This is a genomic window from Chitinophaga sp., from assembly GCF_019236475.1.
In the GTDB taxonomy this organism is placed as follows: Bacteria; Bacteroidota; Bacteroidia; order Chitinophagales; family Chitinophagaceae; genus Chitinophaga.
Genome location: NZ_JAFAIX010000014.1, coordinates 1 through 57,671, shown reverse-complemented (window position 1 = coordinate 57,671; position 57,671 = coordinate 1). Strand labels below are relative to the sequence as shown.

Annotated in this window: 39 protein-coding genes and 1 tRNA gene (1 of these 40 running past the window's edge); 33 read left to right on the top strand and 7 right to left on the bottom strand. The window is 45.2% G+C overall.

Going from position 1 to position 57,671, the window contains the following annotated elements:
- The 4 genes in view from JO154_RS25500 to JO154_RS25485 are tightly spaced (at most 31 nt apart) and all read left to right on the top strand, a layout consistent with a single transcriptional unit that may run on beyond the window.
- A protein-coding gene (locus JO154_RS25500; protein WP_291951749.1) for a RagB/SusD family nutrient uptake outer membrane protein crosses the window boundary here: on the top strand, window positions 1-827 show its 3' portion. 556 nt of this gene lie to the left of the window's left edge; the window shows 827 of its 1,383 coding nt (coding positions 557-1,383); the start codon falls outside the window, past its left edge; the stop codon is at window positions 825-827.
- A 25-nt stretch (window positions 828-852) separates the two neighbouring features.
- Window positions 853-2,055, top strand: coding sequence for a TlpA disulfide reductase family protein (locus JO154_RS25495; RefSeq protein WP_291951746.1), 1,203 nt, complete (start codon window positions 853-855; stop codon window positions 2,053-2,055).
- Window positions 2,056-2,076: 21 nt separating this feature from the next.
- Window positions 2,077-3,246: a peroxiredoxin gene (locus JO154_RS25490; RefSeq protein WP_291951742.1), complete on the top strand. Its 1,170-nt coding sequence runs from the start codon at window positions 2,077-2,079 to the stop codon at window positions 3,244-3,246.
- Window positions 3,247-3,277: 31 nt separating this feature from the next.
- Window positions 3,278-3,784, top strand: coding sequence for a hypothetical protein (locus JO154_RS25485; RefSeq protein WP_291951737.1), 507 nt, complete (start codon window positions 3,278-3,280; stop codon window positions 3,782-3,784).
- 60 nt (window positions 3,785-3,844) lie between these two features.
- Here the strand turns inward: JO154_RS25485 and JO154_RS25480 are convergent, their stop codons facing one another.
- From JO154_RS25480 to JO154_RS25465, 4 genes are all read right to left on the bottom strand, one after another.
- Complete coding sequence (locus JO154_RS25480) at window positions 3,845-4,597, bottom strand: hypothetical protein (protein WP_291951734.1); 753 nt, start codon at window positions 4,595-4,597, stop codon at window positions 3,845-3,847.
- 26 nt (window positions 4,598-4,623) lie between these two features.
- Window positions 4,624-5,754 carry a hypothetical protein gene (locus JO154_RS25475; RefSeq protein ID WP_291951731.1) on the bottom strand — a complete coding sequence of 377 codons (1,131 nt, stop codon included), beginning with the start codon at window positions 5,752-5,754 and terminating at the stop codon, window positions 4,624-4,626.
- Window positions 5,755-5,953: 199 nt separating this feature from the next.
- A complete protein-coding gene (locus JO154_RS25470; protein ID WP_291951728.1) occupies window positions 5,954-7,882 on the bottom strand; it encodes a gamma-glutamyltransferase in 1,929 nt (642 codons plus the stop codon).
- A gap of 63 nt (window positions 7,883-7,945) precedes the next feature.
- Window positions 7,946-8,509, bottom strand: coding sequence for a hypothetical protein (locus tag JO154_RS25465; RefSeq protein WP_291951725.1), 564 nt, complete (start codon window positions 8,507-8,509; stop codon window positions 7,946-7,948).
- Between the two features lie 418 nt (window positions 8,510-8,927).
- Here JO154_RS25465 and JO154_RS25460 point away from each other — a divergent pair, with 418 nt between their 5' ends.
- The 24 genes from JO154_RS25460 to JO154_RS25345 all read left to right on the top strand — a co-directional run bounded on the left by JO154_RS25460 (window position 8,928) and on the right by JO154_RS25345 (window position 48,047).
- Complete coding sequence (locus JO154_RS25460) at window positions 8,928-9,518, top strand: tail fiber protein (RefSeq protein WP_291951722.1); 591 nt, start codon at window positions 8,928-8,930, stop codon at window positions 9,516-9,518.
- Between the two features lie 12 nt (window positions 9,519-9,530).
- Window positions 9,531-10,700 (top strand): ABC transporter substrate-binding protein, encoded by a 1,170-nt coding sequence (locus JO154_RS25455; protein WP_291951719.1) that lies wholly within the window; start codon window positions 9,531-9,533, stop codon window positions 10,698-10,700.
- A gap of 9 nt (window positions 10,701-10,709) precedes the next feature.
- Window positions 10,710-18,494, top strand: a complete 7,785-nt coding sequence (locus JO154_RS25450; protein ID WP_291951716.1) for an Ig-like domain-containing protein — start codon at window positions 10,710-10,712, stop codon at window positions 18,492-18,494.
- Between the two features lie 20 nt (window positions 18,495-18,514).
- Window positions 18,515-19,447, top strand: a complete 933-nt coding sequence (locus JO154_RS25445) for a type IX secretion system membrane protein PorP/SprF (protein ID WP_291951713.1) — start codon at window positions 18,515-18,517, stop codon at window positions 19,445-19,447.
- A 151-nt stretch (window positions 19,448-19,598) separates the two neighbouring features.
- Window positions 19,599-21,110: a sulfatase gene (locus tag JO154_RS25440; RefSeq protein WP_291951710.1), complete on the top strand. Its 1,512-nt coding sequence runs from the start codon at window positions 19,599-19,601 to the stop codon at window positions 21,108-21,110.
- A 39-nt stretch (window positions 21,111-21,149) separates the two neighbouring features.
- Window positions 21,150-22,670 carry a sulfatase gene (locus JO154_RS25435; protein WP_291951708.1) on the top strand — a complete coding sequence of 507 codons (1,521 nt, stop codon included), beginning with the start codon at window positions 21,150-21,152 and terminating at the stop codon, window positions 22,668-22,670.
- A gap of 102 nt (window positions 22,671-22,772) precedes the next feature.
- Window positions 22,773-24,278, top strand: a complete 1,506-nt coding sequence (locus tag JO154_RS25430; RefSeq protein WP_291951705.1) for a sialate O-acetylesterase — start codon at window positions 22,773-22,775, stop codon at window positions 24,276-24,278.
- A 151-nt stretch (window positions 24,279-24,429) separates the two neighbouring features.
- A complete protein-coding gene (locus tag JO154_RS25425; protein WP_291951702.1) occupies window positions 24,430-25,836 on the top strand; it encodes a hypothetical protein in 1,407 nt (468 codons plus the stop codon).
- Window positions 25,836-26,672 (top strand): hypothetical protein, encoded by an 837-nt coding sequence (locus JO154_RS25420; protein ID WP_291951699.1) that lies wholly within the window; start codon window positions 25,836-25,838, stop codon window positions 26,670-26,672. Before JO154_RS25425 ends, JO154_RS25420 begins: the two co-directional genes overlap by 1 nt.
- A gap of 335 nt (window positions 26,673-27,007) precedes the next feature.
- Window positions 27,008-27,616: a DUF4255 domain-containing protein gene (locus JO154_RS25415; RefSeq protein WP_291951696.1), complete on the top strand. Its 609-nt coding sequence runs from the start codon at window positions 27,008-27,010 to the stop codon at window positions 27,614-27,616.
- Between the two features lie 6 nt (window positions 27,617-27,622).
- Window positions 27,623-28,810, top strand: coding sequence for a hypothetical protein (locus JO154_RS25410; protein WP_291951693.1), 1,188 nt, complete (start codon window positions 27,623-27,625; stop codon window positions 28,808-28,810).
- Window positions 28,811-28,820: 10 nt separating this feature from the next.
- Window positions 28,821-30,263, top strand: a complete 1,443-nt coding sequence (locus JO154_RS25405; RefSeq protein ID WP_291951690.1) for a phage tail sheath C-terminal domain-containing protein — start codon at window positions 28,821-28,823, stop codon at window positions 30,261-30,263.
- Window positions 30,264-30,313: 50 nt separating this feature from the next.
- Complete coding sequence (locus JO154_RS25400) at window positions 30,314-30,748, top strand: phage tail protein (protein WP_291951687.1); 435 nt, start codon at window positions 30,314-30,316, stop codon at window positions 30,746-30,748.
- Window positions 30,749-30,750: 2 nt separating this feature from the next.
- Entirely contained in the window at window positions 30,751-31,218 is a 468-nt protein-coding gene (locus JO154_RS25395; protein WP_291951685.1) for a phage tail protein, read from the top strand.
- 5 nt (window positions 31,219-31,223) lie between these two features.
- Complete coding sequence (locus JO154_RS25390) at window positions 31,224-31,385, top strand: DUF5908 family protein (RefSeq protein ID WP_291951682.1); 162 nt, start codon at window positions 31,224-31,226, stop codon at window positions 31,383-31,385.
- Window positions 31,385-32,071 (top strand): hypothetical protein, encoded by a 687-nt coding sequence (locus JO154_RS25385; RefSeq protein ID WP_291951679.1) that lies wholly within the window; start codon window positions 31,385-31,387, stop codon window positions 32,069-32,071. Before JO154_RS25390 ends, JO154_RS25385 begins: the two co-directional genes overlap by 1 nt.
- A gap of 20 nt (window positions 32,072-32,091) precedes the next feature.
- Window positions 32,092-33,729, top strand: coding sequence for a type VI secretion system tip protein VgrG (gene vgrG / locus JO154_RS25380; protein WP_291951676.1), 1,638 nt, complete (start codon window positions 32,092-32,094; stop codon window positions 33,727-33,729).
- 10 nt (window positions 33,730-33,739) lie between these two features.
- A complete protein-coding gene (locus tag JO154_RS25375) occupies window positions 33,740-34,039 on the top strand; it encodes a PAAR domain-containing protein (RefSeq protein WP_291951673.1) in 300 nt (99 codons plus the stop codon).
- 30 nt (window positions 34,040-34,069) lie between these two features.
- A complete protein-coding gene (locus tag JO154_RS25370) occupies window positions 34,070-34,486 on the top strand; it encodes a GPW/gp25 family protein (RefSeq protein WP_291951670.1) in 417 nt (138 codons plus the stop codon).
- Window positions 34,487-34,541: 55 nt separating this feature from the next.
- Window positions 34,542-39,164, top strand: a complete 4,623-nt coding sequence (locus JO154_RS25365) for a hypothetical protein (protein ID WP_291951667.1) — start codon at window positions 34,542-34,544, stop codon at window positions 39,162-39,164.
- A 26-nt stretch (window positions 39,165-39,190) separates the two neighbouring features.
- Window positions 39,191-42,709, top strand: a complete 3,519-nt coding sequence (locus tag JO154_RS25360; protein ID WP_291951664.1) for a hypothetical protein — start codon at window positions 39,191-39,193, stop codon at window positions 42,707-42,709.
- A gap of 11 nt (window positions 42,710-42,720) precedes the next feature.
- Window positions 42,721-44,145 carry a contractile injection system tape measure protein gene (locus JO154_RS25355; protein WP_291951661.1) on the top strand — a complete coding sequence of 475 codons (1,425 nt, stop codon included), beginning with the start codon at window positions 42,721-42,723 and terminating at the stop codon, window positions 44,143-44,145.
- Window positions 44,146-44,165: 20 nt separating this feature from the next.
- Window positions 44,166-45,563, top strand: coding sequence for an ATP-binding protein (locus JO154_RS25350; RefSeq protein ID WP_291951658.1), 1,398 nt, complete (start codon window positions 44,166-44,168; stop codon window positions 45,561-45,563).
- Between the two features lie 9 nt (window positions 45,564-45,572).
- A complete protein-coding gene (locus JO154_RS25345) occupies window positions 45,573-48,047 on the top strand; it encodes a DUF4157 domain-containing protein (RefSeq protein WP_291951655.1) in 2,475 nt (824 codons plus the stop codon).
- A 9-nt stretch (window positions 48,048-48,056) separates the two neighbouring features.
- Here JO154_RS25345 and JO154_RS25340 read toward each other — a convergent pair whose 3' ends face one another.
- From JO154_RS25340 to JO154_RS25330, 3 genes are all read right to left on the bottom strand, one after another.
- A complete protein-coding gene (locus JO154_RS25340) occupies window positions 48,057-48,866 on the bottom strand; it encodes a universal stress protein (RefSeq protein ID WP_291951652.1) in 810 nt (269 codons plus the stop codon).
- An 82-nt stretch (window positions 48,867-48,948) separates the two neighbouring features.
- Window positions 48,949-50,022, bottom strand: a complete 1,074-nt coding sequence (locus JO154_RS25335; RefSeq protein WP_291951649.1) for a hypothetical protein — start codon at window positions 50,020-50,022, stop codon at window positions 48,949-48,951.
- Between the two features lie 91 nt (window positions 50,023-50,113).
- Entirely contained in the window at window positions 50,114-50,743 is a 630-nt protein-coding gene (locus JO154_RS25330) for a TetR/AcrR family transcriptional regulator (RefSeq protein ID WP_291951646.1), read from the bottom strand.
- Window positions 50,744-50,918: 175 nt separating this feature from the next.
- On the opposite strand from JO154_RS25330, the gene JO154_RS25325 reads away from it, so the two are divergent.
- From JO154_RS25325 to JO154_RS25305, 5 genes are all read left to right on the top strand, one after another.
- On the top strand, window positions 50,919-51,323 hold the full coding sequence (locus tag JO154_RS25325) for a carbohydrate-binding protein (RefSeq protein WP_291951643.1): 405 nt from the start codon (window positions 50,919-50,921) through the stop codon (window positions 51,321-51,323).
- 117 nt (window positions 51,324-51,440) lie between these two features.
- On the top strand, window positions 51,441-51,935 hold the full coding sequence (locus JO154_RS25320) for a DinB family protein (RefSeq protein ID WP_291951641.1): 495 nt from the start codon (window positions 51,441-51,443) through the stop codon (window positions 51,933-51,935).
- Between the two features lie 117 nt (window positions 51,936-52,052).
- A tRNA-Leu gene (locus JO154_RS25315) sits at window positions 52,053-52,136 on the top strand.
- A 132-nt stretch (window positions 52,137-52,268) separates the two neighbouring features.
- Complete coding sequence (locus JO154_RS25310; protein WP_291951638.1) at window positions 52,269-52,688, top strand: DUF3995 domain-containing protein; 420 nt, start codon at window positions 52,269-52,271, stop codon at window positions 52,686-52,688.
- Window positions 52,689-53,316: 628 nt separating this feature from the next.
- Window positions 53,317-57,671 (top strand): Ig-like domain-containing protein (locus tag JO154_RS25305; protein ID WP_291951636.1); only part of this gene is annotated, 4,355 nt, incomplete at its 3' end.

Here is a 57,671-nt window from a genome sequence, read left to right as displayed (position 1 = left end):
ATGCGCAAATATTAAAAGACCTGGACGACGCTGTTGCTGCGTTGCCTGCTACCAGGAGTACGCCCTTGGATCAAGCGTCCAGGGCTACCAGCGGGGCCGCTGCGGGATTGGCTTCCAGGGTATGCTTATACATGCAGGATTACCAGCGGGCTGCTACCTATGCCAATATGGTGCTTAACGGCAACCAATATACGTTGCAGAAAACGTTTGCAGCGATGTGGCCGAACAATAGCGCCGGAAGTGGCAATTATCCGCTCAATGCTGAAACGATTTTCGCCTTCCCGGAAAGCTATAATGCCACTTCCAACTATGGGGAGAATAACGGGATTTACTATGCCTATGGCTATTACATGCCATTGCCTGACTACCTCGCAATCTACGATACTACAGACGATAGACTGCTAGCAACCCAAAAAGGGACTTTCATTCCCAAGTTTACGGATATGCGTATACGCGACAACGTGATCATGATCCGCCTGGCGGAAGTCATGCTCACCGCGGCAGAAGCCCAGGCACAAGTAGCTGGTATTAACCAGGGATCTATTGATCTGCTCAATAAAATCTATAGCAGGGCTTTCTCGGTAAATCCAGTACCAAAGGTCTATACCATGGCGGATTTCACCACCAAGCAACAGTTGATCGATAGAATTCTCCTGGAACGCAAGCGGGAAATGGCTTTTGAAGGTTTTGCGAGATACGATGCCATCCGTTACGGCAAGCAACCCAATCCGCTGCTACAGCCGGCCAACTACGCTATGCCTATTCCTCAACATGAAATTGATATTACCGGTGGACTGATCAAACAGAACCCCGGCTACCTAAAATAACGTTAACGATTAAACGAACATGCATATGAAAAAAACAATCGGTATGGTAACGGGTATGCTGCTCAGCATGAGCACTATGGCGCAAACCATCACCATCGAAGGCGACCTGGCCGGGGATCTGAAAGGACATAATAAAATGTACTTGTATTCCCGTACCTATAAGGACTCTGCGGATATTAACAATGGGCACTATACATTCAAAATCCCTTACAAGGAACCGATGTTCCTGATGCTGTTGCCACAATATGTGCAAGCGGAACGCCAGATGTACGTGCCATTCGGCGTACTGTTTGATCAACCGGTAACTTATACCGTGAAATCTGATATCAATAAAGGAATGAGCGAATCAGTGGTGAAAGGCTCTGAGGCGGCGGAACTCCTCTTGAAATACGGACGAGAGAAATCTGCTGCCTACCGAGAAATCAGCAAAGCTTTACAAGGTGAATTCGGCTCCTCCTGGTTGCAGGAGAATGATCCTAAATATGATGCCTTCGAAAAAAGAAATGCTGCCTTACAGCAACAATACCTGTTGCCATTATTGCAAAAATTGGTGAAAGAACATCCGAATTCTTATGCCAGCGTATACAGCCTGAATGATGCCCGCCAAATGGCGTCTATAGCGCAACAAGATCAACTGTACGCCGGATTGTCCAAGCAAATGAAAGCTACAAAAGAGGCAACAGCGTTTCATCAATTTGGGGAAGGACTGCGCAACTCTGCTATCGGTAAACAGGTGAAAGATTTCACCCTGCCGGATCCAGAAGGTAAACCAGTGAAGTTCAGCGACCTGAAAGGGAAATATGTAGTGGTGGACTTCTCGGCGAGTTGGTGTGCTCCTTGCCGTAAATCTTTCCCACATATGCGGGAAGTATATCAGCAGTATAAAGATAAAAACCTCGTTTTCTACAGCATCTCCATCGATAAAAGTAAACCAGACTGGCTGAAAGCAGTAGCACAGGAAAATAACCCTTGGTTACAATCCCTCGATGATAAAAACATCGCTGGTAGCGGATTTGCGATCACAGGTGTGCCTACGCAATACCTCATCGGGCCAGATGGTAAAATCATCATGAAAGAGATCGGCTTTGATGAAAATGGTAACGGACAAATCGAAAAGAAACTGGCAGCGCTTTTTGGTGGTACTGTGAAACAACAGCAACCAGTAGCACCTGCTCCATCCGCAGAAAAGAAAACAATAAAAGCCATTCCAATGGCCACCATGCAATAAAAATCAAAAATCAACCCACACATGAAGCAATACCGGATTAATTTGGTAGCCTTCCTGCTGGCCGCCGGGACTATCCTCCCGGCTGCTGCTCAGCAGACAAAACGGTTTATCACGATCAGTGGTAAGATTAAATTTCCGCCAGGAGCTGAACAACAGGAAAAATACCCTTTCTTGATACAGAAGCAGGTAGGAGATGAGCGTGTTACGATAGATACGATCCATCTGCGCCCAGACGGCTCTTACAGCCATAAACTGGATGCTACCAGGCCACAGTTCTATATTCTGAACGAGTTCGAAGAAGATCGCCTGACCATTTGGGCGAATAAGGAAAATTTGCGCATCGATTTCAGGGGCATAGATACCGCAGCTATGAAAATCAAGAATCCTCCATACGTTTACATCGATGGTGGCGAGGAAAATAACCTGGTGAATGAACTAAACTTTATTTCCTATCGGAACTACCAGGCCATGATCCAGAACGGCCGCCTCCAGTATCTGGCGTCCTTTGCCAAAAATAAAGCGTTAGACAGTACCTTCAATGATATGTATGGTTGGCTAAATGATGACATGGGAGAACGGGTAAAACTCCTGATCCGCATGCATCAAAATTCGCCGGTAATCCTGATGGCCCTGGACTTCCTGCATCCTACAAAAGATAAAGCCCTGATTGCATCGGAGCTGGATCGCCTCATTAAAAAATATCCGTATCTCGAAGAAGCAAAAAGGAAAAAAGCAGATATTGCGCTGGCAGAAGAGATTGCGCGTAAAACCGGCATTGGTGCTACGGCCATGAACTTCAAACAGAATAATGTTGGTGGTAAGGCGGTACAGCTCTCAGATTATCGGGGTAAATATGTGCTGCTGGATTTCTGGGCAAGCTGGTGTGGTCCATGCAGAGCAGAGAATCCGAATGTGCTGGACAACTACGAAAAATACCACAGCAAAGGCCTGGAAATACTGGGCGTATCCTTGGACAACTCCAAAGATGCATGGGTGAAAGCAATCAAAGATGATGGCCTCACCTGGGAGCATGTCAGCGACCTGAAAGGCTGGAAAAATCAAGTGGCCAAAGAATACAATATCCGTGCAGTACCTAGCAATTTCCTAATCGATAAAGAAGGAAAGATTATTGGGGTAAACCTACGTGGAGATGAGCTTACACAAAAGCTGCAAGAGATTTTCGGAAAGTAAAAATCAAAATAAACCTGTAAAAGAATCGATTATGAAGCAATTGCTTACCTTGTTGTTAATCTGCTGTAGTTCAGTAGTGATGGCCCAAATGCAGGCCGCACAGCGTATTATACCTGAGTATACCCACGACACACAGATTAAAAGTACACCTGTAAAGGTCTGGAGAGTTATCCGCGATCTGCCACAAGTAAAAGAATATTCCAATGGTACTATTAAAGAAGTAAATATCCGCACAGTGGGCGATACCCGTTATCGCGACCTGGTTTTTGCGGATGGCCATAAACGTACAGATGAAATCGAACAAGTACACGAACAATACAAATTCTTCGTGTTCCACATCCAGGAACCATTGCCACAAGGCGTTACCAAAGCAATCGTTACAGCATTAGTGGAATCAGCTCCCAACAGCGATGATGTAGCGGTAATTAGATGGAGCATGATCATGGAAGGAGATAAGAGTGCCCGTAAAAAACTGGTTGATATACTGAGTGCTGAAATAGCCAACTATGAAGCAGGATTGAAAAAAATGCTGGAATAGTTTGCGACCGGCTGCTAATCTTGGTTAGCAGCCGGATTTTTTACTACAGTTGCTGACTTGTTATTCCCGCACCAGTTGAAACCAAGGGATATGAAGTTTGCCAGGATATACGTCTACACGTACTTTCTGGCCAACCTGTACCTCATCATAGAATGCCTGGCTCACTTCAATTCTGTGCGTAAACTCATTTTCGCCCCAACCACTGATCTTCACACTATAAGTGGTTGATTTGGTTTTTGAATGCTTCTCTGTAATAGTACTCTGATAACTGGAAGGTGTGGAATGATCCAACCTTACATTCGTAAAGGCAACTATGCCATAGCTGGCGCCGAGCAACATCACACTATATAACAAAATGTAAATAACGCGCTTAGTCTGTTCCAAAGGAATAGCACGGATACTGGCAATAAATAATAGCAACAGTCCCAAAAATACAGGTATAACTACCATCCAAAGCGCTGGATAGTCGAGTATTGCTCCAGCATTGCCAAAAATCCAGGTGGTAAAACACGCCACTATCATGGGCCACATCCCGCTTGATAGAGGAGATCCTTTAAGGCTTTCCAATGTCAATGCCCCTTTGAAATAATACAAGCCAAACATTATGCTTAGCAGCAGGAGCAACTCTACATAGTAAAGCCCTTGAAAAAAATAAAAATCATCCAACAGCAAAATGAAAATAACTACTGCCGCAATGAACATCGAAATGGAAAACCAACGCGCTTGTCGTGTTTTACGGAGATCTTCTGCTTCCGGCATTGTTGCCGCTTCTGACTGATCTGGATTTCCTTCTTCAACAATAGAGGTGTCCATCGATTATCTTTTAAAATGAAAATTTATTATTTTTCTACCACCTGATACCAAGGACAACTTAATGCGCCTGGTTTTACTGCCACCATGATCTGTTGTCCTTCCATAACACTGTAATAATAAGATGCAGAAACAGAGAATTTAATGGGAGACACGAGTCCCTCCCAAGCGCTGCAAGTAATATAAAATTTGAGACTACCTCTTCCTCCTTTCTCCATACTTTTTGCCATAATACTGGTACGATACTGCACACCTACGGCACTATCCATGACCGTATTGGTATAGCTAACAATACCAAAACAACCATAGAACAATAATGCACCAAATATTAAAGCGGAAACAATATGTGTTTTATTGGCCATCAGGATGACCACCGCATATGGCAAAAATAATCCTAGGGAGAGTATCGCGCTTATTATAAAAATTGGATGCCAATCAAATAAATGTCCTGGACCATTATATAACCCTAAACTTACACCCAGGAGGAGCATTAACAGTAACCCACCTTGAATAATGGTATCATTGTCTTTGAGCGTTTTTCTAAAGTGTATGAAAGCGTAAATTAAAACCAATACCAACAAGAACTGAGCATAAGCCAGCCCCTTAAAATGATAGCTTGTAATAAGCATCAATAATGCAATGAAAATACCCGGCACATATAAATACATCAACAGTTTGGCAGATTTACTGGCTTCCAATACCATTTGCTTTTTGGGCGTGGATGTTGGCATTTGAATAGAAAGCTTTTTAATTTTCTCTTTAGGGCCACCTGGTTTCTTTACCAAGGCAAGCATTTCAGCATACCCTTGCCGAAAGGCACTAATCTGGAGTGGTAGTGCACTCGCCGTACTGCACAGCTTTAATCCATTATCTGTAAAGTTTACTTGCGTTATCCCTTTCCACAAAAACACACGTTTATACAACAGCGACTTAAACCTAATCCCTTCCTCATCTAAACTTATGCTGGAAAATGCATTATTCAACCCGTAAATGCAGGCCAGTATAAGGGTGATGAACAACATGGAAAGGAAAATAACCTCATCTATCCGCACGGGGAGAAAGAATAAAAGTACCTCCGCAATAATACCAATGGCTAAAAAGAACCCGCAAAAAAGGCTCACAAATATTTTGTATGTACGACTATAGGTATAGGTGCTCATTTCATCAATTCATTTCATCAAACATAACATTTACCAAATTCTCTGCCAAGCTGTATGCTACATGATAAGCTGGTGAATGAAGGCAAAACTCTCCAGCCTGTCGCCCTTGCCCGTCGGGCAGGGACGACGAAAAAATAAAAAATGGAAGTGACGTCAGTCACTTCCATTTTTTGATATAGCCTTCTTCGCGTGAATTATCTTACCATCCAATGCCGTAATCTTCACCATGATTACTACTGCCTCCCCATATGGTACCATGTTTCCTATCTAGGAAAATGGCATTGATAGGGCCACTAGTTCGATCCCCGAAACTGAGATGATATCCCATTTTCTGCAATTCCTGCCTGGTTTTTTCAGGGGTATTATTATGCAGTAATATACTACCCGGCCTTGGTTGACGGTCTTTTATAGTGCTACCTCCTAACGACAGCCACAACTGATTGGTATTGATGTTGGCGGCTTCTGTGGCTTGTTGTACTGTCATGCCAAATTCCACCATGTTCAAGAAAAACTGCAACAAATTCTGATCCTGCGTATCGCCACCTTGTACACCAAAGCAGAGATATGGCTTCCCTTCTTTTAATGCGAGGGAAGGAGTGAGGGTCACTCGAGGCCGTTTCCCAGGAGCAATAACGTTGAACGGATCCAATGCAGAATCCAATACAAAACTTTGTGCACGCTGACTCATCCCAATGCCGGTCTTGCCAGCAATACAAGCGGGTAGCCACCCTCCACTAGGAGTGATACTCACTACCCATCCGTCTTTATCCGCAGCTTCTACACTGGTGGTACCTCGCCATAATCGATCCATATAAGCGCTGTCTACGTCATTGGCTGCATACATAGATTGTACATCCGTTTGTTGCAGGAATGCCGCATCATGTTTAGGTACAAAGCCTCCCGGTTTACGGCCACTGGTGGTGTCCATCAGGGCGGTGCGTTCTTTTAGGAAATGCAGGTAAGGATTGGTTTTACCCATGTATGGATAAGGATCTCCAGGACCAGCATTGGCATCATTCTGCGATGGATTGATCTCTTTGGCCCTGGCCTTTGCATATTCTTTGCTCAATAACCCTTTGATAGCGGAGTTACGATTGAAGGCAGGATCGCCATAATAAAAATCACGATCAGCAAATGTGAGGTTCATGGTTTGATACAAGGTATGGATATACTGTGTGGAATTATACCCCATGGATTTGAGATCGAAATTCTCCAGTATATTCAGACTTTGTAATAGCATAGGGCCTTGTGTCCATTCCTGGAGTTTATAGACTTCTATGCCTTTATAATTGACATGTAGTGGTTCCTCTTCAATAGGCTTCCATTTTGCCAGATCTTCCATGGTGATCAATCCACCTTGTTCCTGGCAGCCACGTACAAACTCCTTGGCGATGTCTCCTTTGTAGAACCTGTCGTACGCCGCCATGATGGCCTCTTTGCGACTCTTATGATTCTTCAGCGCTTCTTGTTCTGCTGCTACTGCTTTCTGTAAAGTATTGAGCAGGTCTTTCTGGACAAATATTTCTCCTGCCTCTGGTGCTTCTCTTGCTGCACCTGGATGCGTGAGGAATACCGCTTTACTGTAAGGCCATTGTACAATGTATTTTTTACCGCGTTCGATGGAGTTGGCTGTCTGTGCCTCTATAGGGTAGCCAGCGGCCATTTCCATGGCTGGCGCCAACACTTCTTTCAGACTCATAGTACCGTAGTTAGCCAGCATATAGCATAGTCCCCCGAAGGTGCCAGGAGTGACCGCTGCCAGTGGCCCATATTCGGGTGGAAAATCATATCCTTTACCCTTATAGAATGCAGGAGTGGCGCCGGTGGGAGCTACACCCAAGGCGTTGATGGCAATCACTTTCCCAGTTTTGGGATTGTAGATGAGTGCCTGGGTTTCACCTCCCCAACTGAGTACATCCCACATGGTACAAGTGGCGGCTAGCATAGCACATGCAGCGTCAACGGCGTTACCATTTTTCTGGAAAATCATGGCCCCAGCAGTTGCTGCTAGCGGCTTTCCGGTAACTGCCATCCAGTTTTTGCCATGCAGTGGTGGCTTTTGAGTTTGCTGAGCCTGTATACCTACTGTGGTAGCCAGCGATAGCGCAAGAGTTAAGATTCGCTTCATAACGTAATGATCTGGTGAACAAGCACCAATCAAGGTAAGAAAAAAAGCAGGTCCGGGCAAATGTCATCTCCCGAAATCATTCCCCAACAACTGCAATACCTTTTGTAATTCTTCCGTATTGCCATTATTAGCAATAGGGGAGAGATGCAGGTCGTGCAACCGTATATGGTTCAATGTGGGTATGTCTAATTGGCCTTTATGATCGGGATGCCAGAGCAGGTAACAGACAATGCTTTTCATAGCATTGGCCTTTATGCGAATGGTATGCGGACTATACCTAGATGGATGCAGATGGATAAAAGATAAATGATCGATATAGCGCAAGGTCCAATTGGAACCATCAGATAATTGAATCGTCCGGTGGCCATGATGGGCTTGTATCCAGGTATGATAAGCCGCTTTGTTATCCACTTTCAATTCCTGTAATTGATGAAGCGTCTCTGCTTTTATGGCTGGAACAGATAAGCTTCCGTAATACAGGTCAAACTGAGAACCACCAAATGTACGAATAGCATGTAGTTGCTGTTCCCGACCATCCGGAGGATGGGAGAGGAAGAACTGAACTGCGGCATGATGATGCTTCAGTTCATGGAAGAGAATGTGGTTGGTATCTATAGCCCCAGGCATGTTGTTATATATCTGCGTTTGCTATATATCAGTTTTTCTAGTATGCAAATGTAAACGATATTCATCGGTTTGAAGGGATGGCCCGTAAATGAAAAAAGTAGAAAATTTTTTTTCCGCTGGATAATTTCACTGTGGCGGATATACGTAGTTTATACAGGGAGCTAAACGCATTTAGTAGGTAGTGACTCTTGGTTTTCTAAAAAAATATATTTTACCTTTACGCAATCGATCGGTGTTCGGCCGGTTGGACGCTATACCATATACGTTTGAGAAACCCCACTATAAGACTCCTCTACGACTGCACGATAGTAACATGTCCTGGGAAAGCTATATTGGGGCGGCCTCATTCCCGATAAGAAGCATCAATCCAAAAATTCGTTCACTATACCTATTGTAAATTCAAAAATCTCAATTACTTATGGATTATTACATCGGTGCGCTCCTCCTATTCGCAGGCGATTTCGCTATCAGGAACTTTGCATTGTGCTTCGGCCAACTCATGAGCATTCAACAAAACACGGCATTATTTGCCATCCTAGGAAATACCTACGGAGGAAATGGAACAAACACATTCGGGCTGCCGGATCTTAGAGGTCGTATGCCTATTGGTACTAGTCAAGGTCCAGGATTATCAAACATTGTACTCGGACAATTAAGTGGTGCTGAAAACTGTACACTTACTATCAACAATTTGCCTACTCATACCCACACTATTGATGCTAGTACTATGAAGGTAACGCCTGGCGCCACCGCTCAACTGGCTACTACTTACATTCCTTCTAATACAGTAGTTCCAGCAATGCTTCCCAAATTAGGAGGAGGGCCGGCAGCAGTGAATATAAATGGCTATGGTGTTCCAGATGGCACTACCACGCTGGCTCCTTCGGCTGTTTCAGGCACTATTACAGCAGCGGTAACAGGTAATAATCAATCATTTCCGATTCGTAACCCTTACCTGGGGATGAATTATCAAATTTGCCTGTTCGGAATCTTCCCAACTAGAAACTAATTTTTTCCCTAGATGTTTTTCGGCGCTCCGCTCACGATTGGATTTCTGACACCTTATTCTAGTGTCTATCCCTACTTTGGACCCCACCTGATGACAGGATGGCTATTAGGTATGGGACTGGACCCTGTAAATCAGAAAACGGTGCAGTTTGTACCTGAATTTACTTATCAGGGCGGAGCTGCCACCACTACGGATGCTGCCCGTAAACTCATATACTTCAATAGGGTAGATGTGGTGTCTGGACTGATAGGATATAAATCCGTCACAGATATCATCCCCATGCTGGAAAAAGAAAAAGGAACGGGATTTTTCTTTGATATGGGAGAGTATATCCCGCATTTCCCTTATCTCAGTCCAAATGTCTATTACGCTTCCAACCAATTGTGGCAATCACAATATGCATTGGGCCAATGGGCCATGCAGCGATTTGGTGAAGGTGGGGAAATCATTAGTCCTCTCTATGAAGCAGGGTATCACTTATCACCTGCATTTGTGCAGGGGGTAAAAGATGCTGGCGGCGCCCAACCAGGCATTAATGTAATTCCTTTTGATCAAGGGCAGCCAATGAAACTAGAGCTAGATGAATACTTCCAAAAATGGGAGAAAGAGCATCCAGCCTATGTACATGCTATCTTCTGCGGTAATCTCGGAATTAATTTCCTTCAAAAATGGATGAACTCCGGACTACTTAATAAAGTGCCATTAATCCTCCATGAGGCAATGGCATACGATGATATGCTGGAAGATATCAAAGAGGGAGATGTTAACTTTTATACCGCCAGATCCTGGATGAGAGAAGATGAACGAAAAGAGAACCTGGCTTTTGTGAAAGCATTTGAACACTACGCCAAGCAACCTGCTAATATCTTCGCCCTCATGGGATATGAAGCTGGACTTATCTGGAAAGAACTCCTGCCATATGCAGTGAAAAAAGATTTCCAGGCTGTCCGCCAACTGCTCCAATCAGAAGTGGTAAGAGGACCACGCGGCGACAAAAATTATTATCCCCAATCAGGTTTTGCATTGCCAGACTCCAATATCATTAAAATATCAATCACGAATAAGCATATACGAAAAATAATTGTCGACCAGGGGAAAGGACTCCGGTATGATGCCAAAGAATTCCAGGAGATCCATGAGCAATCTGTCTCCGGATGGCAAAATCCATTTCTCTGTATCTAAACATTGCCAATGAAACAATTTTACTCCAGAAGCTGCAAACGACTGCTGCTGGTACTGGGAATGCTATGCAGTTTCCTGTACGTATCAGCACAGTTTAGAACAACAAACATTACTAAGGGAAATGTCGCCTCTCCTGCAAAGGGAGACTTTAATACTGCTGTAGCTGCAGATAATGCGGGTTTCCTTTATACGATACTCGCGCATGACGCGAGTACCTTTGATCTCGTGAAGTTTCCCTTGGCAAATCCTGCGGCCAAAGTAGTACTTGCTACTGGCCTGGTATCTGATGTCAATATTCTGCCCGGTAGTATTCAAGTAGCCAGTACAGGGGATATATTTTTCATCAATGCCAATGCTGCCGTTGGGTATGAAATCAGACACCTGGTACCCGCTGGAGGCGGTAGCTACATCAATGGACCTACGATAAGTGGGAATTATTATAGTGCGCTGGCGCTTGACCAATTTAACAACCTCTATGCTGTACAAGCTGATGCTATAGGTGGCAAGATGGTTATTGCAAGGTACCCTGGGTACGCTAATGCCCCACAGTATATATATACTGGTAATGTGCTCAAATTCCCTCCTGTAGGATCATCCTACGCACCTTCTGGATTGGTGATCGATATCACGAATACTTTTTATGTGACAGGTTATCTGGATAATGATGATAAATTAGTCAAAATAGCTCCTCCTTATATGGATGGCAGTATTGGTAGTGTTACAGTGATTGCACAAAATCGCGGCTTCGTTAACCTCGCACTTGATCCAAATAACAATCTGCTGTCTACAGAAGGGCTTGCCCCCAACACTTCTCATATTGTAAAATACACTACGCCTGTATCCGCTGGTGCTAGTGGCATAGAGGTATTTAGTCCCCTCACAGGCATGTTAGGTTTTTTTCCGATGGGCGTGGTAGGACTGGCAGGTAATTCAATATATGCTGCTGATTATGGCTATGTTGATCCTTCCAATGGTGCCGCTGTAGGAAGAATTGTGAGTTACCTGGGACCAACTAACGCCACCGTCACAGGTGTAAATAACTCCCAGCCAACCAATGCTGGTACTGTAACGTTTAAGGTAGTAGTTGACCAGGATGTATCAGGGGCAAGTGCAAGCGATTTCGGCGTTTATACTACTGGAAGTATCACCGGTGCTGCTATTGCCAGTGTAACGCAGACGGACGCACGAACAATCATGGTAACTGTCAATACCGGTACCGGCAATGGTACTATTGACCTGAAACTGTTAGACGTTGGGAACATATCCAGGAGTTTTGTAGGCGCTCCTAAAAATGCGAATACTCCTTTTACCATCGATAAAACACCTCCTGCTGCGAGCTTTTTAATTAACGGTGGTGCAGGATTTACTAACAATCCAGTACTAAACCTCAGTATGACGCTAGATGATGCAGTGCTGATGGCTTATTCTACAGATGGCACTACCTTCTTACCAGATATTACTGCAGCCACCACTGGCACTTTCACAGTGCCTAATCCGGATGGATTGAAAACACTCTATGTTCGATTTAAAGATGCTGCTGGTAACTACATTATAAAATCCCAGCAGATCACGCTGGACAGAGTGGCGCCAGTCACCTCGCTGATTTCCAATCCACCATCCTATACAAATAGCACTAGTGCAACATTTAACTTGCAAGCAAATAAACCTGGATCTACTTTTTACAGTTTGGATGGAGGAGCTAATGCGGTGATTCCAAGTAACCCATTCACCCTCTCAGGTTTATCTGAGAGTAGCCATACCATTTCTTACTACTCTGTAGACCAGGCAGGAAACGTTGAAACTACTAAAACCTATACCTGGGTCGTTGATCTTACTCCACCAACAGTGGCTACGGTAACACCGCCACCAAATACCACCTATAATTCAACCACCAGGAAAACAATCATTTACAAAGTAACATTTAGTGAAAATGTCAATGTGGTTGTTGCCGGTGGAATACCAAGTATTGGAATTGTAATAGGTGGTGTTAATAAAACGGCTACTTATACCACTGGCGGCGGTACCAATACGCTTACATTTGTCTACAATGTTGTTTCCGGAGATAATGACGCCAGCGGTATTACCACAGCAGGTGCTATTACCCTGAATGGAGGTTTTATCATGGACATGGCAGGTAATAATGCAGTACTTACATTTACGCCTCCTGTTACACCAGGCGTTTTTGTGAATACCAAAATACCAACCTGCACTATATCTGCTCCTAATCCAGTTTATGGTCCGTATACATTAACAATTACATTCAGCGAAATAGTAACCGGGATGTCTACGGCCGCCATCCAGGTAGGAAACGGAACTGTATCCAACTTACAGAAGATTGATAACGTTACTTATACCTGTACGGTAACACCGCAAGCAGATGGTAACGTACCAATGGTTATTCTCGCTAATAAGGTGCAAAATACGGGAAGTTATTACAACCTTTCTTCCGGTGTTGTAATCACCTATTATGATAAAACCCCGCCTGCGGTTACAGGACTGACGCCACCTGCAGCGGGCACCTATAAATTAGGCGATGTACTTAACTTCTCTGTTACTTACGATAAACCTATCGCAGTAACAGGAACGCCTACACTAGATGTAGTGCTGAGCTCAGGTACCGTGTCTGCACAGTATCAAAGCATGTCGGGCAATACGCTGAACTTCGCTTATGTGGTGGCCAACGGCGACCTGGAGCCTAATAATATAGGCGTAGGACCTACTATCAACCTGAATGGAGGTACTATCATCGGTACCAACACTCAGAACGCAGGCCTCACGCTCTCTGCAGTCCCTGCTAACAATGGTGTGAAAGTAGACGGTGTTGTGCCGGTTATCACCACGGTAACTGGTCCAGCAAATGGTACCTATAATGCTACCACTAGAAATCAGTTGACATTCACAGTGACCTACAATAAAAATGTCATTGTAACAGGAACACCTTTCATCGGATTCGTCATTGGTTCGGCTAGTAAGAACGCTACCTATGTCTCCGGTTCAGGTACCAATACACTTACCTTTAACTATACTGTTCAACCAGGGGATAATGACGCCAGTGGTATTGCCACTGCCAGCACCATTACCCTGAATGGCGGTACCCTCCAGGATGCAGTTACTAATACTGCTATGCGTTCATTCACTGCTCCAAACACAAGCGGAGTTTTTGTGAATACCAATACGCCAACCTGCATTATCACTGCCCCTGGCACTACCGTGTATGGTGATTTCACTGCAACCATCACCTTCAGTGAAGCCGTTACCGGATTGACTGCAGCTAGCATTACAGCAACAAACGCAACTGTCTCTAACCTGCAAACGACCGATAACATTACCTATACTTGCACGGTTTCACCACAAAATGATGGTAACGTCACCTTAAACGTTCCCGCTGGTGCTGCCCAGAATACAGGTAGTTACAATAACACCGCCTCTAATACCCTGACGCTTTATTACGATAAAACACCTCCTGCGGTTACTGCACTGACCCTGCCAACACCTAAATACTATAAATTAGGGGATGTGCTTAACTTCTCTGTTAAATATGATAAACCTATCGTAGTAACAGGAACGCCTACACTAGATGTAGTGCTGAGCTCAGGAACCGTGTCTGCCCAGTATCAGAGTATTTCCGGCAATACGTTGAGTTTCACTTATACAGTAGCCAACGGTGACCTAGCACCTAATAATATAGGTATAGGTGCCGCCATTCATCTCAATGGTGCTACCATCATCGGCGCCAATACACAGAATGCGGTCCTCAATCTCCCTGCTGTAGCACCAAATAATGGGGTGAAAGTAGATGGTGTTCCGCCTACGGTGTCCACTGTAGTTGCTCCTGCAAATGGCTACTATAACACAACTACCAATAAAGTACTGACTTATACGGTGAATTTCTCAGAACCGGTTACGGTAACTGGTACGCCTACACTGGATGTTACCATCGGCACAACTGTTCGCAAAGCGAGCTATACTGCTGGATCCGGTACTTCCGCATTGACATTCACCTATAATATTCAAACAGGAGATAATGATGCAGATGGTATTTCAACTGGTGTAATTTCACTGAATGGAGGTACTATCCAGGATGTAGCCACCAACAATGCAGTGCTGACATTCACGGCGCCTAATACAACTGGCGTAATGGTGAATACCAATATTCCAACCTGCACCCTTTCTACTGCCGCTCCAACTGTATATGGCAACTTCACCTTAACGATTACGTTTAGTGAACCAGTTACTGGCTTGACAGCGGCCGCGATTACCGCAACCAACGCCACTGTATCCAATCTGCAAACGAGCGATAACATTACCTATACCTGCACAGTTTCACCGCAGAATGAAGGTAATGCTACATTGACCGTTCCTGCCAATGCAGCCCAGAACACTGGCGGTTATGGCAATACAGCCTCTGCTCCGCTGACGGTTTATTACGATAAAATGCCACCTGTGGTTACTGGAGTAACCTTGCCAGCACTTAATTACTATAAATTAGGAGCGGTGCTCAACTTCTCTGTAACTTATGATAAACTGGTTACTGTAACAGGTACGCCTACACTGGATATCATCCTCAGCTCTGGCACTGTTAAAGCACAATACCAGGGTATGGTGGGTCGTCAATTGAACTTTGCTTACACGGTAGCCAACGGCGACCTGGAGCGCAATAATATTGCTATGGGCACTGCTATTAACCTGAATGGTGGTAGTATCATCGGTCTCAGTACCCGGAATGCAGACCTCAATCTCCCTCCGATTCCAGCAAATAACGGCGTAAAAGTAGATGGCACCATTCCTGTGGTCACTTCAGTAGATGTTCCAGCAGATGGATACTACAACAGTACCACCAACAAAACACTGAATTTTACAGTGAACTTCTCGGAAGACATCAGCTTTGTCGGTAGTCCTATACTGGATATTACTATCGGTGGTGTTACTCGCCATTTATTTGTAAGTCATTCAAGTAATAATAATATCACCTTCAGCTATCAAGTGGTAAATGGTGATCAGGACCTTCATGGTATCAGTATCAACGGCCTGTCCATAACTGGCGGTTCCATAAACGATATCGCAGGAAACCCTGCTAACCTGACACTCCATAATGTGGCTAGTACGGCTAATGTATTTGTCAGCACCGCTAATCCAACAGTGACCATTACAGCGCCAGCGCTGGTAACCGGTCCGTTCACGACTTCCTTTACTTTCTCAGAAAAAGTAACCGGATTTACTGCGGCTACCATCAATACTGGTGGTATGGCTACTGTTAGCAATGTGCAGACAACAGACAATATCACTTACACGGCTACGATGACCCCTACCACGGAAGGCCTAATGACCGTTGCTATTGCAGCCAATGCAGTACAATCACTCGGCCTCAATGGTAACCAGGCGGGATCTGCTCAGGTGCGTTATTCCGCAATCCCTGTTGTTCAACAGACAAATGTACCAGGTAACGGGTTCTATACCACCGGACAACCTATGGGCTTCATGGTGACGTACCAGAAACCAGTTATTGTAAATACCACCAACGGTACGCCATCCCTGCAAGTAATCATCGGTACAAAAACAGTAAATGCTACTTATTTAAAAACTGCTGGAAATAATGTCATCTTCCAATATATGGTAGTGACGGGAGACCAGGCACTTAGCGGTATTCAACTGGGCAGTATGATCCAACTGAATGGAGCTACCATGAAGGATGGATTTGGTGTAGACGCAGATCTCACACTGAATAACATTCCAGCTACGAATAACGTGCTCGTATATACGACCGTTCCTTCAGCTACTATTACTGGCCCTGCTAAAACTAACCAGCCGTTTACCATTACAGTGGCCTTCAACGAAGCGGTGACTGGTCTGACAACCAGCAGTTTCGCGGTAACTAACGCTACACCTAGCAACCTGCAAGCTGGCGCTAACAATACCTATACAGCCCTGGTAACGCCAATGGCTACTGGTAATGTAACGGTGCAATTGCCAGCAGGAATTGTAAAGAATATCGCTAATATTGGCAATACTGCCTCCAACGTACTGACTACAGCTTATGACGGCACTGCTCCTGTTATTAATTCAGTAACGGTACCAGCAAACGGCTACTACAACGCCTCCCAGACACTGACCTTTAATGTGGTATTCAGTAAACCAGTAACCGTTACCGGTAGCCCAGTGCTGCCGCTGACCATCGGTACCAAAACTGTAAGCGCCTCTTATGTGAGCGGATCTGGTACCAACACCCTGACCTTCAGCTATGCTGTACAAGCTGGCGATATGGATATGGATGGAATAGACCTGTCTACTGCTCTCAACTTGAATGGTGGCACCATCGCAGACGATTTCAGTAACAACGCAGTACTGAGCCTCGCTGGTGTACCAAGTACCACACAGGTGCGCGTAAACACTGCTCACCCAAGCGTTACATTGAGTGGCAATACCGCCCGCGTAAACACGCCAGTAAATGTTACTGCTGTATTCAGTGAAGCGGTAACCGGCCTGACCGCTGCTAACTTTACCGTAACCAACGGCAGTGTTGGCAGTCTCGCTACAACAGACAATATCACTTATACATTTGTTATTACGCCTGCGGCAGACGGCCAGGTATCCGTATCACTGCCTGCAAACGCAGTAATGAACATCGGTAACAACAGCAATACGGCCTCTAATACCTTCAGCTTTGTATATGATGCTACACCGCCTGTTGTCACCATCCCAACCATGGATGTTTCCGGCGATGTTCCGCTCGGCGCACTGGTAGGTAAACTAACCGCTACCGATGCCCTGGGAACTATTCAAAACTGGACCATTGTGGCAGATGCTTCCAATGGCGCCTTCGCCCTGGATGCTAACGGCAATGTAACGGTGAAGAATATCCCAGCACTGAAGCTACTGGCGAATTCCAATACCAGCATCACTATTACGGTGAGCGATGGGGTAAATACGACTGCACCAATTGTAGTAAATATCCATGTAGGCCCGCTGTTCGTGAACAAAGCACCAACCATGGACCCAATTGCAGACCAGACTATCTGCGCTGATTACAATACACATAGCATCCAATTGACGGGCCTCTCAGCGGTGGAAACAGATCAAACTTACACCCTGCGCCTCGCTGCTGATGCGGCTATCTTCGACCAACTGAATGTTAGCCAGGCAGGTGTAGTTACCTATAAATTCAAATCCACGCTGACTTCCGGCGATGCCAACATCACCGTTACCATCCAAGATAACGGCGGTACAGCCAACAATGGGGTAGATACCTTCAAACGTACATTCCACCTCCGCGTGAATGCTATGCCAGTGGTTAATATCACGGCTGATAAATCAAATCCAGTGTCTAAAGGTGATATCATTCACCTGACTGCTACCGGTGGCGATCTGTTCAGTTGGGATCCTGTAGATGGTATCGTTAGTGGCCAACAATCCAATATCCTCGTAGCTCGCGTAAAAGCAGATGCTACTTATAAAGTAACAGTATCTAACGTTACCGGATGTACGAATAGCGGTACCTACGCTGTTACGGCCAACAACGATTTCAAAGTGGATGCTACCAACCTGCTCACGCCAAACGGCGATGGTATCAACGATAAATGGGTTATCAAGAACATTGATCTGTATACCAACAACGAAGTGAAAATCTTTGATCGCTCTGGCCGACTGGTATACCAACGCAGAAACTACAATAACGAATGGGATGCTACACTCAACGGTCACGCACTGTCTGAAGGTACTTACTATTACATCCTCACCATCGACGGCGGGGCGAAGACTGCAAAAGGATTTATCACAATAGTTAGAGAACAGCGATGATTGCTATAAAAAATATTATCATGCGAAATGCAATTTCCGCAACTGTAAAATGTAAAGCAATAGCCTTGGTGGCAGGAACGATGTTCCTGTTCACCAACGGCAACGCACAAACGCTCAGTAAAACAGCGGCACTGCTGGACCCTTCCGGAACCCAGTATTTTCAAAACCAATACCTCGCCAATGCCGCCATGGCGGGCCTTGACAGCGGTATGCACCTGAATGCGGCCTATCGCGCTCAGATGAATGGCATAGATGGAGCCCCCACTACTAAATTCTTCTCCGCCGATGGGTATATCGGTAATAGGGTAGGAGCCGGACTCAACGTCTTCAATGACCAAGCCGGATTGCTCTCCCGTACGCGCATTGCGGGTACCTATGCTTACCATCTGCCGCTGAATGAGAAAGGTAGTAAATTGCATTTCGGCATCTCGCTGGGAGTGAATTTCCAACGCCTGAATTATTCCAAAATCAACGCGGATAATAATGATCCTTCTATCGGTGCTTTTAACCGCAGGGATGATTATTTTGAGGCCGACTACGGTATGGCCTATACGGACCAGCATTGGACGATCCAGGCGGCTTTGCCTAATATCCGCGCTACCTTCTCCAATAAAGATTTTCCGGCTGTAGACGGTGGTACTGTCTTCTTCTCTGGCATCAGCTATAAATGGCAGTTGGAGCATGCAGTGACTTCTATAGAGCCGAAACTCTGCTACCGCAGCATCAAAGGCTACGATGGTATCCTAGATGTGGGCTTGAATGTAGGCTTGCTCAACAACGTCGCCAATGTGACCGCCCTGTATCATTCCTCCGGCAATTTTACGGTAGGAGCTGGGGTACGCATCATGAATACGGTGAAACTGGTGGCCCTGTATACCAAACAGACCTCCGGCCTGAAAACCTATTCAGACGGAGGCTATGAGATTGGCCTCACTGCCGATCTTTTCCGCTGATCTGTTCTTCCTGATTATAGTATACTCGCACCTTCCCGGGATTTTCCGGGAAGGTGTTTTTAATTTTAGGGAGACACGATTTACCACTGGTGGAATAGGTTATTAAATATCGGTTCGGAGAATTACTTTTAAGCGAAACCGAAGGAGAACAATGAAAAAGTTTATCGGCATATGCCTATTGCTGGCGGCCTGCTTTAGCCAATTGCTGGCCCAGCAAAGACCAAACATCCTAATCATTATCTCGGATGACCACGCTTTTCAAACCATCAGCGCTTATGGCAGCAAACTAACACGCACACCGGCCATCGACCGTATAGCAGCGGAAGGCGTTCGCTTCGATAAGGCCTACGTGACCAATTCCATCTGCGGGCCCAGTCGGGCAGTCATTATCACGGGTAAATACAGCCATAAGAACGGCTTTAAGGATAATGAGCATTCTGTCTTCGATGGCAGCCAGAATACCTTTGTAAAGGAACTGCAACATGCCGGTTACCAAACTGCTTGGATCGGTAAATGGCACCTGGAAAGCAAACCGGAAGGCTTCAGCTTCTATCGTATCCTCCCCGGACAAGGCCAATACTTTAATCCAGATTTCATCAACATGGACGGTAAAACAGAAAGAAAGGAAGGCTACGTGACCAATGTGATCGAGGATGAAGCGGAGAACTGGCTGGATAAACGCGATACCACGCAACCTTTCTGCCTCGTGATTGGCCATAAAGCCACTCACCGTACCTGGATTCCAGATACTACGGATATGGGTACACTGGAAAACTGTACCTATCCGATCCCCGCCACTTACTTCGATACCTATGATGGCCGCAAAGCAGCGCAGGTACAGGAAATGAGCATTGCAAAAGATATGCGTCTCAGTTATGACCTGAAACTAGCAGTGAATGATAAACCGGAAGCGGCAATAGCACGCATGAACCCCGCTCAACGGGCTAAATATGATGCGGTATACAACCCCATCACGGCCGATTTTAAGGCGAAAAATCTGACTGGAAACCCATTGGCAGAATGGAAATATCAACGCTATATGCGCGATTACTTGGCCACAGCAGCTTCCCTGGATCGTAATATCAACAGAACCCTGGCATACCTGGACGAACATCGTCTCTCGAAAAATACTATTGTGATCTACCTGTCGGACCAAGGCTTTTATATGGGCGAACATGGCTGGTTCGACAAACGGTTTATGTACGAAGAATCTTTTCGTACCCCCATGGTAATGCGCTATCCAGGCATTATCAAGCCAGGCACTGTTTCCAATGCAATGGTGCTCAATATGGATATTGCGCCTACTTTATTGGAAGCGGCCGGCGTTCGCATTCCGAAAGATATGCAAGGAGCATCCATGCTGCCGCTGTTTAGGAAGTCAACCGAAAAAGGCAGAGAGGTGTTGTATTACCATTACTACGAAAATGGAGAACATGCTGTGTCGCCACATTTCGGCATCAGAACCACCAGGTATAAACTGATTCGCTTCTATAAAAGAGTGGAAGCCTGGGAATTGTACGACCTTAAAAACGATCCGCAAGAACTCCATAACTTGTATGAGGATAAGCGCTATCAGTCGACAGTAACGCAACTGAAACAACAGTTGATGCAGGAAATTAAGAAGTATGAAGACAATGACGCTGCCGCGATAGCCGTTCAATAATAACAATGCAAGTCGATCAAAACAATGAAAAAGAGCACCATGAAGCAACTGTTTACAACATTGCTGCTGAGCTGTAGTCTTGCCACTGGCTATGGACAGCAATCTCCCAATATCATCGTTTTCCTGGTGGATGATATGGGCTGGATGGATAACTCTGTGCCATTCAGCGGTAGCATGCAACCGTTGAATCATAGGTACCATACGCCTAATATGGAACGCCTGGCCGCAAGAGGTGTCCTGTTTTCCAACGCCTACGACACCCCTGTGTGTACGCCTTCTCGGGTGAGCCTGATGACGGGGATGAATGCAGCGCACCATGGTGTCACCAACTGGACGTCTCCCAATCGTAATAACAATACGGATAATCCGGACACCACTTATTTGCCAGCGCCTTGGAATATTAATGGGCTTACTACCCGTGCTGGCGACAGCGCAGCGGTGTACGCCACTCCCTATCCGCAACTCCTAAAAGAGGCGGGATATTATACCATTCACGTGGGAAAAGGCCACTGGGGCCCAATGGGTACACCCGGTTCCAATCCGGTGAATTTCGGGTTCCTGGTAAATATTGCCGGCCATGCTGCTGGCCACCCTCAGAGTTACCTGAGTGAGGAAGCGTATGGCAATCTCCCTGGAAAAAATACGGTGCAATCCGTGCCAGACCTAGAAGAATATTACAACACAGGGACCTTCCTAACGGAAGCGCTTACACGTGAAGCAATAAAAGCCATCGCTTATCCGATATCCCGTAAACAGCCATTCTACCTGAATTTGGCGCATTATGCCGTACATGTGCCATTGATGGGAGATGTACGCTTCCTCAAAAAATACCAGGATGCGGGCCTGGATCCACAAGAGGCGAAATACGCTTCCATGATTGAAGGCATGGATAAGAGTCTGGGTGATATTATGGACTACCTAGAACAACAGCATATCGCTCAAAATACGATCATCATCTTTATGAGCGATAACGGGGGCCTCAGCTTGCATCCTCCCCGTGGTGGCGAGGCGCATACGCAAAATTTCCCGCTGAAAGCAGGTAAAGGATCTGTATACGAAGGAGGTATTCGAGAGCCTATGATTGTGAGCGGGCCACTGGTAAGCATACCGGGAAGTGTCTGCGCGCAACCGGTGATTATTGAAGACTTTTTCCCTTCCATCCTGGAGATGGCAGGGCTGAAAAACTATCATACTATTCAACAAATTGATGGCCGGTCTTTCGTACCCTTGCTACGTCAACCGGCTACCATGGATGATCAGCGCATATTCGTATGGCATTATCCAGATAAATGGATTCCCAGCGATGGCCCAGGGATTAACTACAGAAGCGCCCTACGCCAAGGGAAATGGAAACTGGTGTATAGTATGAGAGATGGTAGTAAAGAGCTATATGATCTCTCTACAGATATCGGCGAACAGCATAACCTGGCCGCTAAAAATCCTACGAAAGTGAAGGAGCTGGCGGCATTGCTGAGCAATCAGTTACGCCAATGGAAATCTCCGATGCCGGTCATCAAGGCAACAGGAAAGCCAGCTTTGCTACCAGACGGAAAGCAATAAGCTCATTTTACCCATTACTTCCACAATAATCGCCTAAGCATAGGGTAGGGTAGGAATTGCCAGGTTTATCGGTTATCTTTTCAAATCAGAATGCTCCACGATATGATCTTGAAACGATTCGCCAGCATCTCCATGATGTTGGCCCTGCCTGCCCTGATGCCAGGCAATAGCGCGATGGCGGTGGTAAAACCCGCCAACCTATTTACAAGTCACGCTGTACTACAGCGAAATACCACACTGCCAGTATGGGGAACGGCTGCGGAAGGTAAAACCATTACTGTCAAAATCGCCGACCAACAGGTCAGTACTAAAGTCGCCAATGGCCAATGGATGGTGAAACTAAAACCACTCAAAGCAGGGGGGCCTTATACCATGACCATCTCCGGCGATAGTACTATAACGTTGACGGACATACTAATTGGAGACGTCTGGCTCTGTAGCGGACAATCCAATATGGACAAAGAAGTAGGTCCGCACCGCAATCAACCGAATGTAGACAACTACCTCGAAGAACTGGCCAACGCCAACCATCCGCAAATCCGCCTGTTCAAAGTGCCCGCGAAAGAAGGTGCATTATCTCCGCAGGAAGCAGTCAATACCCACTGGACATTATGCGATAGTGCCAATGTGCGTAGCTTTTCGGCCGCAGGATATTTCTTTGGCCGAGACCTGCAACCAGACATCAAAGTGCCGGTAGGACTCATTCATAGCTGCTGGGGCGGAACACCTGCAGAATGCTGGTTGGATAAAAATGTAATGGCCACCAATCCGGAGTTACAGTCTCTGGTAACGGAGTATGAAGCAGCCATGAAAGCATATCCCACCCAGGCTGCAAAATTACAACAGGCCATACAATCCGCCGCAGATAAAGGTCAGCGTGATACGGTGAGTATGAAAGCATTAACCCAACTGAATTTGATCAAACGTAATTGCGGTGGACTCTACAACGCCATGATCTATCCGTTGCGTAATTTCCCACTTACCGGCGTAATCTGGTACCAGGGAGAATCCAACAGCGATAGAGCCAAACAATATCAAACGTTATTTCCTGCGCTGATTAAGAATTGGAGAGACACGTGGAAATCGAACCTGCCATTCCTTTTCGTCCAGATCGCACCGTATAAAACCAAAGGCCCAGAGATACGGGAAGCGCAATTCCTTACTTGGAAAAAAGTGCCGAATACGTTTATGGCCGTGATTACAGATGGTGTGGATTCCTCATTTAATCTACATCCTGGAAATAAGCAATTGGTAGGTGCGCGACTTGCCCTCGCCGCCAGAGCGATGGTGTATAAAGAGAAAATCGAGTATTCCGGACCGGTATATCAAAGCGTTAGTTTTAAAGAGAACCAGGCCATACTTTCGTTTACCCATACAGGTAGCGGCCTCATGGCTAAAAACGGCCCGCTGACTGGCTTTACCATCGCAGGAAAAGATGGTGTGTTTGTACCAGCCAGAGCCGACATTAAAGGGAACCAGGTGGTGGTATCTGCCGATGGGGTGAAATCTCCTGCTGCAGTGCGTTTTGGCTGGAATGATATTCCTCATGATAACTTCTATAACAAAGAAGGACTGCCTGCATCTCCCTTCAGGACTGATGTAGAATAGATAGCACGCAAAGACGCTAAGAATAAATACAGCGGCGCAGAGGGAAAGGTGTCTCACCATATTTTTCCTTTGCGCCGCTGCTCTTTTGCAGCTTTGCGTGAAAAAAATAATCGTACCTTCGGGTTGTTGTTTTACCCCAAATTACCCAGTTATGAATAATTTTCATTGCAGCCGGTTTTGTACGCCGAAGGCATCTGGGCCTGCACCATTACCTGCGGCGGAACAGGAACAAAGAGAAGAACGGACCTCCAATGCCACCGTGGCTATTCCTGCATCCAGGCTGCAGCAGCATTTGCCAGCAGTACTCACTTCTCGTAATGTGAAATATAGGCTTCCTGCCGCCACAAATTTGAAATCCGCCTTCACCGACAAGACATTAAATATTCCTGAAAATGTGATTAAAAGCAGAGTGACCGCACTACTGGAAAGAATGGCGGAGGAAAAGCGTTTGAAGAGTAAAGATCCTGTTCCGGTAATCGTAAATAAAATATTTCCGTCTCCAGGCGTGATGGATGAAAATGAGTTCAATAAAGCCGTAGACCCGAAGGACAGCAGTGAAGTATATAAATCCATCGCTGAATCCAAAACAAGAGTTAAAGATCCGGATAAGCCGAAATTGCAGGCAGTCATCGCAGATACCATTAAATTGGCAAAACAGTGTGAAGCAGAAAGTGCGGGCCTGAAAGACGTATTCGGCTCGATGGATGCGGTTGCTAAGAAAAACTATAATGGTATCGCCACAGCCTTGGGAACTCTTGCAAAAAATATGAACACGAAAATTACTTCAGATTATAACCTCGATACAGATGAAGTAGGACTGGGCGGTTATGCCCTGCATGATTCGCAGGAGGTGCATTTATTGCTGCGGATAGCCCAGGTAAAAGATGAAGCCAAAACGAAGGTAACATTGATACATGAGGGGGCGCATCTGGCCGATCCCAACGTGATAGATCAGGGCTATTATGGGTCCGATGGATTCGAAGCGAAACCCGAAGCCATCAAGATTGCGAATGCAGCGCACTATGAAGAGATACCACGGCGTAAACTGGGTACAAGTAGCTTCCCTGGCCCTTTTCAGCCAGGCGTATTGAAAAGCGGCGCCAAAGTTACCCGTGCCGATACCGTAAAGAATAATGCCGGCGAACAAATGCGGATGGCATGGGATGCCGCCGTGGACGTGTTTCTATTGCTGCGCGATGTGCGTCAGCACTATTTGGCTGGCGACAGAAAGCCTTTTAAAGATAATGAAGCAGTGCTGAAGGATATCTCCAAGCATGAGGATCTGACCATTCACGAACAAACTGCCGGTAATGAAATCGTTACGACTTTGGATTTAACGGTAGCAGAAAGTATTGCGCATGGTTATCAGGCCATGATGAGTGAAATAGAGCATATTTCATTTCCATCCAAGCCTGGTGTGCTGACAGATGATCAGATACGCGATCAGATGGTAGCCCAGGCAGAAGCAAAATTGAATTTGCTGATGCGCAATCCTGCAAGGGATAAAACACTGACAGACTGGATGGTGAAAAACTATAAAAACATACCAAGTATTTAATGGGACGTTCAATTTTTTTTGGCGATCGTACTTTTGATATATCCGACACCGTTGTACGAGTAGCCAATGTAGTTCCGTCGGATTATTCGCCATTGGCGGAAATGAAAGATTTGCGGGAGTTGCATATTATTCAATCAGACCCGCATGAACGAGCATATGCAGGGGGAGACACGGATCTCTCGCCACTGGCTGCGTTACAACATCTGGAAGTATTGGTATTACAAGAACAACCAATTACTGATATCAGCCCATTACAAGGAATGACATCGTTGAAAAGGCTGGATTTACGGGAGACACATATCCGCAATACCGCTGTATTATCCACTTTTACAGGACTCGAAGAGTTGGTGCTCAGGGATACAACGGTAGCGGATATACGACCATTGCATACCTTATCTCATTTGAAAAAGCTGGATATCGCTTATACATTCGTGAAGGATCTTTCCGTATTGTCCGAAACCACGTCCTTGCATACCCTGCTGGCAGAGGGCAGTCAGATTTCGGATGTCACCCCTTTGTTATCCTTGCCGGCGCTATCGCATTTTACATTTCATGAAACACGGTTGAGTTCCTTAGCAGTCCTTAGTCACATGAAATGCTTTCAACATGCTGAACTGTTGGATTTAAGCGGTACTGCGGTGGATTTGCTGTATGGTATTGCACAGGCGGAGGCAGTGAAGGAGTTGAGGATGTATAATACAAAGGTGGTTAGTTTTTTGCCTTTGTTATCGTTGCATAAGTTAGGAGTGCTACGTATAAATACGCATCAAATACCCTTTTGGCAAGTAAAAATACTGTTGCATCAATTCCCAGATTTACAGATTTTAGAGTACTAACTGGAAGGGGTATACGAATACATGTCTGTGTAATCCTTTGCTATATTATGTTCTAGAAGATGAGTGAAATTTAATCTGAAAAGCCTAAAAAATATTTGTTCAAGTGCGGTCTTTTTTCCTAAATTTGAATTCAATTGTAACCTCAAAATAATACGCCTGTAAAAGTCAATTCTATCGTCGGATAAGTTAAGCGCGGCTTTGTTTGTTGGAAATGTAAAACCCCAAATGTCACATTTCCTCCTATTGTTATCGGCATTCAAATTATTTATTTGATTATCATGTCATGCATGGAATGATGCATGTCCTGGTAGCGGTATCTTATTAATTCTTTTTTCATGATACGTACTGCATTAGAGTTTCTCCGGAAGGAACTGGAGAACTACATAGTGGAGCGCGAACAGGACCCCTCATATAGTGCGGGTACTGTGGTGGAATTGAAGCCACTGGCGTTGCCTAATGGTAATATCAATCTGGATGATAATATGCACATCACCATGATGCTGGTGGGGGTGGAAGAATTACGAAGAGAAGGTAAGCGACCCTATTTTGTTCCAGCGGATAGCCAGTCTGTTTACCGGCTGCAGCCTCCCGTGGAATTGGAATTGACCTTGTTGTTTGTGGCCAATAATAAACACTACGAAACCTCTCTGAGAGATCTGACGGATGTCGCTGCATTTTTTCAAGCCAATCCGGTATTTGATGAGCAACATTATCCTGGCTTGAATGAAGCTGCAAAAGCCCCGGATACGAAGCCCTGGCAGTTGATAGACCGCCTGAGTTTCCGTCTGCAAAGCCTTTCCTTTGAGCAGCAGAATAATCTTTGGGGCATGTTGGGTGCGAAGTATCTCCCCAATATTGTCTATAAAATGACCCTGCTGAGTGTCTTCGAAACCAAAGGTGATAAAAGCCCCAATATTACGGAAGTCAATTATAAGGAAAACTAAAAGGTTATGGGTATCATACAAACAAAATATAATCCCCTTTTTGCTGTTTCCGTAAAGCAACTTTTTTACGACAATAATATCTGTCAGCGGTATCAAACTATTCCGGAACCAGATTTCGACTTCGTGCCTACAACGGAAACAATACAATTGTTGCAGAAATTGGACCTGGTGTTCAAACCAGTACCTACTGCCGGAGGTTTCTGGGTGCTGGCAAGGGTAGGAGATAAAACCGGGAGTGGTAATTATTTGCTGCGGTATCAGGCGCCTAAAGGGGCTAAACTGAGTTTCCTGATGCTGTGTCGTAATCCAGACCTCTATAATTTCAATGATCTTCCCTTGATGTCCGGAGATGGATCATTGTATTATTTCTGCAACATGGTAGGCGATACGACTGCCCCTCGATCCAACCTGCATCTCAGCAAAGATGTAAACGGCGTGAAAGGAACGAATGATAGCATGAAGTATAACAGTAACGCGTATACGTTTGTGAATAGTACGCCGGTGACCCCAGGAAATGCTTGGCTTATTCATCAATTAACCGGGACAATTATTCAGCCTCGAGCCATCATCAATGATCTGTCTTCTGCTCGGCTATTATTCGATCTAACGTCACTACCTTCTGGTATCTGCGAATTGTTTGTAAATGCAGTACAGGTAGATAGTTTTTACTACCTACCGATGCCCGCAGCAGGTAACCTGTTTGGTGTCATGGAAATTAACCTGTCCCCCAACCTGGATGGGAACTACCGGGTAATAGAGTCAGACAGATCGTTGCAAGCGCCGGCACCCATGTACACCATTCAATTTCCCAAACGGAAAACAACCTGGCGGTATAGGCTATCACTTACCCCCAATAGCCCGCTATACAGGGAGATGGCTGCCCTCAGCGCCCCCGCAAAAACGGACTTCTTGAACCGCTTGAACATCGTCAGCAATGATACGGCTATCACTTTTACAAAAGCTAATGTGGCAGATACGACGATTGATTTTGTATCCAACAGTCCCATTGCATTGCAAGAAGTATATACCTCCAGTTCCAGCAGCAGCCATGATAAACTAGGTCTGCAACTAAAGAAGTATATCGGCAATGCCCAAGAAGCCACTGTGAAAGCGGATCTGCCTTATCCTTCATTGGATACCGTTAATCAATTACAGCCCCCAAATATTTACTCAGACATATTTCTAACACTTTAACTATTTGAAAATGGCAACTTATCGTTCCCCAGGTGTTTATGTAGAAGAAATATCACAGCTCTCAGCTTCCATCGCAGAGGTGGAGTCCGCCGTTCCTGCTTTCATTGGCTACACCCAAATAGCCAAACAGTTGGTAGACGATGACCTTCTGCACGTAGCTACTCCCATTAACAGTTGGAGCGATTATCAACAACTGTATGGCAACGCTGATCAAGAACATGCTGTGAATATCACCATTGCAGTGAATGAAATCAGACCCGCTGCGGTTACTACTGGCTACAAAGTAACCATCACGCCCAACTATGCGGCCATGAGCCCATATTTGCTTTACTATGCAGTACAGCAGTATTTTGCCAATGGCGGCGGTAGATGCTATATCGTATCTGTTGGGAAATATGGCGCTCCCATTGCGGATAGCGACCTGAAAGGAGGACTGGACCTCATCGGCCTCGAAGATGAACCAACCCTGTTAGTAGTTCCGGAAGCCATTCGACTGACGCCTGGCGGCTATGACAACGTCGTGAATGCGATGATGTTGCAGGCTTCTAGCCTGAAAGACAGGTTTGCCATCCTCGATACATTACAAACCACCACCCCGAAAACAACTACTTCCATTGCCACAGATGTACAAACTGTAATGGATGCTACTCCTTCAGATGGGGATATACTCAAATATGGAGCAGCCTATTATCCATTCCTGGAAAGTACCTACCAACTGGGCTTTGACTTTCCTAATCTTACCCTGACTCACCACACTATTGGAGGAAACCCTGCTGGTGGGGAAGATAAAACCGGTAGGAAAATGAATGAGCTTCAAAGCATTGCTTCCGCTATGTATAATGCCATCGTGAAAGAATATGGCAATTATCACGTAGTACTGCCTCCATCTGCTGCCGTAGCTGGCGCTTATGCCCGCGTAGATGAAACCCGCGGTGTATGGAAAGCCCCAGCAAATGTAGGATTGATGAATGTGGTAAAACCATTGGTATCCATCGCCCGCCCTGAACAAGACCTGCTGAATATTAATACTACTAGTGGTAAATCCATTGATTGTATCCTCAGCATTCCCGGCTCTGGTACGGTGATCATGGGGGCGCGTACCCTCGATGGCAATGATGATGATTGGAAATATGTAAACGTACGCCGCTTCTGTAGCGTAGTGGAAGAATCCATCCAGAAATCCACCCGATGGGTCATCTTCGAACCTAATACAGCCGCTACTTGGGTAAAAGTACAATCCATGATAGAAAACTACCTGTTCCTGAAATGGAGAGACGGCGCACTGGCTGGCGCAAAACCAGAACAGGCTTATGTTGTCAATATCGGCCTGGGTAAAACCATGACTTCAAATGATATCTTAGAAGGTCGCATGATCGTTGAAATAGGCCTGGCCGTTGCTCGCCCAGCCGAATTCATCATCCTACGCTTCGAACAACAAACACAAACCTCTTGATAACAGGTAACTGCTTTCACTCTTTTGTTCATCATTAAATGCTTAATACAATGGCAAATTATCCATTACCGGTTTTCCATTTTACAGTTTCCTGGGGAGGTGATAATATCGGCTTCTCAGAAGTAAGCGGTCTTTCACAGGAATTACAGGCCATTGAATACCGCGATGGACTCATGAGCGGTACTACATTGCCACTGAAAAGACCAGGGCTGAAAAAGGCGGGAAATATTACACTGAAACGCGGGATCGCACCTACCAATAGCGACTTGTACAACTGGCTGAACAACCACGGACAACCTAATGTGGAACGCCGGGATCTTATCATTTCCCTGCTCAACGATGAAGGAAATCCCGTATTCGTCTGGACCATCTCTCAGGCATGGCCTGTAAAATTGGAAGGCCCCGGATTGAAAGCCTCCGGCAACGATATCGCTATCGAATCCGTAGACCTGGTACATGAAGGTATTACCCTTAAACCTGCCTGATAATGCCTACCTATTATCCGCCAGGAGGGTTTCACTTTAAAGTGGAATTCGTTGGGGTAGATGGAGCAGACTCCGATACGGAACAACGATTCCAGGAGGTGAGCGGACTTAACTTCGAAATCGAAACGGAAGAACTAAAAGAAGGCGGAGAAAACCGCTTTACCTACAAACTTCCCAAAAGAGCGAAGTATCCCAACCTCGTGCTCAAACGTGGACTCCTCCAGGGAACTGCACTGCTGGATTGGTGTAAGTCGGCCATGAATACATGGTTCACAGTAGTCATATACGACTTCAAACCAGCAGATATCATCGTTACATTACTCGATGAAGCAGACAAACCTGCTGCCATCTGGAATGTAGTACAGGCATACCCGGTTTCCTGGAAAACCTCCGATTTCAGGGCGCAAGACAATAGCATCGTAATCGAAACCCTGGAAATGGCTTACCAGTATTTTGAAAGAAAAATGTAATCGTTATGCCGGTACAAATCAATGAAGTGGTGATCCGAACAGTCATAGATACCCCCTCAGGAAGCGGTGGTACAGGCGCTGTCGTGAACACCCCGCCACCAAGTGGCCCTGAAACAGAACTGGTAGATAAAGTCCTGGAAATTATCCGGGAAAAAAATGAAAGATAATGGATGCAACAAGCGCACTAAAATTGCCTTTCAATCTAAAAATCATTCCTGTCAATGATTCGCTGATTCCCATAGGACCGCCATTCCTGGCAATGTTCAACCCGGATACGCTCGTCATTAAGGAAGACCTGGAATGGATCACTTCCATTGCACCAGGAAATGCTACCTCCGATCAGAAATACCAAAGCACAAAGCCAAGAACTTTCTCGCTGGAATTAACGATCGATGGTACAGGAGTGAATACTAACGGTGTAAAAATACCCGTGACAGCACAGGTATTATTATTTCGTGCAGCCACCACTGTTATGAGAGGTATGCTGCATAAACCAGCTTCGCTGCTGGTGCAGTATGGCCTCTTTATCTGCAACTGTGTAATGACTACCAGCACGGTATCCTACACGATGTTCGATCTGACAGGGCTGCCCATCCGCGCGAAAATCAACGCTTCCTTTACGGAACGTACACCACAGTCGATGGGCAGTATCATGAGTATGCTCTCCTCCCCAGACCTGACCCATCAAAGAATGGTGCAAGAAGGAGACCTACTACCGCTGCTAACCTACCAAATCTATAACAATCAGAACTACTATTTGCAAGTGGCGAAAATCAATAGGCTGAAGAATTTCAGAAAACTCCAGCCTGGCGCTACACTGGTATTCCCACCTGTCAGTAACAAAAAAGCATAACCCCGGAAATACTTTCAATCATGTTGGATAGTCTTCCTCCCGGCACACAACAGGATACAAATGTGGTATCCCATAAAGTATCCATCAATGGTACGGTGATCAGCGGTACAATCCTGCTATCCCAAATCATTGTCAATAAATCCTACAATAAGATCGCTTCTGCCAAAATTATTTTGGTAGACGGATCTGTCTCTGATCGCGATTTCTCCCTGAGCGATGATGATCAGTTCAAGCCAGGAAATACGATCACAATTGAACTGGGATACCAAGGAGATACAGATACCGTGTTTGAAGGTCTGATTGTGAAACATGCTATCAAAGCCCTAAGACATGGTAGTTCTGTCTTAATCGTGGAGGCAAAGGATAAAGCAATGCAACTGGCTATGGCCAGGAATAGCCGTTACTTTATCAACAAGACGGATAAAGATGCTATCGAAGAACTGGCTTCCAGCCTGCAACCAGACGTGGACCCTACACAGGTATCCCATAAACAACTGGTGCAATTTGATGCTACCGACTGGGATTTTATCCTCACCCGCGCCGAAGCCAATGGCATGCTGGTACTCACAGATGATGGTACGCTAAAAGTAAAGAAACCAGATACTTCCGCAACGCCTGTGGCAACTGCCACTTATGGGGATAATATCTATGAGTTCGAAGCGGAAATGGACGCACGCCGGCAATGGCAATCTGTTACCAGCCAGTCGTGGGACTATACCAAGCAACAGAATGAAGTGTCCAATAATGGATCTGCAAATTTCACCGAGCCAGGAAATATTTCATCAGATGAATTGGCTACCATTCTCTCTGCAGATCTAACCCTCCGGCATACTGGCCATCTCACCCAACAACAACTGGATGATTGGTCTGATGCATATGCGCTCCGTAATCAAATTTCTAAAATTACAGGCAGACTGCGCATGGAGGGCAATGCAGCCATCAAACCCGGTACCTTCGTTACGCTGAAAGGAATGGGAGATCGCTTTAATGGAAATGTTTTTGTGACAGGCGTATTGCACCAATTTGATGGTAACTGGCATACGGATGTGCAATTCGGTTGGAGAGATGACTGGTTCTTCAAAAAGGAAGATGTTATGGATTATCCTGCCGCAGGCTTACTTCCTGGTGTACATGGACTGCAAATTGGAGTAGTGCTGGATACAGATGATACCGATGAAGGGGGGCAATATCGCGTAAAGGTACATGTACCGCTGATCACCACCGGTAATGAAGGTATACTGGCCAGAGTGGCTACCCTAGACGCAGGCGCCAACAGAGGAGCTTATTTCCGCCCGCAGCCTCAGGATGAAGTGATTCTAGGCTTTCTGAACGATGACCCACGAGAGGCTATCATTTTGGGGTACCTGCACAGTAAAGACAGTCACAAATCTCCACTGCCTGAACAGGATGGCGCAGAACAATATGGTTTCGTTACGAAAGAAGGTGTCAAAGTGGTATTTGATGATACCAATAAAAGATTGACACTTTCTGTGAAAGGCGCTTCTGGAGATAAGTCCATGGTATTGAATGATGATGGCAGCGCCATTGCCATTACAGATGATCATCAGAATAAAATTACCATGGATAGTAGCGGTATTACTATCTCCGCCGGCGCTGGTAATGTAGTGATCAAAGGAGGTAAAGTACTCATCAACTAAATAGACCATTATGCCTGCAGCAGCAAGAATAGGAGACAATCATACCTGTCCCCTTACAAATCCGCCTCCGTCCAATACGCCACATACAGGTGGCCCCATTACAGGACCTGGCGTACCGAATGTGCTGATAGAAGGAAAACCGGCAGCAACTGCTGGGAGCCCTTGCACTTGCAGCGGCCCGCCAGATGTTATTAAGAAAGGTTCTTCTTCTGTCATGATAGGAGGAATGCCGGCTGCCAGAGTAGGCGATCAAACCGCCCACGGAGGTAGTGTTGCTGCTGGAGCCACTACTGTACAGATTGGAGGATGAAATTAGGCTTTAACCCCAGAAAATTTTCACATGAATAACATAGATAAATCTTTCCTCGGTACAGGCTGGAACTTCCCGCCTACATTCAGAAGAGAATGGTACGGCGTGGAAATGGCCACTGGAGATGACGTGGTACGCAATAGCCTGGAGATTATTGTTGCTACTATCACAGGGGAAAGAATCATGCTGCCCAATTATGGTTGTAACCTACAACCACATCTGTTCGATCAGATGAACGTTCCTACCGTGGCCATGATCGAAAAAGTGGTCAATGATGCACTAGTATACAATGAGCCAAGAATTATTGTAAACAGTGTAGTAGCCACACCGAATGAAGCAGTTGGCAGATTGGATATCAACGTAGACTATACCATCATCACTACCAATACCCGGTATAACTATGTTTTTCCATTCTATATGCAAGAAGCAACCAATATTGCCCATTAACCCCCAGCATGCTGCTGCATGCTGTCATTGCTGAAGCAGAAAAAAATTATTCCAGATGAGTAATTGTCATTGTCATACTGAAATAGCCCGCGATGGATCAGGCCAGTTGACCAGATACCTGGCTGCACTGGACCCGGCATATGCTAAGGTGGATGGTCGCAGCATCCAGGATCTACTGGTCTTCGCACAGAAATATGCGGAACAACTCCGCTTTTACGATATCCCCGGTAATGAACTGAAAGATGATATCCCAGGCACCAAAATATCTTGGGTGGAATTCTTCAGAAGAGATATGGGAGTATTAGCCGCCGCTGTAACTACGGCTACACCAGATGCTTTCCGCATGCAATATGACAGCCTCAGAGCAGCACTGGATCAAGCGCCTGATACCAATGGTTTTGAAGCATTGTTCAAACCTATCATCCAGATCATGGTGTTAATGGATGGTTGGTATAGTGTGGCGATACCTGGAAACCCTATCCAGGAAGACCTCCAGTTGTCCATACAATCTGTTCTAGCCGGACAGGTACAGAAAATGAAAGCCTATGCAGAAGGCTATCGCACCGTGGATGTTAAAAGAAATATTACACTAGACTTCACCGATATAGTAAACGACGGTATCTGGAAAGTGAATGATGAAGTGGATCCCGATAATACCATATTCCAGGGAGATACGCCCGAAGACCAGATTAAGTATGCTGCTTTATATATAGACGACATCTTTCTGGCCTTCTATAACGCCCTTGTGCAACTGTCCAATAACGGGGATGGCTATATGCAGTTTGCCCTAAAGGAATATCCTGCTCATCAACCTCATATGGGCCTTTTCCTGTCTTTCCTCCAGCTCTTTCAGTTGGCCCAGGAGCAGATGAACGGCATCACCGGCAGGATGTTGGATTTCTACTACCGGGATGTGTTGCATTTATCGGAGAAACCATCTGTGCCTGACAGAACGCATGTCATCTTTGAATTGGCGAAAGATGTAACAGAATATCCCCTCGATCAAGGCACTGCCCTCAGTGCGGGAAAAGATGCATCCGGTAAAGAACAAACTTATATTACGGAAAATGCGCTGGTGATTAACCAAGCAAAAGTCAAGGAACTGAAAACAATCTTTATCAATAAAACACCTGCCGATGGTATGGAGGGCGTCAAAAGTATCCAGACCATCTACGCCAGGCCAGTGGCTAATTCCCAGGATGGGCTAGGAGCCAAGTTTATCGATAAATACCCACACTGGCCAACTTTCGGTCAAGGCCCAGCCCTGGACCAAACTTTCACAGATCGTATATGTCGTTTATTGGAACATCCAGTTCCAGAAACGATAAGAATGGATAAAGCTACCATTGGATTTGCCGTAGCTTCGCCACAGTTGTTGTTGCAAGGCGGTCGTAGATTTCTCTTGGTAGGCTTTGATGGAATGGCCCAGTTGATGAAACAAGCAGCTAATCTCAAAGATGGCTCCTCTCCATTTTCCATATACTTTACAGGAGAAAAGGAATGGCTCCAGGTAAATATGCAGGCTGACTTGAACGATGTCTACAAGCAACTGGATAGTACAGGTATATTCCCACAGAATACGCCACAAACAGCGGTGTACTCTATGATACAGTTGCCAACCGGTGGCACTTACCTAATGATTAACCTGCCTATTTCCGCCCCTCCGATTATAGGATTTAATCCCAAACTACATACAGGCTACGCTTTTAATACCACCTTGCCTGTGATGCGTATCATGTTGAATCCTCAATTGGGCCTCTCTGCACATGATTACAGGAATCTCCAGGCATCTAGTTTTTCTATTCAGGTGACGGTAGGCTCCATGTTTAAAGGCACACAATCACCAACTGGACTTACTGCAGGGGCAACCATTGCCACGGGTCCTTTCCTGGATGGCCTCCGTACCCTCGTCATTCAAAATGATCTTGGTGTACAAGCTACCAACAAACCTTTTGATCCTTTTACCTTCCTGCCGTCAAGAGGGAAATCCTTTTATATCGGCAGTGATGAGGTATTCAATAAATCCCTGGATCGCTTGGGGGTCAACATCAAGCGTACCGTGGAAATTGATGACTATGGAGCAGATAATAGCGTCGCCTATGCGGTAGAGCTGCTGCAAGACCGGCAGTGGACGCGCCTTGGGGACTTATACAATGGAAATAGCTACGGTAGTTTCAGCAGCACAAATCTATCCAGGGATATACTGTATGCCTTAAACGGCACTACTGCTCCCAAGCACTTATCTTATTACAGAGAACCGGTTTTACCAGTGAGCAACTGGACGCCGCAATCAGTAAAGGGATTTCTGAAAGTATCCAATCTATATAACCCATCAGCAGGAGGTGGCGAATTTCCACCGCCGCCACCCAGCCTGCAGGAACAGGCGCTGACGCTGGAGATTAACCAGTTGTCTATCAGCTATGCCAGTCAACTAAATGGTCTGGTAAGTGGAATAGATCAGTTCTTTCATGTATATCCATTCGGCGTAGCGGAAATATCACTGGATGAAGAATCCTATAATGCAACAACCGGTATGGTGAGTCTGCAATCCAATCTGGTAACCGGTTTGAATTATTTATATGGAAGTAAAAAGAATGCTGCTGCTATTAATGCCAATGATACGCTGTTACCACAGTTTACATTCGTGGATCCTTTTAGTCGTATGTTGACGGTGGACAACACCAGTATTAATACCCATAATGATGGTGGTTATACCATCAACCCGGCATCCCTCGGAACGAGGAGTGATCGTATGATGGCAGAGTTATTATTGCATGCCAGTGGACTAGATGCGGGGAGTAGACTGAATCAATATTCCGGGCAATACCAGGAAGAAGGAATGCTTTTCATCGGCTTGGAAAATCTCCAACCACTTCAATCATTATCGCTATTGTTTGAATTTGCAGATGGAACTGCCGAAGATGATGAGGATGACCCACCACCCATCAACTGGTCTTATCTCATCAATAATGAGTGGCGGCCATTACCCGGCGAAGCACTGGTCAGTGATGGCACTTTCGGATTCCAGACTACAGGGATTATTAGGATTGATATACCGGAAGATATCACTACTGAAAGCACCATTATCACTTCTGGCCTAAGTTGGCTATGCGCAAGTGTGACCGCGGATTCCAATAGGTTCCCTCATCTCGTTGATGTAATTGCACAGGCAGCGGAAGTTAGTTTTGTCGATAATAATAATGATCAACGCCATTTTGATGAGGCACTTCCTGCTGGTAGTATCACTAAACTATCTGTAAAGGTGGCGGAGGTGAGCAAGGTACAACAACCATTTGCTTCCTTTGATGGTAAACACAAGGAAATAGGGAAGGAGTTTTATACCCGCGTAAGTGAACGCCTGCGGCACAAAGCGAGAGCTATCACCAGTTGGGACTACGAACACTTGGTGCTGGATAGATACCCTACTATTTATAAAGTGAAATGTATCCCACATACAGATCCTGATTGTATTTGCTGGACGGCGCCTTCACAAACGGATGCCAATGGTAAGCCGCTCTGCTGCGGGCAACAGGTGGCACCTGGGCATGTTTTGCTGGTGCCGCTGGCGAATATGAAAAATAGAACAGCCACCAACCCCCTGCAACCTAAAACGAGTCGCCGTACTTTGTTGGAAATAGAGGCATATCTACAACAAAGAACCTCTCCCTTCGTAAATGTACGAGCAAGAAATCCCCTGTATGAACAAATACTGGTGGCTTTCAGGGTGCAGTTTATAACGGGAACGGATAAAGGATTTTATCTGAAAAAGCTCAACGATGAAATCGTTCGCTTCCTGACACCATGGGCGTTTGATGATAGTGCAGCGCCGGTTTTCGGCCAGAAGGTGTATGCATCCGCCATTATCAATTTTATTGAGGAAAGGCCTTATGTAGACTTCATTACTGATTTTGCGATGTTTGTTTGCAGAAAAGATTGCTGTGCAGACACGGGTCCATCAGTACCGCAAGTGACCTCAGATCTACTAACAGATCTGATGAATGCCTCCAATTGCAATGACGTGGAAGCAGCCACCTTGCGTCAACCGGATTACCCTGGTGTGGTAGTGGCTATTCCTTCTACGCCGAGGTCCATATTAGTATCAGTGCCTAAGCATATCATTGTGCCTTATAAGGCGCCACCACAGGTGGATCCATGTACACAACGCAAAATGAATGTAACCCTGGCACAGCCGGAAACGATGGTCAATGTGGCAAATATGGATACACCCAGAGCAGCCATACCGGATAATGCCACCACTTTGACAGCCGCTCATCCGATAGCCACTAATGTTACACACATGATGGCTGCCAATAATCCAACAGTTGTTCATATGACGTCAACTGCTGCTACTACAGTGAATCCTACAGGTGCGGTAACAGCAAATCCAGGAGAGGCTACTACGGTAAATCCTACGGGTGCAGCAACCACAAATCCTGGAGGAGTTTATACTACAGTGAATCCTACCGGTGCGGCAACTACAAATCCTGGAGGGACTACCAGTACAGTTAATCCTGCTGGTACATCAAACACAGCAAATCCTGCGGAAACCGCGAATATGACCAATGCGCCAGATCCGACAGGTAATACCAGCAATCCAGATCCTAATGCGGCAGCTAATGATGCTTCCGCTGGTAGTACAGCTACAAAGGGTAAAGCAAAACCCAAGTCTGATAATTAGGCAACGTATCATTTAAATTTTAACTCATGGATGCTCCAGTTTCAATATTAAAGTCCAATCCGTTGCTTCCTGCTGAAGACTATAACGCGCTTCGCAGTCAGGGCATCAAGTATATAGAAGAGCTGTCCAGCGATATCTGGACCGATTATAACTTTTCCGATCCGGGCATTACCATCCTGGAAGCAGTATGTTATGCCATCACTGACCTGTCGTATCGTACGGGATTTGATATGGTGGATCTGCTGGCGCCAGAACAGTTGACGGATGATACCTGGAAGGAAATATTCTACACTGCTCAGGAAATCCTGCATAATTCACCACTTACGATCAATGACTACCGCAAATTTATCATCGATGTAACGGGCGTTAGAAATGCATGGATCACCCCTGCCAAAGAATATGAAGTGCCGATTTGGATTGATTATAATACTGTTTCCCTGGAAAAGCATAACTGTGGCTGCGATGACGTAGGTTATCGTCTGTGTTATGGTAAGTTGGGAACTGTGCAGGTAACGGAAGCACAGGTGAAAGAGAATCGGGTAGCGGCAACCGCTGACTTCAAAACCCAATACGCTGCCCTAGATAAAGAAAAAACACAACTGCAACAAACAGTTAAAGAGATGACCGATCAGTTGAACAATAACCCCGATATTGATCCGCTGACCAAAACTACCATGGAAAATACCATTCAGCAAGATAATCAACGTATCGCTGAAATCAATGTGATAGAAGGATTCCTGGATACTGCCATGAAATTTCTCTCCCCGAATAATCCTATAATCCCTCCTAAAATAGTGGAACTGGAAGGATTGTATAAGGTAATGATCGAATACGAAGAAGATATTTTGGCAGATGATCAACGGGAAGAGGTAAGGCAACAAGTGGAAGACAAGTTGCTGAAACATCGCAATTTGTGTGAAGACTTCCTTTCCATAGATGCAGTAGAGTATGAGGAGGTCGGTTTGATTGCCGCCATAGAGCTGGAAGAAAATGCAGACCCCGACCAGGTGGTAGCCCAATTATTTTTTACAGTCTATAAATATTTTACACCTTCTATTCCTTTTTATACCATTCAGCAAATGCAAGCGAAAGGCTTCCTGATTGATGAAATCTTTGAAGGACCTGCCTTGCAACATGGCTTTATCGATGATGCCGACCTGGAGAAAACCGCGTTGTATAGGGATATCCGGCTATCGGATATTGTGAATGAGGTGTCTGAAATCCCAGGGATCAAAGCCATCACTTATCTGCATTTACCAGCGGATAATAAATCTGGCGTGGATTACCTTCAGTATTTCAATGAATGGGTGGACCAACTAGGCGCTGCCCGTAAAATTGCCCGGGTGAAAACGGCTTTATCTACAGTGATTGCTTGTAAGGAAAGGGATATGATCACCTATAACACCGGCAAATCATCGGATCGTAACCCCGATCGCATGAATAAATTGTTTGAAGATGTGAAGAAGCTGGAAAGAAAATATAAACTGGAAGGTTTACAGGTAGATTTTAAAATTCCCAGCGGAGAATACATGAACCTGGAAGATTACTACCCAGTAACCTATGAGTTGCCGCAATGCTATGGTGTAAGCGATAAGGCTGGATTGCCCTCATCGGCAGATACAAAACGACATATACAAGCCTTACAACTAAGAGGATATATGCTGTTTTTTGAACAACTGATGAAAGAGCATCTCATACAGTTGAATCACCTGCGAGATCTCTTTTCCTTCGATGACAGTATTCCGCATACGTATTTTACCGGTGTGATTACGGAATTACAACAGTTGTCCGACTTGCTGCTCAATCCGAATAATATACCAGCAGATCAGACGGACGCCATCGTGGCTGACTTTGGGAAAATGCTGCAACAGATAACCGAGTCTCCTGAAACATTTCTCACACGCCGCAATATCTTCTTCAACCACCTGCTGGCAAGATTTGCAGAAGATATGAGCGAGTATGAATCCCTCAGCCAATGGCTGACGCCTAATAACGTGCAGCAAAAGATGATCCGCGATAAAAGTAATATGCTGAAGAATAAAGAGTATATCAAAATCAGCAGTAATCGTGGTAAAGGTTACAACTATACGAAAACTACGATATGGGATACACGAAATGTATCGGGAGCAGAAAGGAGAGTAGGCCGACTGCTTGGTTTCACGGATATCACCCGCCGTTCGCTGACACCAAATATGCTCACGGTGGAACCGAGTATGGTGCAGGATGACAAAACGAAGCAAATGGTATGGGAGGTGAATAAAAGTAACCACCATCTTAATATCATAAAACTGGTGGACCCAGATCAGAACAATAAAGTGCTCCTGACCAGTGTGAGAGTAGTAGATGGTTGTTGTACAGATGCGTTATTGCAAGACATCATTTCCAATGCGGATATACGCCTTCACTATGATTTTCACGATGATCTGAAGTTGCGCAGTCGCAAAACAGCCGGCCAGTTGGGATCTTTCTGGTTTGAGCTGTATGACGGCCCCAACTTTAACAATGCAGTACTCCTCGCTACCAGCGACAGATACGATACTACGGATGAAAGAGATAAGGTGTACAATCGTATCCAAGAACTCATGCAGCAAATAAATGATAATGAAGGTATGCACCTGGTGGAACACGTCCTTCTCCGCCCTAGGCTCGACATTCAAATGTCGGACAGTACGCCACCAGTACAGGATGCCGTTGGTTTGCTGGATATCTGTCTGACTCCTTGCGATCTGGGAATCGGTAATAACGAAAATACCCAAGAACCCAAATATTGGAAGAAAATTACCCGTATACCAGCAGAGAAATGTTACGATAACATGCCTTGGATACTGGAGTATTTCCGCTATCGACTCAACAAGGTGACCAATGTAGAAGAGCCACTATCTGTGCTCTTCCAGGAAACCTATCCTGATGGTAAACTTCCGCAGATGCTGAAGTTTAGATCCTATCAGTTGATAACCCAACGCATCCAGCAGTTACAGGAATTTGGTTCCGAAAGGATGAACTATATCATTGATGATAACGGGAAAGATGGGTCTACTGGTGTAAAGTACCGTTTCACGATATACAATAATAAGAAGCAAATCCTGGCTCGGAGTGCTTTTATGTATAATAAGAAAACACAATTGCAACAGCAACAGGGAACCACCATAGACGATGATATTGAAGATGAAATCCAGGGACTGATGACCTATTTCAGTTACCTGATGGATTGGTATTGTCAGGCGAACCCTTGTGATAATGATGAAGATCCGTATTCCTTCAGAACAACGGTAATCCTACCTTGTTGGCCGAAAAGATTCCGTGACCAAACGTACCGGAATTTCGTGGAAAAGACTATCCAGACAGAGTTTCCAGCGCATGTAATGCCACGCATTGAATGGGTGGGCATTGGTCAAATGCAGCGTTTTGAAAAAGTGTATAAAGATTGGCTCCTGGAAATCGCGCAAACAGAAATGCCTGGTTATGAGAAAACAGACCCACTTGTGGATGAACTGAATCATATCATTCCTTGTGGTTCCTGTGAGGATGAATGTAGTCATGATTAAAAAGGTATGCCATGAACACGCATATTGTCAACAGACTGGAATTTGAAATTAGTTGTAACGACGAGATACAGGCACTCAACCTACGTCATAACTTCGCTGCAACCATCCAGGAACTACTGGAGGAGGCGTTGGAACGGGTATTTTCAAAATATGCTGGGGAGGATACCATCTTTTATTTGGATAAGCTGGAACTGGATTTAGGAACCATGAGTACCATGGGTTTCCAGACTAGCTTACAACAAGTACTGGAATATAAACTGGAAGAGGCGCTTCGAGGGAAACTGCAACCCGTAGGAGGGACCGGAAATGAGGAAACCTTTATGCAGCATGGTACGCCATTGAGTATGCTGCGTTTCTTTCTTTTAAAAGGACGGTTGCCTTGGTACGCTGGGCAGTCGGTACAGGATCTGAATCAACTGGCGCAACAGGTATGGAAAACGGAGGCCACTGCTTTTGCAAATTGGTTGTTGTCTGCCAACATTCCTGCCGCTGTTTGGCAAAGAATTGAATGGCAGTTCAGCGAGGAGGTACAGCAATTGTTTGTGCAACAACTTCCTCCATTACAGGCAATGACTGGCAGGGTAACTGCGCATCTTCATAATAAATTCATTCAGTTGGGTAATAAATATCCGATCAGCGCCTGGCAAGAACTGTACGATTGGCTAAATAGTCCCTCCATACCGATGTTGAAACCAGTGCTAGCGCATGCTATGGCCATCATCGCTGGCAATAATGATCGGGGTTTGATGGCAACGATGGTGCAGGAATTACAGCAATCAGGTACTTTGCCTGTACTTACAGATCCTGCCATTACAGCATCCACAGTATTAACAGATTTAGTGGCGGATGATAAGTTTAGTTTTGTATTTTCAGGACAAAACCAAACAACGGATATAATGAACCCCTACCTATCAAATGAAGAAAATAACACGGAGAAAATCCCAATTGATAACGCAGGAGTGGTATTGATAGCCCCATTCCTACAACGATTTTTTACCGTCCTGACACTATGGGATGAAAAAAATAAAAATTGGACCTCGGCAGATGCAGTATTCAAAGCCGTTTGCCTGGTACATTACCTTTCAACAGGAGAAACGACCGCTCCGGAACCACAACTAGTATTGGAAAAAGCACTATGTGGCTTGCGTTTGGAGGCGCCATTCCCTCCTGCACCCACGCTTACGGAAGCTGACCTGAAAGAAGCAGACTCCTTATTGACAGCAGTAATAAATTACTGGACAGCGATAAAGAATACATCAATAGAGGGGCTGCGTAATAGTTTCTTAATGCGGGAGGGATTATTATCCCGCACGGAACAGGGATGGAAATTACAGGTACAAAGAAAAACAATAGATGTTTTGGTAGACATGATCCCCTGGGGCTTCAGTACGCTCAGCTTTCCATGGAGTCAGGACCTGATGGTGATTGAATGGTAACATAACAACAATTTCCCGCTATGGATATACAACAAGAAATAGTAAAGGTGGCAGAAAATGCCTACTGCCTGAACCTGGAGATGGACTGGTTTATGGAGGTAGTAAATGCCCGGCTGCAACATTATTTTGAAGCCCTTCCCGAAGAAAATGGGAATGGAAATACACTGACTTCTACGAATGGAATCAATCCTGATACCATTCCTGCACCGGATCTAAGTAATGATGGGTCGGTGTATGCACAGTTTGTGAACCATTACAAGTTTACAAGAGAAGAGCGTCTGCTGCTGGTACTGACCATCATTCCGCATATACAGCCACAGTTATTGGATGTATTCTTCTCCACGAATAAAAATATCGGGAGAGGATTTACGGAGTTTGGCGGCATTAAGGGAACGCGCCACAGTGGCTTTATTCCAACTATTGAAACTGCCTTGTTTATCATGGGTGGAACTGATCTGGCCTTGCGTTTTATGTTGTCTGCGTTCTTTGAACCAGAACATGTTTTTTATGCGCATAACATCCTGAGCATTGACACCACTGCCGGAGAACCTTTTCCTAGCAGTGTTATCAGTCTTTCCCATGAATATGTTGATTTCTTCACCCAAGGCAAGCTTACGAAACCACAGTTCAGTACGGATTTCCCTGCGCGGAGACTCACTACCAGTCTTGAATGGATAGATTTGGTAGTAGATGAGTTTACCGCGAAGCAGTTGGATGAACTTCGTATATGGTTGCAGCATGGTCAGGCATTGTACCAGGATTGGGGGATGAGTCGTACCCTGAAACCAGGGTATAAGGCCTTGTTCTTTGGTCCTCCTGGAACCGGTAAAACCTTGACAGCGGCACTTTTGGGCAAGATGTATGGATTGGACGTTTACCGGATAGACTTGTCTATGGTAGTGTCGAAGTATATAGGAGAAACGGAGAAAAACCTGGAAAAGGTTTTTACGAGAGCAGAGAATAAAAATTGGATACTTTTCTTTGATGAAGCGGACGCCTTGTTTGGCAAACGTACGAATGTTTCAGATGCGCATGACCGTTATGCCAACCAGGAAATTTCTTATTTGTTACAGCGACTGGAAGATTATCCGGGGCTAGTGATCCTCGCTTCCAATATGCGAAACAATATGGATGAAGCTTTTGTAAGAAGATTACAGGCGATAATTCATTTTCCGAAACCGCAGCCGAGAGAACGTTTGCGCTTATGGAATGGTGCTTTCAGCAAATCGTCTGTGCCGCCGCCTGTTTCGGCAATGGAAAAAATTGCGCAGCAGTATGAATTGTCTGGAGGGTCTATCATCAATGTGGTGCAATATGCATCCTTGATGGCTTTGAACCGCAGTAGGAGTGAGATCTCCACGGAAGACCTGGTGGAAGGGATCAGGAAAGAGTTTAGAAAAGAAGGTAAAACACTTTAAAATGCCGTTATGTCTGAACATGCAAATGCCACTAAATCGTCGCACGAAAGTGTTCCTGCAGCAGAAGCCGTAGCCGCTAGTCAGTCTGCCATGCAGCTCAAGCAGGAGGCTTCCTTTTCGGCTGTTCGGATGCCTATTCAGTTCAAGCTGAGTTTGGGTGCAGTGGATGATCCGCAGGAAGCTGAAGCGGATGCCATGGCTGATAAGGTGATGAATATGCAGGTGCCCGCAGCGGCACCCATAAGCGCGTCTCCTGTTACAGCTCCTGTGCAGCGTAAATGCGCTGCCTGTGAGCAACCTGCACAGGTAGGTTCTGCATTGATCCTGCGCAAGTGCGCGCAGTGTGAAGAAGAAAAACTGCATAGATCCCCTGAGCCAAGTATAGTGCAACGTAAATGCGCTCATTGTGAAGATGAGGAGAAGAAAGGGAAGTTGCAGATGAAGCCACTAGCTGCTGTCATCAGGCGTAGTGGTGCCGGCGAGGCAACGTCCACGGTGAGTAGCGAAGTGAGTGCTGGCATCGGGGCTACGAGAGGGCAGGGCAGTGGCATGTCGGACAATACAAAGCATTTTATGGAGAGTCGCTTTGGAGCAGACTTTTCCGATGTTAGAATACATACCGGCGACTATGCCGCCAATTTGTCGAGAGATCTGAATGCACAAGCATTTACGGTAGGAAATGATATTTACTTTAACAATGGAAAATATAGTCCAGAAACGGATGGTGGTCGCAGATTACTGGCACATGAGCTGACGCATACACTACAACAAGGCGCTAGCGGACCGGATGCCAGACGGAAGCCTGGCAGTCTCCCTATATCCAGCCCCGTTATCCGTCGTGCGCCAGACAAGTCGTCCGGTACTACAGACGGTCCTGTAAAGTATAATAGCTGGCGAGAGGGCAATGCCACCATTACCAGGAATATTACCCGTAAGTCGAAACGTTGTCAATGCGCCGGAACCAGTAATCCATTGACAGGATGGTTCTATAATCCTGATTTGCGTAATCTGGCATTGGTATTCAGTTATTGTAAAGGCAGCACTCGCGTCGATGCCTATACGAAATTGAAGGATAATATTCCGGAAGTAATAGTAAGTGGAAAGAAGGTCCAGACAACGGGTGCTGTAGGAGCTACGGTGACTTTCCCTATAGGAAAGGAAACGGCACAAGTCACAGCGGAAGCTAAGGGAACGAACGTTGGTGCCGGCACAGGTCCGGGGGCCATTCCAAGTGGAGTCCCAGGAGCGGGCTTCCACCTGGATGTGAATCTGGGATTGGGGAGAATAGGTAAGCAGCCTTTTCGCTTAGATACGCAGTTGGATTATACGCACTTTTGGAATATTCCTAACGTGAAAAATCCAAATTTGTGGGATTTCAAATTAGGGGCACAAGTAGGAGATAATTCTATTTTCGGTAATATCAATCAGACGGGGGATTTGCCAAGGAGTTATAATCTGATGTATGAACTTAGATTTGGGAAAATAAAAACACCCCAAAAGCCGGATTGTGTAAATGGTTATTGTATTTGCCCGCCACCGATTGTAGAATATATCTGCGAGGATACCAAGCAGGAAGATGATACGCAGCCTAAGACACCGGACCCTGCTCCGCCAGAGGATTTTCTGCACTATTTTAAGTATTTCACCACCGATGAACCGGATGATGCAGAACTGCAAGCGCAGAATAAAACGAATCTGGACGCTGTACAGAATAAAGTGAAGGACGGATATTCCGTTCAGTATGTGCGTGGATATGCGTCTCCAGAAGGGAAGGAGAAAGAAATAAATGAGAAGCTAGGGGAAGACAGAGGTAAGAAATTCCAGGGTATGGTCACGAAGGCATTATCCCTCGATACGCCGGTGCCATTGTCAAAAGGAACAGGAGAATTGCTGGGATTTGCTCTGAATAACAATCCTGACAGTCATTTGGTAGATGTAATAAAAGAATATGGGGTACAGTCGGCCCAAGATCTGAGTACCCATTTACAAGGAAAAGAATTTGGTACGAATAAGGATCTTACTCGCGAGTTCCTACAGTTATTCAAGACCGTCACAAAGCCGGAGGATCGGTTACGTATTTTCGGGCTCAGTACCGGTACCAAATTGGGGCAGCGTGTATTGACAGCCATTGATGCCTTTGTAGCGTCTGAAGGGCAAGGAGAGAGGCCCTGGGAGGCATTCTTCCAGATGTATCGTATTGCACTGGTGCGATTGCAGAAACCAACACCGCCGGCAGGTAAGCCAGAACATCATGCTGCCACCAAAGAAAAAGTGGCTGCCGATAAATGCAAGGAATCAGGTTTGGATGCGGAAAGTAAGAACCTGTTTGGCAAGCCTCCTGCACCTACTGGCGATGAAAGCCAGGTAGCAAGTGAATGTAATAATGATAATAGAACCGAAGGCTGTGATTATAGTACGCCACCGGATCCGGTAGACAAAAAGATATTACCGCCGCCTGACGGGGCGCCAAAACAAATTAAATAAGATCGGGAATCAGCCGATAACAATCAGTGGAACATTGGTTTTATAGGCCAGTTCTTTAGTAACGCTTTTGTGAAAGATATCTTCCAGGAAACTGTATTTGCCGGGTAATGCCAGCAGCATGTCGGTGGATTCTTTCTCCGCGAAGTGCAGGATATCAGACGCCGTTTTATGATGTCGGGCGGTATGATAGGAGATATCATGTAAATGGAGGAGCTTTTCAATTTCCTGTTTAACAGCAGGAGAATCGACATCTTCTCCAACATAGAGCACATCCAGGTGGGCGCCGAGTTTAGTAACGAGTTGCTCGATGGCGTTGCTTTGTCTGCTTAATAATGGTTGTTTCTTATTATAAGCAAAGAGGATTTTGTTTTGTGGCTTCCAGGTGGCAACATGCGGAATAATAATTACAGGAATAGTAATATGCTGTGTTACCGAAAGCGTATTACTGCCTACGATCGCCTTTTGCAGGCCACTTCTCCCAGTGATTCCCATTATCACCATATTGATACCTCTGATATCAATGATTTGCTGCATACCTTCCAGGAGGGGAAGTATATCCGTTTCACAATTGATGGTGGTGGTTCGTGGAGTGATGTCGGCCAGCTCTTCTTTTATTCTTTTTAATTCTTCCATCACACGTTCTTTGAAAGCAGGAGTATCTTCTGGCATGACGGGCATTGGAATACCGGACATATGCAATACACTGTAGGAATGGTACAATGTAATATCAGCTTTTGGGAATCGGGCAGACATGGCTACAGCGTATTTTGCTGCATTAAACGCATTTTCAGAAAAATCGGTAGGGACGAGTACTTTCATTATCGATAAAGTTGGTTGTCAGATAATATAGCGCCTGCTGCCTGGTGCAGGCGCCGGAGGTTACAACAGATGTGTTGCAGTTCTAAAATCTTGTTACAAGCGCGATGCCTTTGAATTCATTCAGCGCGCCTTCATCCACGAAAACAACTTTCCCACTTTTGGAGAGGATGTTTTCAATGATAGGCAGCAGTACATCATAGGAGAGGTCTTTATTGCCTGTATCATCCGGATGTAAGGAGATAGTACCATCATGGATAGTGCCTGGCTGAAAGTAGGTGCTTTCCACAAAAAGTGTATCCGCACTACCGTCAACGGATGAACGATAAATATCGCTGAGGTCAACCAGCAAACGTTGTTGGGATTGGGCATCGGCAATGGTTTGTTGCACTTCCTCCGCCTTCTTCTCCTTCATTTGTTTAAGCACAGGACTAATCTGTCTGGGGATTTCATGGTCTGGCGTGTCGTCGAAACTACCATTCACCGTACCAATTACAATCCCTTTGATATCCATTTGTTCCTGGTAGAAGGACAACATTTTTGTATCACCCATGAGTACAACAGGTAATGGATTCTCGTTATAATATTTCTTAAATCTTTTGTCGGCGACGTTGAAAAATTCCTTGATAAGGTCATCTACTACTGCGTCATGTTTGAGTTTCATGGGATCCGTAGTATAGTAGATTGTATTTTCAAATGGAAAATCGTTGTTTTGAATTTCCTGGATAAGCGTTTCATTATCTGCTTCCAGCAGACGGATCTTTTGTCGGCTGACAGAAATAGCGTAATAGTGCGTTACCTCTTGGAGCGCTTTGAGCAATGGTCTGATTTCAAAACGTTTTCCTATGATGATACGATCTGTGGTACTAACGGGGAGATTGTAGACTCTTCCGAAGTTCTCAGAAGCATAGAGGACAAGGCTGTCCAGGTTATACCTGTGATCAATACCTGTTTCCAGTTCTTTTATTTTCTCCAGGATGGGCCATACAGCGCGTTTATCATACAGCTCGTACAGTTGTTTTTCAGCGGCAGTTACCAGGTTTTTGAGGTTGATACTGTCTCGTTTGTTGTCCGGGAAAGTCCGATGGGTAGAGATGAGAACAGTAACAGCTGGTTCACCGCGAAGCTGACTCACTTGAATAACATCTTGTTCTTGCATAGCTATTCGCTTTTGGTGGTTTAACAAAGCTAAAAGCTTTATGGTTCACCAAAAATGAGCATCGTCAGGGATGAAACTGACAAATATCATGTCATGCTGACTGTATCGTTGCTATGCCTTTTGTAGTAAGATATGGGTAGAACATATTGCCAACTAGTTTGACATAATGTTTGATGGCTTTTTGTCCTTTGAGATGGAGTTGGATCTCATTGTGTGGCATCCAGAAGTTACCCACGATAAAGATTTGCGTAACGAGATCTTTCCATACTTCCTCGGGGATATCTGTTCGGAGGATACCTGTTTCCTGGTAATTATTGAAGAGTCGGATAAACTGGTGTTCTCTGTTACTTTCAATAGCGTTATAGCGTTTTTTAATTTCAGGTACGCGTTGGGTGGTGGCTACAAAGTGAAGGAAGAAGAAGCGGTATTGATAGAGTATAGAGAAGAGGTGTTCCGTATCAGCAAGGAATTGGGCGAAAGTAGGAATAGCAGGATTTTCTGCTTGTGCCATGCCTTTATCCATTGCCTCGGCAAGTTGATTAAATAATGCAAGGATAATTTCTTCCGTGTTTTTATAATGATATTGGAGGTTGCCGTGACTGATATTTATTTCTTTGGCAATATGGCGGATGGTTACCACATCTGTGCCTTGTTCATTATATAGGTGCAAGGCAGCAGCCAGAATTCTCTCTTTGGTAGTCAGTTTCTCCGATGTACTCATGTCTATTTATAGATTAGGGCAAATGTACTATTTTTTAATAACATTGTTTGTATGGTATTAATTTGATATATTTACTCATAATTCATTAATTTTATGCCGATTACTTATTATTTCCACTTGTAACAGGTATTGCTGTTATGACTGGAGTGGTAAAGTGTTGAATATCCATATCCCTATGAGGTGTATCCTGTTTCTGATTTTTGCTTTGCAGACGTTAACTGTTTGTGGCCAGGTGGCCCCGTCGACTGCATCCGCGAAAAAACCTGAAACGGAGTTTCAGATGAAGGAGGGGAGTTACTTGGGGTTTGCGCAAGTGAATCTGAGTTTAGGGGAGATTGGATTTAAGGTAGAGGTAACCAAGACGACGAAGGATAAGGGCTCCAGGTTAGAATTTAGGATAGACGAGCCCAAGGGGAAAATCATTGGCACATTAGATATACCATACACAGGAGATACCACCTATGCGTTGAAGATGGTGGGGAATCTGCGTCATGCACAAGGGGTGCATGATTTGTTTCTTGTAGCCCGAGGGGCATCTGCGTTTAGTATTACCTCTTTCTCATTTATCTGGAATTATTGATCTGCTGGGTAATTCAAAATTTTTTTTAAGTTATTTTTTGCTGCTGACATACTGTTGTCACATCACTTGCTGATTTTTGTATTGTAATCCACATTCACTAGCAAAAACCTTATTATTATGTCTACAGCAACATTGAATGCACTTGCAATTCTCACTCCTGAAGAAATATTAAAACATTGGCAGGGCCATCGCGGATTAACGCGTCGTGTGATTGAAGCTTTTCCTGAGAAAGAATTATTTGAATTTTCCATTGGTGGTATGCGTCCATTTTCGCAACTGGCATTGGAAGCAGTAGGTATTGCGACTGGTATCGATGGTATGGCCTATGGTAAATGGACCCCATTTGAAGAACTGGAAGCAAAAGGCCACACTATTAAAACAAAAGAGCAGTTGCTGGCTTATTGGGATGAAGTGACTGAAAAAATCAATGCCGAGTGGCCTGCTATGACACCAGAGCGTTTCAGAGTAACTGAGAATTCTTGGGGTTTCTTTGAAGGGCCAGTAATCGACATACTGCTGTACTTCATCGACAATGAAATTCATCATCGTGGACAGGGTTATGTATACCTGAGAGCTTTAGGTATCGAACCTCCTAAGTTCTACGAACGTTAATCGTTACTCCTTCAGTTTCAGTCACTCGTAACCGGGTGACTGAAATTTTATTTTAAAAAAGATTTGGCAGATTAAAATCTATTCCTATCTTTGCCGTCCTGAAACACAAAATCAGTTGCCCAGATGGCGAAATTGGTAGACGCACTGTGTTCAGGTCGCAGCGCCTGCAAGGGTGTGCTGGTTCGAATCCAGTTCTGGGCACTAAAATAGGAAAGGTCGGAGATTTCTCCGACCTTTCCTATTTTAAGTACTTCCAAATCTTTTACTGGTAAGGCTATCAGCTCCAGTATAGGGTTCGGTTCCATGGTTCGATAATTCATAAAATACTATACCATGCTTATTCTCATCGCCATTAACACCATCATTTTCCTCTTCCTTTCTGGTCTCCACGTTTATTGGGCATTCGGCGGTACTTGGGGTTTTGCTGCTGCAATGCCTACTACTCCCGATGGCGAAAGTACTATAGATGCCGGGAAATTAGCTACGCTTATCGTAGCCTTCGGGCTGCTGTTATTTGCCCTCGTTACATGGGGCAACAGTGGTTACTTTAATCAAATGGTTTCAATGAAGCTTATTCATATAGGAAGTATCATCATTGGCGCTATATTTCTTATTCGTGCAATTGGAGATTTCCGATATGTAGGCTTCTTTAAGAAAATGAAAGGTACTCTCTTCGCAACACAGGATACCCGTATTTATTCGCCGCTGTGCTTATGCATTGCTATAATGGAGTTCTGTATGGTGTTGATCTAAATGCCGCTATATATATCAGCCCCGCCACTTTGGGAAGCTAGCTAGCTCCTGTTATAACAGCTTCGTTATTGGAATGGACTACCAGCAATACAGAACCTTCCTGCGCTTTTATCATCCTTCTTGTCTGTTCTATATCATTGGGTAGGGGAAGGAGTTGAGCAGGGATAGTAAGAACGGATTTGTGATTTTATACGTTCCTACATCAAGGAGATATTATGGTTGCAGTTGTATTAATACGATCAAATTCGTATCCGGGCCTGCCATCTGGCCATCGTTCCTCTTTCCTTCATACTATACCAGCAGGGCTTGGGCTTCGGTGATGCTCTGATTTACGGTTTCTCTGCTGCGGGCCATCTGCATGGCGGCTTTGGTGCGCCTTACTCACGTGTGTAGTATTATCGCCACACTAAAATGCAAAAAACACTACAACACTACTTGCCTGCGCCCTATATATTTGGGGCTATACTTATTGGTAAACCAATCCTGTTAGAGAGTATATTCCTAACGTGTCAATGAAAACCATTTTTACTGTAACTGCATTGCATACTGTTTATACCTGTTGGTGAACATTTCCTTAAAAATATGGGGTCCTGGTAGTAAAGCCCTCCCCCCAGACCAATCACATATCATGAGAAAATTTGTACTGTCGTGTCTTTTTATGATTGTTTCCCTTTCCCTTCGGGCAGCCGATTATTATTGGGTAGGTGGCGCTGGCGCCTGGGATGATCTGAACCATTGGGCCACTACATCTGGTGGTACCAGCAAGAGATCAGTTGTGCCAAGTTCTGGTGATGACGTATTTTTTGATGTAAACAGTGGCCTTGCAAACGGCAACATCGTCACATTGCCGGCTTCAGGCGCTGCTTATTGCCATAATATATCCTGGTTAGGAGTAACAACTACGGCTTCTTTCAGAAACAATGGGAGCTCCAGACTGTATGTATATGGAAATGTGGAGTTAGCTGCATTAGTGACTTATGGTATTACGATCGAATTTGCCGGAGGGGGTGTGGCTACCTATAAAATCAATGGAGCAAACAAAGTTGCAGCCGGGTGGTATAACTCGTTTGCTGTCAACAAACCAAATGGTACTGTAAAATTACTGGATAATATTCCTCTTAATTTCGGAGTTGATAATATTACATTGACGTCTGGCATGGTGGATTTATCAGGCGGTAATCATGTCTTCACACATCTTTACGGTAATACCGGTGGTTTAGTCAGGGGGGTGAATATCACAGGCGCCACGATTACGATGGCTGGTGCCTGGGATTTACAAGGGCCTAATGTTACAGTAATAGGAGATAATTCCTATATCAGCGCACAGTTGTTCCATTCAGCCAGTGGATATTATCCCAAAGTGGATGTTACTGCAGCAAACAGTGGGGCCATGAAGATTTATAACACTGGGTTCGGTGCATTGACTTTTACCAGTGCTGCTGCACAGTCGGGAGCATCAGTTGTTCTTCAGGGAAATACGATCAGGCGGCTGGAATTTAAAGGAGCAGGTACCCTTGGGAATGCCAATAACACGATTGATACACTCATCATGGCGCCGGGGAAAGTGCTTCAGGTTTATGGCGCCCAAACAATCAATAAGTTTTTACAGATGAAAACGCCAGATTGTAGTGGGCTGAACCAGATACAGGGAAAGGACATCTTCGCCAAACTAAATTTTAGTACCGGTGCTGCTGTGGATCTATATAACGTTTATGTGGGTAGCATGATTGCGACAGGAAGTATTACACCGCTTACTTTCCAGGGTATCGATGGAGGTGGTAATACTGGTTTTAATATTCAGCCTCCAGGCAGTGGCATTACCCTCTATTGGGTAGGTGGTGCTGGAGACTGGAATGATATAAATCACTGGAGTACTACCAGTGGAGGCCCGGGAGGCGCATGTTTACCACTGACGGCAGATGATGTGGTTTTTGATAGCAACAGCGGGTTTGCGCCGGGTAGTATAGTTACTACCACTACCAATGCCTGGTGTCATAATATGACATGGAGAAATATTACCGCACCGGTTACTTTCAATAAAAGCATTAGTTACAGCATGGAAGTTTGGGGCTCCCTGGTCATGCACCCTTCAGTGACTATGAACGCTGATCTGCTCATGAAAGGTCAGGAAGCTTCTACCCTCACTACCAATGGAAGTACACTGGGATTACTTAAACTTAATATCCTGAAAACAGGCCCTAATGGTGGTGTTACCCTGATAGATAACTTTACCAATATCCAGGCTACCGTAAAAGCTATCACTGGTAAACTGATAATGGCAAACCAGACACTGGATATTAATGAATTTGCAAGCATCGGTACCGCTATCAGGGCAGTTGACATTACCAATACAACTATTACTACACACTATATCTGGATTACAACTGATACTGCATGTACATGGGTCAATAATGGCGCCGGTTCTTTTATTACGTCTCAAGGTTATTTAATAGCAGCCGGTCTTACATATCCCAAAGTATACTGTACCAGTGACAAGGACTATTTCAGGATTTCGAGAGCAAATATCGGCGAACTGCAGTTTACGAATACCAGCCCAAGTTCCCTGGCAGGCATCGATAAGAACAACAACATCGGTACACTTGAATTTAAAGGAGCAGGTAATATCCGTAATGCAGGGAACAGCATTATGAGGTTGTTACTGGCTCCCTCTCGCAGATACAATTTCAGCGGAAGCAATACCATACAGGAACATCTTCGCCTGAACAGCCCTGATTGCGGAGTAATGGGTGAGATAAGGAGCAAAGATGCTAATCCTGCCATTTTACAATTCTCACCTGGAGTTACATTTAATCTGGCCAATGTTTATATACAGAACATGACCGCTACCGGCAGCGGAGTTCCATTGTCTGTGACAGGAGTAGATGCCGGTGGGAATTCTGGATTCAATATTACAACAACAGGAGGCAATAGCCGATATTGGGTAGGTGGATCAGGAGAGTGGAATGATCCATCCCATTGGTCTGCTACCAGCGGTGGGGCGGGTGGTGCCTGTGTACCTACTATTAAGGACGATGTATATTTTGATGCTAACAGTTTTACCAGTGGCAGCAGCAACGTTAAGATTGCCAGCGGTCAGGCCTATTGTCGTAATATGGACTGGACTGGCGCTTCGTTTAATCCCGTATTTGACCACGATGCTACTCTCACATTGGAAGTATGGGGCAACCTACAGATGAATCCTTCTGTGACGATGAACACGGTACTGACCTTCGAAGGAGCCTCCAATAATACGATTACTACTAATGGCAGTAATACTGGAAAATTCAGTATATATGTAGTTAAACCTGGTATCAGCAATGTATTACGGATAATGGACGACTTCTCTAATCCAAATACTCGTATCACCTTGAAAAGTGGAGGGCTCGATCTGAGTGGTATCAACGTGCAGGTAAATATTATAACTGATGATACCACTGCTCTCGCGACTAGTATGAATATCACCAATGCCAGGATTGCTACGAATTGGACTTATTTTGGTGCCAATAAAAACCTTCAGGCAAGTGGGTCCACTTTGACCGTACCTTATTTTATCGTGAATGGAGGGGCTTACAACCGAGTGGACGTTACAACTTATGTCGGTGGGCAAATGAATATCAGTAAGACGACTATTGAAGATTTGGTATTCAGTAATACCAATGCTACAACAGGTGCGTTCATTGGAGGGAACAATCAGATCAATCGGCTGGAATTTAAATCGAGGGGTACAATTGGTGGTCCCAGTAACACCATAGGGACACTCATTTTTACCCCTGGAAAGGTATATACATTCGCGGCAGGCAGCAATACGACCATCACCAACGACTGGTTTGGAAGTGGCACTCCATGTAACCTGACGGAGTTCATTAGCGCTAGCTCTACAGTTAATGCCACTATAACCAAAACTGGTAGTAATATCAGTTTTGATTATGTCCGTGTAAAGGGTATCACCGCTGCAGGTACTACGCCCTTTGCGGCAGGAGAACATAGCACAGATCAGGGAGGAAACGTGAAATGGGATTTTAAGCCTTATAATGGCAGTGCACCCATCTCAGGTTTAGGGCCAGACATTACACTATGTACAGAACAGTTCCCCTATATATTGAAAACAGATGGATTTTTTGCCTCACCTACTTCTCAGTATAAATGGAATGATGGCAGTGCAAATAGTACGCTTACGGCTACCAAAGGAGGAACCTATAGCGTGCAGGTAAGTTTTTCGGACGGATGTACTGTATCAGGCCAGATTGTTATTACAGAAATCAAGCTGGCAGTAGCACCTATCACAGGTACGACTAATATTTGCGTTGGTTCTACAACCACGTTAGGTAATACTACCGCTGGTGGTACCTGGAGTAGCAGCGATGCTACTATTGCAACGATTGATGCCAATGGAATAGTTACCGGAGTTTCTACCGGTACGGCCACCATTACTTATGAAGTAACGAATGCTAATGGCTGTAAAGCACAGCAAACAGCTACCGTTACCGTGAACGCGCTGCCGGTAGTATCACCAATCACAGGTACAACCAGTATCTGTATGGGTGTTGCTACCACCTTAAGCAATACAACTCCTGGGGGAGTATGGAGCAGCGGCAATACTGCTGTAGCAACTGTAGATGCTAACAGTGGCCTGGTAACAGGTGTTACCGCTGGTACGGCCACCATTACATATGAAGTAACAAATGCTAACGGCTGTAAAGCACAGCAAACAGCCCCTGTAACCGTGAATGCACTGCCGGTAGTATCACCAATTACAGGTACAACCAATATTTGTACGGGTACTGCTACTACCTTAAGCAATACAACTTCTGGCGGTGTATGGAGCAGTAGCAACACTGCAGTAGCAACTGTAGATGCTAACAGTGGCCTGGTAACAGGTGTTACCGCTGGTACGGCCACCATTACATATGAAGTAACAAATGCTAACGGCTGTAAAGCACAGCAAACAGCCCCTGTAACCGTGAATGCACTGCCGGTAGTATC

Coding starts and splice junctions, on each gene's coding strand:
- JO154_RS25340 (WP_291951652.1), bottom strand. CDS start 48,866: ATGAAAGTACTCGTCCCTACCGATTTTTCTGAAAATGCGTTTAATGCA.
- JO154_RS25405 (WP_291951690.1), top strand. CDS start 28,821: ATGGCAACTTATCGTTCCCCAGGTGTTTATGTAGAAGAAATATCACAG.
- JO154_RS25370 (WP_291951670.1), top strand. CDS start 34,070: ATGAATAACATAGATAAATCTTTCCTCGGTACAGGCTGGAACTTCCCG.
- JO154_RS25355 (WP_291951661.1), top strand. CDS start 42,721: ATGAACACGCATATTGTCAACAGACTGGAATTTGAAATTAGTTGTAAC.
- JO154_RS25425 (WP_291951702.1), top strand. CDS start 24,430: ATGAATAATTTTCATTGCAGCCGGTTTTGTACGCCGAAGGCATCTGGG.
- JO154_RS25365 (WP_291951667.1), top strand. CDS start 34,542: ATGAGTAATTGTCATTGTCATACTGAAATAGCCCGCGATGGATCAGGC.
- JO154_RS25485 (WP_291951737.1), top strand. CDS start 3,278: ATGAAGCAATTGCTTACCTTGTTGTTAATCTGCTGTAGTTCAGTAGTG.
- JO154_RS25480 (WP_291951734.1), bottom strand. CDS start 4,597: ATGGACACCTCTATTGTTGAAGAAGGAAATCCAGATCAGTCAGAAGCG.
- JO154_RS25430 (WP_291951705.1), top strand. CDS start 22,773: ATGATCTTGAAACGATTCGCCAGCATCTCCATGATGTTGGCCCTGCCT.
- JO154_RS25325 (WP_291951643.1), top strand. CDS start 50,919: ATGAGGTGTATCCTGTTTCTGATTTTTGCTTTGCAGACGTTAACTGTT.
- JO154_RS25445 (WP_291951713.1), top strand. CDS start 18,515: ATGCGAAATGCAATTTCCGCAACTGTAAAATGTAAAGCAATAGCCTTG.
- JO154_RS25415 (WP_291951696.1), top strand. CDS start 27,008: ATGATACGTACTGCATTAGAGTTTCTCCGGAAGGAACTGGAGAACTAC.
- JO154_RS25360 (WP_291951664.1), top strand. CDS start 39,191: ATGGATGCTCCAGTTTCAATATTAAAGTCCAATCCGTTGCTTCCTGCT.
- JO154_RS25345 (WP_291951655.1), top strand. CDS start 45,573: ATGTCTGAACATGCAAATGCCACTAAATCGTCGCACGAAAGTGTTCCT.
- JO154_RS25435 (WP_291951708.1), top strand. CDS start 21,150: ATGAAGCAACTGTTTACAACATTGCTGCTGAGCTGTAGTCTTGCCACT.
- JO154_RS25390 (WP_291951682.1), top strand. CDS start 31,224: ATGCCGGTACAAATCAATGAAGTGGTGATCCGAACAGTCATAGATACC.
- JO154_RS25460 (WP_291951722.1), top strand. CDS start 8,928: ATGGATTATTACATCGGTGCGCTCCTCCTATTCGCAGGCGATTTCGCT.
- JO154_RS25475 (WP_291951731.1), bottom strand. CDS start 5,754: ATGAGCACCTATACCTATAGTCGTACATACAAAATATTTGTGAGCCTT.
- JO154_RS25395 (WP_291951685.1), top strand. CDS start 30,751: ATGCCTACCTATTATCCGCCAGGAGGGTTTCACTTTAAAGTGGAATTC.
- JO154_RS25440 (WP_291951710.1), top strand. CDS start 19,599: ATGAAAAAGTTTATCGGCATATGCCTATTGCTGGCGGCCTGCTTTAGC.
- JO154_RS25465 (WP_291951725.1), bottom strand. CDS start 8,509: ATGCCTGGGGCTATAGATACCAACCACATTCTCTTCCATGAACTGAAG.
- JO154_RS25455 (WP_291951719.1), top strand. CDS start 9,531: ATGTTTTTCGGCGCTCCGCTCACGATTGGATTTCTGACACCTTATTCT.
- JO154_RS25330 (WP_291951646.1), bottom strand. CDS start 50,743: ATGAGTACATCGGAGAAACTGACTACCAAAGAGAGAATTCTGGCTGCT.
- JO154_RS25410 (WP_291951693.1), top strand. CDS start 27,623: ATGGGTATCATACAAACAAAATATAATCCCCTTTTTGCTGTTTCCGTA.
- JO154_RS25310 (WP_291951638.1), top strand. CDS start 52,269: ATGCTTATTCTCATCGCCATTAACACCATCATTTTCCTCTTCCTTTCT.
- JO154_RS25385 (WP_291951679.1), top strand. CDS start 31,385: ATGGATGCAACAAGCGCACTAAAATTGCCTTTCAATCTAAAAATCATT.
- JO154_RS25320 (WP_291951641.1), top strand. CDS start 51,441: ATGTCTACAGCAACATTGAATGCACTTGCAATTCTCACTCCTGAAGAA.
- JO154_RS25375 (WP_291951673.1), top strand. CDS start 33,740: ATGCCTGCAGCAGCAAGAATAGGAGACAATCATACCTGTCCCCTTACA.
- JO154_RS25350 (WP_291951658.1), top strand. CDS start 44,166: ATGGATATACAACAAGAAATAGTAAAGGTGGCAGAAAATGCCTACTGC.
- JO154_RS25400 (WP_291951687.1), top strand. CDS start 30,314: ATGGCAAATTATCCATTACCGGTTTTCCATTTTACAGTTTCCTGGGGA.
- vgrG (WP_291951676.1), top strand. CDS start 32,092: ATGTTGGATAGTCTTCCTCCCGGCACACAACAGGATACAAATGTGGTA.
- JO154_RS25420 (WP_291951699.1), top strand. CDS start 25,836: ATGGGACGTTCAATTTTTTTTGGCGATCGTACTTTTGATATATCCGAC.
- JO154_RS25335 (WP_291951649.1), bottom strand. CDS start 50,022: ATGCAAGAACAAGATGTTATTCAAGTGAGTCAGCTTCGCGGTGAACCA.
- JO154_RS25495 (WP_291951746.1), top strand. CDS start 853: ATGAAAAAAACAATCGGTATGGTAACGGGTATGCTGCTCAGCATGAGC.
- JO154_RS25470 (WP_291951728.1), bottom strand. CDS start 7,882: ATGAAGCGAATCTTAACTCTTGCGCTATCGCTGGCTACCACAGTAGGT.
- JO154_RS25490 (WP_291951742.1), top strand. CDS start 2,077: ATGAAGCAATACCGGATTAATTTGGTAGCCTTCCTGCTGGCCGCCGGG.
- JO154_RS25450 (WP_291951716.1), top strand. CDS start 10,710: ATGAAACAATTTTACTCCAGAAGCTGCAAACGACTGCTGCTGGTACTG.